The organism is Thermocrinis minervae, assembly GCF_900142435.1.
Lineage (GTDB): Bacteria > Aquificota > Aquificia > Aquificales > Aquificaceae > Thermocrinis_A > Thermocrinis_A minervae.
This window is the reverse complement of the sequence record NZ_LT670846.1, coordinates 112,244-169,914: the sequence shown is the minus strand read 5'-3', so window position 1 is coordinate 169,914 and position 57,671 is coordinate 112,244. Positions and strand designations below refer to the sequence as shown.

Annotated in this window: 49 protein-coding genes, 2 tRNA genes and 3 rRNA genes (2 of these 54 running past the window's edge); 24 read left to right on the top strand and 30 right to left on the bottom strand. The window is 44.8% G+C overall.

The window, feature by feature from the left end:
- The 4 genes in view from B5444_RS00870 to B5444_RS00860 are tightly spaced (each overlapping or abutting the next) and all read left to right on the top strand, a layout consistent with a single transcriptional unit that may run on beyond the window.
- Nucleotides 1–439: the 3' portion of a hypothetical protein gene (locus B5444_RS00870; protein WP_079653372.1), read on the top strand. The gene continues 437 nt to the left of window position 1, outside the view; 439 of the gene's 876 nt are visible here — the last part of the coding sequence; the start codon falls outside the window, past its left edge; its stop codon occupies nucleotides 437–439.
- Nucleotides 409–564, top strand: coding sequence for a hypothetical protein (locus B5444_RS07620; protein WP_172838408.1), 156 nt, complete (start codon nucleotides 409–411; stop codon nucleotides 562–564). Before B5444_RS00870 ends, B5444_RS07620 begins: the two co-directional genes overlap by 31 nt.
- Nucleotides 565–1,668 (top strand): HD domain-containing protein, encoded by a 1,104-nt coding sequence (locus tag B5444_RS00865; protein WP_079653371.1) that lies wholly within the window; start codon nucleotides 565–567, stop codon nucleotides 1,666–1,668. It abuts the gene before it with no gap.
- Nucleotides 1,641–3,527: a transglutaminase TgpA family protein gene (locus tag B5444_RS00860; protein ID WP_079653370.1), complete on the top strand. Its 1,887-nt coding sequence runs from the start codon at nucleotides 1,641–1,643 to the stop codon at nucleotides 3,525–3,527. The genes B5444_RS00865 and B5444_RS00860 overlap by 28 nt, the downstream gene beginning before the upstream one ends.
- Here the strand turns inward: B5444_RS00860 and mtaB are convergent.
- Together mtaB and secA are read right to left on the bottom strand one after the other, a co-directional pair.
- On the bottom strand, nucleotides 3,495–4,748 hold the full coding sequence (gene mtaB, locus B5444_RS00855; protein ID WP_079653369.1) for a tRNA (N(6)-L-threonylcarbamoyladenosine(37)-C(2))-methylthiotransferase MtaB: 1,254 nt from the start codon (nucleotides 4,746–4,748) through the stop codon (nucleotides 3,495–3,497). The two genes, B5444_RS00860 and mtaB, sit on opposite strands and share 33 nt — an antisense overlap.
- Nucleotides 4,745–7,540 carry a preprotein translocase subunit SecA gene (gene secA, locus B5444_RS00850; RefSeq protein ID WP_079653368.1) on the bottom strand — a complete coding sequence of 932 codons (2,796 nt, stop codon included), beginning with the start codon at nucleotides 7,538–7,540 and terminating at the stop codon, nucleotides 4,745–4,747. The genes mtaB and secA overlap by 4 nt, the downstream gene beginning before the upstream one ends.
- 20 nt (nucleotides 7,541–7,560) lie before the next feature.
- On the opposite strand from secA, the gene nikR reads away from it, so the two are divergent.
- Both nikR and rfaE2 read left to right on the top strand, forming a co-directional pair.
- A complete protein-coding gene (nikR, locus tag B5444_RS00845; RefSeq protein WP_079653367.1) occupies nucleotides 7,561–7,962 on the top strand; it encodes a nickel-responsive transcriptional regulator NikR in 402 nt (133 codons plus the stop codon).
- Nucleotides 7,959–8,432 (top strand): D-glycero-beta-D-manno-heptose 1-phosphate adenylyltransferase, encoded by a 474-nt coding sequence (gene rfaE2, locus B5444_RS00840; protein WP_079653366.1) that lies wholly within the window; start codon nucleotides 7,959–7,961, stop codon nucleotides 8,430–8,432. The genes nikR and rfaE2 overlap by 4 nt, the downstream gene beginning before the upstream one ends.
- 9 nt (nucleotides 8,433–8,441) lie before the next feature.
- Here the strand turns inward: rfaE2 and B5444_RS00835 are convergent, their stop codons facing one another.
- Nucleotides 8,442–9,038: a recombination protein O N-terminal domain-containing protein gene (locus B5444_RS00835; protein ID WP_154021705.1), complete on the bottom strand. Its 597-nt coding sequence runs from the start codon at nucleotides 9,036–9,038 to the stop codon at nucleotides 8,442–8,444.
- Between the two features lie 295 nt (nucleotides 9,039–9,333).
- On the opposite strand from B5444_RS00835, the gene B5444_RS00830 reads away from it, so the two are divergent.
- The 5 genes from B5444_RS00830 to rrf all read left to right on the top strand — a co-directional run bounded on the left by B5444_RS00830 (nucleotide 9,334) and on the right by rrf (nucleotide 14,276).
- Nucleotides 9,334–10,902, top strand: a 16S ribosomal RNA gene (locus B5444_RS00830).
- Nucleotides 10,903–10,966: 64 nt separating this feature from the next.
- A tRNA-Ile gene (locus tag B5444_RS00825) sits at nucleotides 10,967–11,040 on the top strand.
- A gap of 13 nt (nucleotides 11,041–11,053) precedes the next feature.
- Nucleotides 11,054–11,125, top strand: a tRNA-Ala gene (locus tag B5444_RS00820).
- Nucleotides 11,126–11,171: 46 nt separating this feature from the next.
- Nucleotides 11,172–14,124 (top strand): 23S ribosomal RNA (locus tag B5444_RS00815).
- 32 nt (nucleotides 14,125–14,156) lie between these two features.
- Nucleotides 14,157–14,276, top strand: a 5S ribosomal RNA gene (gene rrf / locus B5444_RS00810).
- The 16S, 23S and 5S rRNA genes sit together here with 2 tRNA genes alongside, the layout of an rRNA operon.
- Before the next feature lie 6 nt (nucleotides 14,277–14,282).
- Here the strand turns inward: rrf and B5444_RS00805 are convergent.
- The 3 genes from B5444_RS00805 to exbB are packed head-to-tail and all read right to left on the bottom strand — an operon-like array spanning nucleotide 14,283 to nucleotide 15,806.
- Nucleotides 14,283–15,017, bottom strand: a complete 735-nt coding sequence (locus tag B5444_RS00805; RefSeq protein WP_079653364.1) for an energy transducer TonB — start codon at nucleotides 15,015–15,017, stop codon at nucleotides 14,283–14,285.
- Nucleotides 15,014–15,391: an ExbD/TolR family protein gene (locus B5444_RS00800; protein WP_079653363.1), complete on the bottom strand. Its 378-nt coding sequence runs from the start codon at nucleotides 15,389–15,391 to the stop codon at nucleotides 15,014–15,016. Before B5444_RS00800 ends, B5444_RS00805 begins: the two co-directional genes overlap by 4 nt.
- Nucleotides 15,381–15,806 carry a TonB-system energizer ExbB gene (exbB, locus tag B5444_RS00795; RefSeq protein WP_079653362.1) on the bottom strand — a complete coding sequence of 142 codons (426 nt, stop codon included), beginning with the start codon at nucleotides 15,804–15,806 and terminating at the stop codon, nucleotides 15,381–15,383. The genes B5444_RS00800 and exbB overlap by 11 nt, the downstream gene beginning before the upstream one ends.
- Before the next feature lie 66 nt (nucleotides 15,807–15,872).
- Between exbB and trpB the strand changes: the two genes are divergently transcribed.
- From trpB to B5444_RS00780, 3 genes are read left to right on the top strand one after another with little or no spacing between them, the layout of a single operon-like run.
- Nucleotides 15,873–17,048: a tryptophan synthase subunit beta gene (trpB, locus tag B5444_RS00790; protein ID WP_079653361.1), complete on the top strand. Its 1,176-nt coding sequence runs from the start codon at nucleotides 15,873–15,875 to the stop codon at nucleotides 17,046–17,048.
- Nucleotides 17,045–17,953: a GTPase Era gene (gene era, locus B5444_RS00785; protein WP_079653360.1), complete on the top strand. Its 909-nt coding sequence runs from the start codon at nucleotides 17,045–17,047 to the stop codon at nucleotides 17,951–17,953. Before trpB ends, era begins: the two co-directional genes overlap by 4 nt.
- The gene (locus tag B5444_RS00780) at nucleotides 17,953–19,599 is read left to right on the top strand and encodes an ABC transporter ATP-binding protein (RefSeq protein WP_079653359.1); all 1,647 of its coding nucleotides are present in this window, start codon (nucleotides 17,953–17,955) and stop codon (nucleotides 19,597–19,599) included. The genes era and B5444_RS00780 overlap by 1 nt, the downstream gene beginning before the upstream one ends.
- On the opposite strand, the gene B5444_RS00775 is transcribed toward B5444_RS00780, so the two are convergent.
- Genes B5444_RS00775 through B5444_RS00765 form a run of 3 tightly spaced genes read right to left on the bottom strand, consistent with a single transcriptional unit; the run spans nucleotide 19,587 to nucleotide 22,121 of the window.
- Nucleotides 19,587–20,369 carry an LpxI family protein gene (locus tag B5444_RS00775; RefSeq protein ID WP_079653358.1) on the bottom strand — a complete coding sequence of 261 codons (783 nt, stop codon included), beginning with the start codon at nucleotides 20,367–20,369 and terminating at the stop codon, nucleotides 19,587–19,589. The two genes, B5444_RS00780 and B5444_RS00775, sit on opposite strands and share 13 nt — an antisense overlap.
- Entirely contained in the window at nucleotides 20,366–20,926 is a 561-nt protein-coding gene (folE, locus tag B5444_RS00770; RefSeq protein ID WP_079653357.1) for a GTP cyclohydrolase I FolE, read from the bottom strand. The genes B5444_RS00775 and folE overlap by 4 nt, the downstream gene beginning before the upstream one ends.
- A 13-nt stretch (nucleotides 20,927–20,939) precedes the next feature.
- Nucleotides 20,940–22,121, bottom strand: a complete 1,182-nt coding sequence (locus B5444_RS00765; protein WP_079653356.1) for a TRC40/GET3/ArsA family transport-energizing ATPase — start codon at nucleotides 22,119–22,121, stop codon at nucleotides 20,940–20,942.
- Nucleotides 22,122–22,283: 162 nt separating this feature from the next.
- On the opposite strand from B5444_RS00765, the gene B5444_RS00760 reads away from it, so the two are divergent.
- Both B5444_RS00760 and dnaE read left to right on the top strand, forming a co-directional pair.
- Nucleotides 22,284–23,570, top strand: a complete 1,287-nt coding sequence (locus tag B5444_RS00760) for a heterodisulfide reductase-related iron-sulfur binding cluster (protein ID WP_079653355.1) — start codon at nucleotides 22,284–22,286, stop codon at nucleotides 23,568–23,570.
- 389 nt (nucleotides 23,571–23,959) lie between these two features.
- Nucleotides 23,960–27,433 (top strand): DNA polymerase III subunit alpha, encoded by a 3,474-nt coding sequence (dnaE, locus tag B5444_RS00755; RefSeq protein ID WP_079653354.1) that lies wholly within the window; start codon nucleotides 23,960–23,962, stop codon nucleotides 27,431–27,433.
- On the opposite strand, the gene B5444_RS00750 is transcribed toward dnaE, so the two are convergent.
- Genes B5444_RS00750 through B5444_RS00740 form a run of 3 tightly spaced genes read right to left on the bottom strand, consistent with a single transcriptional unit; the run spans nucleotide 27,402 to nucleotide 29,153 of the window.
- On the bottom strand, nucleotides 27,402–27,773 hold the full coding sequence (locus B5444_RS00750; protein ID WP_079653353.1) for a DUF309 domain-containing protein: 372 nt from the start codon (nucleotides 27,771–27,773) through the stop codon (nucleotides 27,402–27,404). The two genes, dnaE and B5444_RS00750, sit on opposite strands and share 32 nt — an antisense overlap.
- Complete coding sequence (locus tag B5444_RS00745; protein ID WP_079653352.1) at nucleotides 27,757–28,038, bottom strand: FUN14 domain-containing protein; 282 nt, start codon at nucleotides 28,036–28,038, stop codon at nucleotides 27,757–27,759. Before B5444_RS00745 ends, B5444_RS00750 begins: the two co-directional genes overlap by 17 nt.
- A complete protein-coding gene (locus tag B5444_RS00740; protein WP_079653351.1) occupies nucleotides 28,038–29,153 on the bottom strand; it encodes a radical SAM protein in 1,116 nt (371 codons plus the stop codon). Before B5444_RS00740 ends, B5444_RS00745 begins: the two co-directional genes overlap by 1 nt.
- A 138-nt stretch (nucleotides 29,154–29,291) precedes the next feature.
- Between B5444_RS00740 and B5444_RS00735 the strand changes: the two genes are divergently transcribed.
- Nucleotides 29,292–30,704: a hypothetical protein gene (locus tag B5444_RS00735; protein ID WP_079653350.1), complete on the top strand. Its 1,413-nt coding sequence runs from the start codon at nucleotides 29,292–29,294 to the stop codon at nucleotides 30,702–30,704.
- Nucleotides 30,705–30,994: 290 nt separating this feature from the next.
- Here B5444_RS00735 and metF read toward each other — a convergent pair whose 3' ends face one another.
- The 5 genes from metF to B5444_RS00710 form a co-directional block, all read right to left on the bottom strand.
- Nucleotides 30,995–31,879: a methylenetetrahydrofolate reductase [NAD(P)H] gene (gene metF / locus B5444_RS00730; protein ID WP_079653349.1), complete on the bottom strand. Its 885-nt coding sequence runs from the start codon at nucleotides 31,877–31,879 to the stop codon at nucleotides 30,995–30,997.
- The gene (locus tag B5444_RS00725) at nucleotides 31,842–32,168 is read right to left on the bottom strand and encodes a hypothetical protein (protein ID WP_079653348.1); all 327 of its coding nucleotides are present in this window, start codon (nucleotides 32,166–32,168) and stop codon (nucleotides 31,842–31,844) included. The genes metF and B5444_RS00725 overlap by 38 nt, the downstream gene beginning before the upstream one ends.
- Nucleotides 32,169–32,462, bottom strand: a complete 294-nt coding sequence (locus tag B5444_RS00720) for a GYD domain-containing protein (protein WP_079653347.1) — start codon at nucleotides 32,460–32,462, stop codon at nucleotides 32,169–32,171. It lies immediately after the preceding gene.
- Nucleotides 32,463–32,523: 61 nt separating this feature from the next.
- On the bottom strand, nucleotides 32,524–32,820 hold the full coding sequence (locus B5444_RS00715) for a c-type cytochrome (protein WP_079653346.1): 297 nt from the start codon (nucleotides 32,818–32,820) through the stop codon (nucleotides 32,524–32,526).
- Nucleotides 32,821–32,888: 68 nt separating this feature from the next.
- Nucleotides 32,889–34,220: a glutamate-5-semialdehyde dehydrogenase gene (locus tag B5444_RS00710; protein WP_079653345.1), complete on the bottom strand. Its 1,332-nt coding sequence runs from the start codon at nucleotides 34,218–34,220 to the stop codon at nucleotides 32,889–32,891.
- Between the two features lie 70 nt (nucleotides 34,221–34,290).
- Here B5444_RS00710 and B5444_RS00705 point away from each other — a divergent pair, with 70 nt between their 5' ends.
- The gene (locus B5444_RS00705) at nucleotides 34,291–35,307 is read left to right on the top strand and encodes an Mrp/NBP35 family ATP-binding protein (protein ID WP_079654621.1); all 1,017 of its coding nucleotides are present in this window, start codon (nucleotides 34,291–34,293) and stop codon (nucleotides 35,305–35,307) included.
- Between the two features lie 4 nt (nucleotides 35,308–35,311).
- On the top strand, nucleotides 35,312–36,532 hold the full coding sequence (locus B5444_RS00700; protein WP_079653344.1) for a cysteine desulfurase family protein: 1,221 nt from the start codon (nucleotides 35,312–35,314) through the stop codon (nucleotides 36,530–36,532).
- Between the two features lie 9 nt (nucleotides 36,533–36,541).
- Here B5444_RS00700 and B5444_RS00695 read toward each other — a convergent pair whose 3' ends face one another.
- The 10 genes from B5444_RS00695 to B5444_RS00650 form a co-directional block, all read right to left on the bottom strand.
- A complete protein-coding gene (locus B5444_RS00695; protein ID WP_079653343.1) occupies nucleotides 36,542–39,232 on the bottom strand; it encodes a tetratricopeptide repeat protein in 2,691 nt (896 codons plus the stop codon).
- Entirely contained in the window at nucleotides 39,229–40,146 is a 918-nt protein-coding gene (locus B5444_RS00690; RefSeq protein ID WP_079653342.1) for a hypothetical protein, read from the bottom strand. Before B5444_RS00690 ends, B5444_RS00695 begins: the two co-directional genes overlap by 4 nt.
- The gene (locus B5444_RS00685; RefSeq protein ID WP_079653341.1) at nucleotides 40,124–42,769 is read right to left on the bottom strand and encodes an endo alpha-1,4 polygalactosaminidase; all 2,646 of its coding nucleotides are present in this window, start codon (nucleotides 42,767–42,769) and stop codon (nucleotides 40,124–40,126) included. The genes B5444_RS00690 and B5444_RS00685 overlap by 23 nt, the downstream gene beginning before the upstream one ends.
- Nucleotides 42,744–44,114 (bottom strand): exopolysaccharide Pel transporter PelG, encoded by a 1,371-nt coding sequence (pelG, locus tag B5444_RS00680; protein ID WP_079654620.1) that lies wholly within the window; start codon nucleotides 44,112–44,114, stop codon nucleotides 42,744–42,746. Before pelG ends, B5444_RS00685 begins: the two co-directional genes overlap by 26 nt.
- On the bottom strand, nucleotides 44,095–45,582 hold the full coding sequence (gene pelF, locus B5444_RS00675) for a GT4 family glycosyltransferase PelF (protein WP_079653340.1): 1,488 nt from the start codon (nucleotides 45,580–45,582) through the stop codon (nucleotides 44,095–44,097). Before pelF ends, pelG begins: the two co-directional genes overlap by 20 nt.
- On the bottom strand, nucleotides 45,575–46,453 hold the full coding sequence (locus B5444_RS00670; protein WP_172838407.1) for a tetratricopeptide repeat protein: 879 nt from the start codon (nucleotides 46,451–46,453) through the stop codon (nucleotides 45,575–45,577). The genes pelF and B5444_RS00670 overlap by 8 nt, the downstream gene beginning before the upstream one ends.
- Before the next feature lie 70 nt (nucleotides 46,454–46,523).
- Nucleotides 46,524–47,501, bottom strand: a complete 978-nt coding sequence (locus tag B5444_RS00665; RefSeq protein ID WP_154021703.1) for a hypothetical protein — start codon at nucleotides 47,499–47,501, stop codon at nucleotides 46,524–46,526.
- 224 nt (nucleotides 47,502–47,725) lie between these two features.
- On the bottom strand, nucleotides 47,726–48,208 hold the full coding sequence (locus B5444_RS00660; protein WP_079653337.1) for a hypothetical protein: 483 nt from the start codon (nucleotides 48,206–48,208) through the stop codon (nucleotides 47,726–47,728).
- A 54-nt stretch (nucleotides 48,209–48,262) separates the two neighbouring features.
- Nucleotides 48,263–48,730 carry a 2-amino-4-hydroxy-6-hydroxymethyldihydropteridine diphosphokinase gene (gene folK / locus B5444_RS00655; protein WP_269456716.1) on the bottom strand — a complete coding sequence of 156 codons (468 nt, stop codon included), beginning with the start codon at nucleotides 48,728–48,730 and terminating at the stop codon, nucleotides 48,263–48,265.
- Nucleotides 48,731–48,746: 16 nt separating this feature from the next.
- The gene (locus tag B5444_RS00650) at nucleotides 48,747–49,607 is read right to left on the bottom strand and encodes a cation diffusion facilitator family transporter (protein WP_079653335.1); all 861 of its coding nucleotides are present in this window, start codon (nucleotides 49,605–49,607) and stop codon (nucleotides 48,747–48,749) included.
- Between the two features lie 30 nt (nucleotides 49,608–49,637).
- Here B5444_RS00650 and B5444_RS00645 point away from each other — a divergent pair, with 30 nt between their 5' ends.
- The 4 genes from B5444_RS00645 (at nucleotide 49,638) to B5444_RS00630 (ending at nucleotide 53,180) form a co-directional block, all read left to right on the top strand.
- Nucleotides 49,638–49,865 carry a HypC/HybG/HupF family hydrogenase formation chaperone gene (locus B5444_RS00645; RefSeq protein ID WP_079653334.1) on the top strand — a complete coding sequence of 76 codons (228 nt, stop codon included), beginning with the start codon at nucleotides 49,638–49,640 and terminating at the stop codon, nucleotides 49,863–49,865.
- Between the two features lie 8 nt (nucleotides 49,866–49,873).
- Nucleotides 49,874–50,329 carry a 3-hydroxyacyl-ACP dehydratase FabZ gene (gene fabZ / locus B5444_RS00640; protein WP_079653333.1) on the top strand — a complete coding sequence of 152 codons (456 nt, stop codon included), beginning with the start codon at nucleotides 49,874–49,876 and terminating at the stop codon, nucleotides 50,327–50,329.
- A gap of 38 nt (nucleotides 50,330–50,367) precedes the next feature.
- Nucleotides 50,368–50,922, top strand: coding sequence for a hypothetical protein (locus tag B5444_RS00635; RefSeq protein ID WP_154021702.1), 555 nt, complete (start codon nucleotides 50,368–50,370; stop codon nucleotides 50,920–50,922).
- 452 nt (nucleotides 50,923–51,374) lie between these two features.
- Nucleotides 51,375–53,180, top strand: coding sequence for an autotransporter outer membrane beta-barrel domain-containing protein (locus B5444_RS00630; RefSeq protein ID WP_079653331.1), 1,806 nt, complete (start codon nucleotides 51,375–51,377; stop codon nucleotides 53,178–53,180).
- 1 nt (nucleotide 53,181) lies between these two features.
- Here B5444_RS00630 and B5444_RS00625 read toward each other — a convergent pair whose 3' ends face one another.
- The 3 genes from B5444_RS00625 to lepA all read right to left on the bottom strand — a co-directional run bounded on the left by B5444_RS00625 (nucleotide 53,182) and on the right by lepA (nucleotide 55,945).
- The gene (locus tag B5444_RS00625; RefSeq protein ID WP_079653330.1) at nucleotides 53,182–53,550 is read right to left on the bottom strand and encodes a CZB domain-containing protein; all 369 of its coding nucleotides are present in this window, start codon (nucleotides 53,548–53,550) and stop codon (nucleotides 53,182–53,184) included.
- A gap of 111 nt (nucleotides 53,551–53,661) precedes the next feature.
- Nucleotides 53,662–54,036, bottom strand: a complete 375-nt coding sequence (locus tag B5444_RS00620; protein WP_079653329.1) for a CZB domain-containing protein — start codon at nucleotides 54,034–54,036, stop codon at nucleotides 53,662–53,664.
- A 124-nt stretch (nucleotides 54,037–54,160) separates the two neighbouring features.
- Nucleotides 54,161–55,945 (bottom strand): translation elongation factor 4, encoded by a 1,785-nt coding sequence (gene lepA / locus B5444_RS00615; protein ID WP_154021701.1) that lies wholly within the window; start codon nucleotides 55,943–55,945, stop codon nucleotides 54,161–54,163.
- A 24-nt stretch (nucleotides 55,946–55,969) separates the two neighbouring features.
- On the opposite strand from lepA, the gene B5444_RS00610 reads away from it, so the two are divergent.
- On the top strand, nucleotides 55,970–57,671 hold the 5' portion of the coding sequence (locus B5444_RS00610; RefSeq protein WP_079653328.1) for a heavy metal translocating P-type ATPase. 317 nt of this gene lie beyond the right edge of the window; the window shows 1,702 of its 2,019 coding nt (coding positions 1–1,702); its start codon is at nucleotides 55,970–55,972; the stop codon falls past the right edge of the window.

The window sequence follows — 57,671 nt, the reverse complement described above, 5'->3', positions numbered from 1 at the left end:
GTACCTCTTCAACGAGGAGCTCTACGATGAACTTCATGAACTCCTATCCATATACATTATGAGATATCCCTCTGAGAAGTCTTTCTTTAACCTTCTGGATCTTTTGATAAAGGTCAACACATCAAAGGGAGAGAAGCTTTACATACAGCAAGCTTTAGGTACCCTAAAAGATTTTGGTGAAGTGTACTGCGGCATAAATCTTAAAAAGCTCAAAGAAGACCTTTATATGATGTACAAAGGGAAGCTAAAAGACAGTATAAAGCTTGAGTTTGTAAAGCATACACAAAGGAGAGGTCTGCTAAGAAAAGTTATAGATAGTATAGTAAGCTTTATAAGGAAGCTTAAAGGAGGGAAAAAATGGACTTTACAGAGCTCAGAAACAGCCTTTTACTTTTTCACAGAGGACTTGTGGAAAAGGCACAATCAACAGAGGATGTAAGGCTAAAGGAGCTTTACAAAAAGGCTGCCGACCATCTAGCTGAGGTGATGAAACATCTCTACCAGTTTGACCTAGCTATCAAGGAGATAAGATCTTTGGAATCTAAGGGAAACACACAGCATTAGATGGTAAAGGAGTTTTCGGATCCTATTCATGGCTTTATAAGGGCGTATCCCCATGAGCTTAAACTCATAGACTCCTTTTATCTCCAAAGGCTCAGGCATATAAAACAGTTAGGTGTTTGTTACCTGGTGTTTCCTTCAGCTCAACATACGAGGTTTGAGCATTCTCTAGGTGTTATGCACCTTGCTGGTGAACTCTACAAGGCACTCGGTTATACAGACGAAAAGCTTTACAAGATAGTGAGGCTTGCTGGTCTTCTTCACGATGTGGGTCATCCACCTTTTTCACATACCACTGAAGTTTTGTTGGGAGACAAGGACCATGAGAAGTTGGGGAAAAGCCTTGTTCTGGAACGTATGGCAGATATGCTAAGGGAGGATTTTAGCTTTGAGGATATGGAGCTAGTATGTAGGATAGCCTTCAAAGAACCCAAAAACGAGGAGGAGAAAAAGCTATCTCAGATTGTCGTGGGTGATTTGGGTGCAGACAGGATGGACTACCTCAGAAGAGATGCCTACTTTTGTGGGACATCCTACGGACTTTTTGACTACGGTAGGATCTTGTCACATCTAAGACATCAAGAAGGTAAGCTGTGTGTAAGCTACAGCGCTGTAACACCCTTAGAGAACTTCTTCCTTGGTAGGTACTTTATGTACGCTCAAGTGTACTTCCATAAGGTGGTCAGAATACTGAGCATACACCTAAACGAGCTTATAAAGAGCATGAAGGATGCAGACCTCCATTTCTCTACAGATGCAGAGTTTATTTCCTACTGTATGAAGAACTATGAAGACGAGAAGGTCAGAAGGATATTCGGTAGGGAGCACTACAGAGAGGTCTACACCACGACCGATGAAAAAGAATTTGCCCAGGTAAAGGAGTTTCTGCTTGAAAAGTACCCCGAAGAACTCCTTAGGTTTGACGTGTGCAAAAAGAGGCTCATGGATGAGGAAGTGTGGGTAGAAAGAAAGGAGGATTTGGTAAGGCTGAGGGATGTCTCCCAGATACTGGCAAACGTGAAAGATTTAGTCATATGCCGAGTTTATGCCCATAGGGATGTACACAGGGAAATAACCCGATGGTTTTCAAAAGCTCAAAGGGTTTGACCCTTCTTGTAATACACACAACCTGTATACTCTCCATCCTCTCCCTCTATAAGCTCTTGGGCTTTTTGGGTATTATTGTGGTGCTCTTCTTCTACTTGGTGGGTGTGTTCTTTGACGTAAGGGGTGTATATCCTGTGAGGAGGATGTTCCTCAACCTTTTGGCTGTTGGACTTTCTCTCTACATCATATCTGGTATAAGCTTTGAAAACTTTGTAGAACCTATAAGCCAACTTGTACTTCTCTTACTGGTGATAAAGTCGTGGGAGGATAAAAAACCCCGTGACATGTATCAGATGCTTACCCTGTCCTTACTCGCTCTATCCATATCAAGCCTTTACAACATAAGCCTGAGCTTTCTTGTCTTCTTCCTAACGGTTATATCTATGGCGGTCCTGGGGGTATTCTTCATAAACCTCTACAAGAATCTAGGGGACACTAGGCTGGAATATAGGTTTTTAAAGGTTTATACGCTAGCCTCTGGTCTTTTCATCGCGGGTGTGTTTGTCTTAAGTCTAGTCTTCTTTTATACTCTCCCAAGAAGTCAAACGCCCTTGTTTAACATAGCTGTAGGTGGTAAGAAGAACCTCGTTTCTGGTCTTGCCAGGCAAGTGGAACTAGGAAAGGTGGGTCAGATACAGCAGGACAACACGGTAGCCTTCAGGGTCTTCGGTCTAAAGGTTAAAAACCCCTCCGATCTTTACTGGAGAGTCTTCGTGTTTGATCACTATCAAGGAAATGCGTGGATAAACAGCTACAGTCGGATGTTTCCGCAAAAACCACATACTGGTATTGAGTACACCATAGTCCTTGAACCTACTTTCGATAACTACCTGCCAGCTTTGGACACTCCCTACTATGTGAAGAAGTTGGAAGGTATAAAAACCCAGGTATGGGCCTACACAGGTTCCGTACTCAGAACCCAGGATCTTATAAACAGACCTATAAAGTACGTGGTGGTTAGTGGAGAAGAGAAGCTATACGAGGATAATCCACCAGAGAATTACTTAGATCTACCACCAAACATCCCAAAGAGCATAAGGTCATTGGCTCAACTTTTGGAAAAGGACACCAGCAGCGACGAGGAGAAGGTTAGAAGAGTGATTGAATACTTTAAAAGAGACTACTCTTACACTCAAAACTTGGAGGGGACTTCTGGAGATCCTCTTGAGTACTTTCTATTTGTAAAGAAGAAAGGAAACTGTGAATACTTTGCCAGCGCTACGGCTGTACTTCTAAGGTTGATGGGTGTACCAGCTAGAGTGGTAGGTGGTTTTAAAGGCGGTGTGTACAACCCAAACGGTAACTACATAATAGTGACCAACTCTATGGCCCATGTGTGGGTAGAAGCCTACGTGAAAGGCAAAGGCTGGATGAGGATAGACACCACACCACCTTACACATCAGTGGAGGAAATCTCCCGTTTCTCTCTTTTGTTGGATGCAGTGGTCACCTATTGGCAGAATAACGTAGTTGGCTTTTCGGCGCAGAAACAAATAGAGCTCTTTAAGAGCATACGCTTGAACCTAAGCCTATCCAGTGAGAAGTTTAGAAAGAACCTTCTGAAAGTTCTAGTAGCTCTCGGCTCACTCTACGGAGTGTATTCCCTCCTTGTCCTGTACTTGAAAAAGAGGAAAACCCCAGAAAACCTCTACAGAGAACTCTTGAAAACCTTGGGCTTAAAAGAGGCTTTACCTGTAGAGCTTTTGCGTAGTATACAAAAAGAGAGCTTCTACAAAGAAGCTCAGTACATAGTGGAGCTTTACCTGAGAAAGAAGTATTCCCCTTATAGAGTGTACCCGGACGAGGTTCGTGAAGGTTACAGGCTTTTAAAGGTCATAAGAGACAAACTCAGGAAGTAGCTTTACTCTTACTAACTTTCCAGTCTCTTTAAAGCCTTCTGCTCTAAGCTTTATGTAGTTCTCTGTTAGGAGTTTTCCTTCCTGTAGGACTACAGCTCTCAGTTCCATACCTTGGTTTTTAGCTATAAACTGCTTTCTCTTCTGCTTATCAAGTTCCTTTAAGACTTCTACCCTTTGTTCCTTTACAGGTTCAGGTACCTTGTCTGTCATCTTACTCGCCTTCGTGTAGGGTCTATCGGAGTAGGGGAAGATGTGCATGTAACCTATGGGTAGCTCTTCGAGTAGTTTGTAGGTTTCTTTGAAGTCCTCATCTGTCTCTGTAGGGAAGCCTACTATCACGTCTGTACCTACGTTGGCAATGGGTCTTTTGCTTACCATGGTCTCTACGAGTTTTGCATAGTCCTTAGCAGAGTATCTTCTCTCCATCAGCGCTAGTATCCTATCGCTACCGCTTTGCAAGGACAGGTGAAAGTGGGGTGCTATCTTCTCTTCGTAAAGTATAAGGTCTAGTAGTCTTTCATCTATCTCCGATGGATATAGGGATGATAGCCTTATGAGTTCTATACCTTCTATCTTTACAATCTCTTTCAGAAGTTCGTACAGGTTTGTACCTATATCCCAACCGTACTGGGTGAGCTGTGTACCAGAAAGTACAACTTCTTGATAACCCATCTGTGCTAGGAGTCTCACCTGATCTAGGACCCTTTGAAGTGGTACGCTTCTAACCTTGCCCCTTGCGAAGGGTATGATGCAAAAAGAGCAGAACCTATTACATCCTTCTTGTACTTTCAAAAAAGGCCTAGACTTCTCAAAGTAAAGCACAAGGTCAAAGCTTTTAACCTGGCTTACCCTAAAGATGTTTTCGACGTATACGCCTTTCCCTTTGCTTTGAAAATGCTCCTCCACCAAAGGGAGTATTACATCCTTATGGCTGTTACCCACCACGAGGTCCACGTCCTTTAAGGAAGAAAGTTCTTGAGGTTTTACCTGCGCGTAGCAGCCTGTAACTACAATCAGAGCGTTGGGATTTTCTCTCCTTGCCTGGTAGATAGCTTGTCTTGAAGATCTGTCAGCCCCCTGCGTAACGGTGCAGGTGTTTATTATGTAAACGTCAGCAATGTCTTGTGTTAATGTGTATCCTTTGTCTAGGAACTGCTTGGCTATGAAACTCCCATCAAAGAAGTTACTCCTACAGCCGAGATTAACTACCTTAACCTTCATCTTTTCTTCTTTTCCTGAAGCCTTTCCTTTAAGGTTTTCTTCCGTGGTCCTTTTTGTTCTGGTTGACTTTCTACAGTGCTCAACACTGCACTCTGCAATACCTTCTGATGTTCTTCTTGTTGTTTTAATTCTTCTTCTTGAAGCTCTTCTGGGGAAGCTATTTTGACTTTGAGAACATCAGAGACTGTTCTTTCTTTGAAGTTAAACAGCATGTTTTCAAAGATGTAGAAAGCCTCTTTCTTGTACTCTACTAGAGGATCCTTTGCAGCGTACCCCCTGAGGTATATACCTTCTCTTAGCCTGTCAAGGACGTGTAGGTGCTCTCTCCAAAGTTGATCAAGAGTGTGCAACATGATCACTCTTAAGGCCTCTTTAAAGACTTCTTCTGTAAGCTCTTGCTTTTTCTCTTCCACTATGCCTAGCAGTTCCTGCGTTAGAACTTCTACTAGCTCCTCTTTGTCCCTTACCTGAGGTATGTTTATGGGTTGTCCAGTCAACTCAAGAAGGTATTCTTCTAGAGCTTTTACATTCCAAAGTTCTGGTTCATCCTCAGGGAGTAGTTCATTGACCTTAGCTTCAAGCACGTCATGTATAAACTCCTTTAGATATTCTTCTAGGTCCTTGCCTTCCAGTATATCTCTACGCATAGAGTAAACTGTGTTCCTCTGAATATTCATCACGTTGTCGTACTCAAGGAGCCTTTTTCTTATCTGGAAGTTTTGAGCTTCTACCCTCTTCTGTGCATTCTGTATGGCCTTTGTGACCAACCTACTTTCTATTGGTTCACCCTCTGGTATCTTGAGGAAGTCCATGAGCTTCTTTACTCTGTCTCCGCCAAATATACGCAGAAGATCATCTTCTAAGGATAGGATGAACCTAGATTCTCCTGGGTCTCCCTGTCTTCCTGCCCTACCTCTTAGCTGGTTGTCTATCCTTCTAGATTCATGCCTTTCTGTACCGATCACCAGAAGACCGCCCAGCTCTATTACCTTTTTCTTCTCTTCTTCCGTTATCTTGTACGCATCTTCTAAGGCTTCCTTCCATTGTTCTTCAGTTGCTTCTTCTGGGTTTATACCCCTTTCCTTTAGCATCTGCCTTGCCAGGTATTCGGGGTTTCCACCCAAGAGTATGTCTGTTCCCCTACCTGCCATGTTTGTGGATATGGTCACAGCTCCTACTCTGCCCGCCTGAGCTATTATCTCGGCCTCCCTCTCGTGGTGCTTTGCGTTCAGGACGTTGTGAGGTATACCTTCCTTCTGGAGTAGCCTGGATAGATGTTCAGAATCTTCTATGGATACAGTGCCTACCAGTATGGGTCTTCCTTTTTTGTGTTCCTCTTTTATAATGTCCACCACTGCCTGCCACTTTTCCTTCTTAGTCTTGTACACCACATCAGGGTGGTCCTTCCTCCTTACAGGCTTGTGTGTAGGTATTACTACTACATCCAGTCCGTATATCTCTTTAAACTCCAACGCTTCGGTCTCTGCGGTTCCTGTCATACCCGCCAGTTTCCTGTAGAGCTTAAAGTAGTTCTGGAAGGTTATGCTCGCCAGAGTTTGGTTCTCCTGCTGTATGGGAACACCTTCCTTCACCTCTATAGCTTGATGGAGTCCGTCACTCCACCTTCTTCCAGGGAGAACCCTTCCAGTAAATTCGTCCACTATGAGTACCTCACCGTCCCTCACTATGTAGTGCACATCCCGCTTGAAGAGGTTGTGAGCTCTTAGGCTTTGATTTATAGCATGTAACAGTTCTATGTTCTTTATATCATAGAGGTTATCAACACCAGCAAGCTTTTCTGCCTTCCTTATACCCTCCTCTGTAAGCAGAACTGTCCTATTTTTTTCATCTACTATGTAGTCTATGTCCTTTTTGAGCTGCCTTACAATGCTGTCTGCAAGATAGTAAATGGAGGTATCCATCTGAGAAGGTCCTGAAATTATCAAGGGTACCCTGGCCTCATCTATGAGGATGGAGTCTACCTCGTCCACTATAGCGTAGTTATGGTTCTTAACCTGTACTATCTCATCCAAGGAGAAGGCCATGTTGTCTCTAAGGTAATCAAAGCCAAACTCGTTGTTGGTGCCATAAGTTATGTGTGCTTCGTAAGCTTCTCTCCTTGTGCATGGTACAAGCTTTGTAAGGAATGCCTTTTTGGCCGAGACGTTTATCTTATCCGATGGTAAAACCTCTTCGAAGTACCCTTTAGGCCATACTCTCCAATCTTCTTCTATAGCCTTTCTTGCAAGTTCTTCGTCAGCCCACTCTACCCTGTAGGATGAGTAGTCTGAGTTTATAACACCCACCGAAAGGTCAAAGAACTTGTAGATAGGCCCCATCCATGTGGCGTCCCTTCTGGCAAGGTAATCGTTTACTGTCACCACGTGGACACCCTCGTCCGTGAGAGCATTTACATACACAGCAGAAGTGGCGACCAAAGTCTTTCCTTCTCCCGTTTTCATCTCCGCTATCTTGCCTTGGTGTAGCACAAGACCACCTATTAGCTGCACATCAAAGAACCTAAGTCCAAGGGTTCTCTTCCCAGCCTCACGGACCAGGGCAAAGGCCAAAAGCACCTCTTCCCTTATCCTACCTCTTATTATGTCTTCCTTTAGTTCATGATCATCTAAAACCTTTCTGTGTAGCTCTCTAGACAGCTCAACTAGCTCCCTGTTAGAGAGTTCGTCAAGTTCTCTCTCCTTTTTTCCTATCTCCTCTACAAACTTTCTTAACTTTTTTACCTCTCTTTCGCTTTTTGTTCCAAAGAGTTTTCTCAATAGCCAGTCTAACATAGGATAAAATTTTAAGCCTTATGGAAAGGTTTTGCATTTCCATACCAAAGGAACTCCTTCAAAGACTTGATGATATGCTAACTGAGAAAGGATATTCTTCCAGGTCAGAGTTTATAAGGGACCTCATAAGGGAAAAGTTGGTAGAAAAGAAATGGGAGGAAGAGGGCGAAGTATTCGGAGTTATGGTACTCGTATACGATCATCACACAAAAGGGGTAACTGACAAACTCATACAGATACAACATATGGAGCGTATTAAAGTCATAAGCTCCCTACATATCCACATCAGCCATCACGATTGTTTAGAGGTGATAGTTATGAGAGGAAAGGGGGACGAAATTCAAAGACTGGCTAATCATATGGAAAGTCTTAGAGGAGTAAAGTTTTCAAAGCTTATAAGGGCAGCTTACCTAGAAGCATGATACTAAACCTTGAAGACTTGCTTAGGATTTTAGAAAGCGAGAGAAAAGGAAAGGTAGTAGTGTTCACCAACGGATGCTTTGACATACTCCACGCAGGCCATGTTAGCTACCTTACAAAGGCAAAGAGTTTTGGAGATATCCTCATAGTAGCTATAAACTCAGATGAATCCATAAGAAGGATAAAGGGGCCCAAAAGACCTATCATTCCTCAACACATGAGGGCTTATGTGGTAAACAACCTAAAGCCAGTGGATTATGTGGTCATATTCGAAGAAGACACACCAGAAAAACTTATAAGGGCCATAAGGCCAGATGTTTTGGTAAAAGGAGAAGACTGGGATATCCATAACATAGTAGGTGCTGACTTTGTTATGTCCTACGGTGGAAGAGTAGAGAGGGTTCCCTTTGAGTTTGACATCTCCACGAGTAAGATAATCCAAACAGTACTCTCACGCTTCTGTGAAGGTTAAGACTTAAACTTACAGACTGTTTTGGATACGTTCCTCAAGGGCTTTTAAGGTTTTCCTGTAAAGAAGTTCATCTATCTTTAGCCGACTTAGGTACTTCTCATCTGAGCTTTCTATTATATGAAGTAATCTTCTCTCTTCTTCACCAAACACATTGAGGTTGTATATACCTAAAGCGTTCATAAAGTCTATGAATAATCTAAGATAAAAAGCTTTTACGTTTGTTACTCTCTTCTTGAGGTAGAAGGTAAACGTACTAAATAGTTTTTCATCATAGAACTGTGCATACTTAAGGATGAAGGAAGCTACTGCAGACATCCACAGGTACCTCTGATAAGACTCTAAGGAGAGGTAAGACAGAGGCTCAAGGTCAGAAACATCCAATGGGATTACTATCCCATTTTTCTCTTCAAAGCAGAGTTCCATCATGTTGAAAGGTTCAAAGATTCCAAAGAAAGGACTCTCTGGCAGCACTCCCTTTCTTACAAACGCGCTCTCTATCCCAAATATGCCATAAACCTTTGCTATAAGGTCTTCATCACCGGCCAAGAACCTCTTAAGTACCAAGATACGAGCTTTGGAGCTCATAGAAGGAGAGATTATACTCATAGTACTTGACAGATGGATCAGGCATGCTATAATATAATCAGTTGTGTACGGAGGGGTGTTGAAAACCCCTTGACAAAAATTTTGATTGGGCTATAATAATAAGTTGTATGTATCAGAGGGGTTGCAAAAGCCCCTTGAAAAAGGGTTGACAAAGAAGAAGGTCTGGTATAAAATATAAAGAGCTTGACAAAGAGTGAAGTTCGGTATATAATATAAATAGTTAGATGGCCTACTAGGGGCCATCGTAGGAAGTTGGCAACTGAATAGGGAGGAAGAGCTCCTAAAACTTGGGGTTTTATTGAAGAGTTTGATCCTGGCTCAGCGCGAACGCTGGCGGCGTGCCTAACACATGCAAGTCGTGCGCAGGCTCGCCCTTCGGGGCGGGTGCTGAGCGGCAAACGGGTGAGTAACACGTGAGTAACCTGCCCTCGGGAAGGGGATAACCCTCCGAAAGGGGGGCTAATACCCTATAATGCCCTGGGTCACTAAGGCTCAGGGTGAAAGGTGGCCTCTGCTCTGCATGCTACCGCCCGAGGAGGGGCTCGCGGCCCATCAGGTAGTTGGTGGGGTAACGGCCTACCAAGCCTATGACGGGTAGCCGGCCTGAGAGGGTGGCCGGCCACAGTGGGACTGAGACACGGCCCACACCCCTACGGGGGGCAGCAGTGGGGAATCGTGGGCAATGGGCGAAAGCCTGACCCCGCGACGCCGCGTGGGGGAAGAAGCCCTTCGGGGTGTAAACCCCTGTCGGGGGGGACGATGCGGCCATGGACGAATAGTCCTTGGTCGTGACGGTACCCCCAGAGGAAGGGACGGCTAACTACGTGCCAGCAGCCGCGGTAATACGTAGGTCCCGAGCGTTGCGCGAATTCACTGGGCGTAAAGCGTCCGCAGCCGGATGGGTAAGCGGTTTGTCAAAGCCCACCGCTCAACGGTGGAAAGGCAAACCGAACTGCCCATCTTGAGGCAAGCTCAGGTAGGCGGAATTCCCGGTGTAGCGGTGAAATGCGTAGATATCGGGAGGAACACCGGTGGCGAAGGCGGCCTACTGGAGCTGTCCTGACGGTCAGGGACGAAAGCTGGGGGAGCAAACCGGATTAGATACCCGGGTAGTCCCAGCCGTAAACCATGGGTGCTAGGCGTTGTCCCTTTGGGGCAGTGCCGGAGCTAACGCGTTAAGCGCCCCGCCTGGGGAGTACGGGCGCAAGCCTGAAACTCAAAGGAATTGGCGGGGGCCCGCACAACCGGTGGAGCGTCTGGTTCAATTCGATGCTAACCGAAAAACCTTACCCGGGCTTGACATGGTGGGAAACCCTTGCGAAAGCGAGGGGTGCCGTCCTCTGGACGGAATCCCACCACAGGTGGTGCATGGCCGTCGTCAGCTCGTGTCGTGAGATGTTGGGTTAAGTCCCGCAACGAGCGCAACCCCTGCCCTTAGTTGCTACGCCGGAAGGCGGGCACTCTAAGGGGACTGCCGGCGATAAGCCGGAGGAAGGTGGGGATGACGTCAGGTCAGTATGCCCTTTATGCCCGGGGCTACACAGGCGCTACAGTGGCCAGGACAATGGGAAGCGACCCAGTAATGGGGAGCAAATCCCTAAACCTGGTCATGGTGCAGATTGAGGGCTGAAACTCGCCCTCATGAAGCCGGAATCGGTAGTAATGGCGGATCAGCTAAGCCGCCGTGAATACGTTCTCGGGCCTTGCACACACCGCCCGTCACGCCACGGAAGTCAGTCTTCCCGGAAGCCCTCGGGCTAACCACCTGCAAGGGTGGGGGCAGAGGACGATGGGAAGGCTGGCAACTGGGGCGAAGTCGTAACAAGGTAGCCGTAGGGGAACCTGCGGCTGGATCACCTCCTTTAAACGGAGTTTCGGGTAAAAATCAGGAGCTCTTCCTCCCTATTGAGGTGCCTAAGCACCGCTGAGGGCCTCTAGCTCAGTTGGTTAGAGCGTGCCCCTGATAAGGGCAAGGTCGGTGGTTCAAGTCCACCGAGGCCCATTATCTGGGGCAAGGGGATGTAGCTCAGCGGGAGAGCGCCTGCTTTGCAAGCAGGAGGTCGTGGGTTCAAATCCCACCATCTCCATGTGTTTGCCTTTGGCAACTGAATAGGGTTGGTCATCCTTGTGGGTGTGTAAGTTAGTAAGGGCCCTGGGTGGATGCCTCGGCTGCCCGAGGGGATGAAGGGCGTGTTAAGCTGCGATAAGCCGGGTGGAGGCGCAAAAAGCCGTTGAGGCCCGGATGCCCGAATGGGGAAACCCGGCAGGGCGTTGAGCCCTGTCATCCGCGCGCAAGCGCGGAGCCGATACGGGGCGAAGTAAAACCTTCTAGTAGCCCCAGGAAAGGAAATCAAAACGAGACTCCCCGAGTAGCGGAGAGCGAAAGGGGACCAGCCCAAACCACATGGGTGCCATGGCGGCGGCCTTAGCCCATGTGGGGTTGCGGGACGTGCACGGAGAGGTCCGCCGGCCTCTCAGGGAGTTACAAAACTGCCTCTCAGCCGAAGTGAGCTGGAATGCTCCGCCATAGAGGGTGAAAGCCCCGTAGGCGAAGAGAGAGCAGTCTCCCGGGTGCACGATCCCAAGTACCACGGCCCCCGTGAAAGGTCGTGGGAATCAGGGGGGACCTCCCTCCAAGGCTAAGTACTCCGGGCAGACCGATAGCGCATAGTACCGTGAGGGAAAGGTGAAAAGAACCCCGAAAGGGGAGTGAAATAGAACCTGAAACCCAGGGTCCACAAGCCAGTGGAAGGGTCCTTGCGGCCCGACTGCGTGCCTTTTGCAGAATGAGCCAGGGAGTTGTCCTCGGCGGCGAGGTTAACCCGTTAGGGGAAGCCGTAGCGAAAGCGAGTCCGAATAGGGCGCTTTAGTCGCCGGGGGCAGACGCGAAGCGGAACGATCTACCCATGCCCAGGGTGAAGGACGGGTAACTCCGTCTGGAGGCCCGAACGGGTCGGTGCTGCAAAACCGTCCGATGAGGTGTGGGTAGCGGTGAAAAGCCAATCGCGTTCCGTGATAGCTCGTTCTCCCCGAAATAGGTCGACGCCTAGCGTCACCCGTTCCTTCCCGGAGGTAGAGCCACTGGTTGGGCTAGGGCTCCGAAAGGGGTACCGAACCCTGCCAAACTCCGAATGCCGGGATAGGTAGGGTGGCAGTCAGTCCCCGGGGGATAAGCTCCGGTGGACAAGAGGGAAACAGCCCAGACCGCCAGCTAAGGCCCCAAAATCCGGGCTAAGTGGGGAAGGATGTGCGGCTGCTAAGACAGCCGGGAGGTTGGCTTAGAGGCAGCCATCCTTTAAACAGTGCGTAACAGCTGACCGGCCGAGCGGCCGTGCGCCGAAAATTTAGCGGGGCTCAAGCCCGGTGCCGAAGCTGCGGGTTGGCACCTCCTCCGGGAGGTGCCAGCGGTAGGGGAGCGTTCCGTGTGGGTTGAAGCCTCACCGTAAGGTGGGGTGGACTGCACGGAAGTGAGAATCCTGGCATGAGTAGCAGCGAAGACGGGTGAGAAACCCGTCCGCCGGAAGCCCAAGGGTTCGGCGGCAATGTAAATCAGCCGCCGGTTAGCCGGGACCCTAAGGCGAGGCCGAAAGGCGTAGCCGATGGGAAGCGGGTCAACATTCCCGCGCCAGCGGTGTGGAGCCCGAGTCGTGACGCAGGAGGCTAGGGGCAGCCACCTATGGGATGGTGGTCCAAGGTAGTAGGAGGGGGTGGCAGGCAAATCCGTCACCCCATACTCCGAGAGCCGATGGGGTAACTGCCCTGACGCCACACTGACGAGAAACAACGGCGCGGGCGTTGAAGCACCGCTGCCCGTACCGCAAACCGACACAGGTGGGCTGGGTTAGTAGCCTAAGGCGTCGGGGGAACTCTCCTCAAGGAACTCGGCAAGTTGCCCCCGTACCTTCGGAAGAAGGGGGGCCCATGGGAGTGAAGCCCTCGCGGTGTAAGCTCCTGTGGGTCGCAGAGACCGGGCGGTGCCGACTGTTTACCAAAAACACAGGACTACGCAAACCCGTAAGGGGATGTATGTGGTCTGAAGCCTGGCCAGTGCCCGAAGGTTAAGGGGATGGGTGCAAGCCCTGAACCGAAGCCCGGGTAAACGCCGGCCGTAACTCTGACGGTCCTAAGGTAGCGAAATTCCTTGTCGGGTAAGTTCCGACCTGCATGAATGGCCCAACGAGTGCCGCACTGTCTCGAGGAGAGTCCCGGCGAAATTGTAATGCCGGTCAAGATGCCGGCTACCCGCGGCAGGACGGAAAGACCCCGTGAAGCTTCACTGCAGCCTGGCATTGGACCTTAGCCTGTCCTGCGCAGGATAGGTGGGAGCCTGTGAAGTCCCTCCTCCGGGAGGGATGGAGGCGCCGGTGAGATACCACCCTGGGCAGGCTGGGGTTCTAACCGAGCCGTGTTAACCACGGCCGGGACCGTGTCAGGTGGGCAGTTTAGCTGGGGCGGCTGCCTCCTAAAAGGTAACGGAGGCGTCCAAAGGTCCCCTCAGGCGGGTCGGAAATCCGCCGTAGAGTACAAGGGCAGAAGGGGGCCTGACTGTGAGGCCGACAGGCCGAGCAGAGGCGAAAGCTGGGCCTAGTGACCCACCGGTTCCACGGGGAAGGGCCGGTGATCAGCGGATAAAAGCTACTCCGGGGATAACAGGCTAATCTCCCCCGAGAGCCCACATCGACGGGGAGGTTTGGTACCTCGATGTCGGCTCCCCCCATCCTGGGGCTGAAGCAGGTCCCAAGGGTTGGGCTGTTCGCCCATTAAAGGGGGACGCGAGCTGGGTTCAGAACGTCGCGAGACAGTTCGGTCCCTATCCGCCGCGGGCGCAGGAGCCTTGAGGGGGTCCGTCTCTAGTACGAGAGGACCGAGACGGGGCAGGCTCTGGTGTACCGGTTATCTCCCCAGAGGTAGCGCCGGGTAGCCATCCTGCTACGGGATAAGCGCTGAAAGCATCTAAGCGCGAAGCCCACCCCAAGATAAGGGCTCCCTGAAGGGCCGTGGAAGACCACCACGTTGATAGGCAGCAGGTGGAAGCTCCGCAAGGGGTGAAGCCGAGCTGTACTAATAGCCCGTTCGGCTTGCACACCCACAGGGTGACCAACCCTATTGAGTTGCTTCCCTCGGGACCATAGCGGAGGGGAAACACCCGGTTTCCATTCCGAACCCGGCAGTTAAGCCCTCCAGCGCCGATGATACTGTGCCGGGCGAACGGCACGGGAAAGTAGGTCGTCCCGGGGGTTTAATCTATTCTAAAAGGAACCTAATAGGAACCTTCACTCTAACCGCCGCGTGCGGTTTAGGAAACATATGGCTACACCTCTTAACAGCTTCTAAAGCACTTCTGTCCAAAACCTCAAAACCGCTTGACTTTTCTACTTTTATATCCTCTACCTTTCCGTCTTCGCAAAGTCTAAAGGAAAGTATTACTGTACCTTCCCATCCCATCTTCCTGGCAATAGGTGGATAGTTTGTATTCTTTTGCAGTATCTCCCTTATTATCTGCAGATGTTCCTTTAAAAACCTTTCTTCTTCTGTGGATTTTTCTGTTCTTTGATCCGATGATTTTGTATCTTTGGAGCTCAACTCTATGGATTTGTTGGATTTCTTATCACCCTCTGAAGTACTTTCCTGTTTTTGTCCATGCTGTACGTCCTGCTTTTGGCTTACTGGGTAAGTAATCGGTTGGACATCATGTGGCTTCTGGTCTGCTTCCTTTTCAGCCGTCTTAACTGTGGTTACTTTCTCCTCGTGAGGAGGTTTATTTTCAAGCAGTGGCCTGTGAATGTTAGGGGTATGGCGTTTGATCACCTCCTTGAGTCTTTCAGCGTTTGTCTTCTGAGGATTTTCGGGTATGTACGTGGATAGATCTAAATCTATCTCTTTTACAACTGGAACGTTTGGCCTGAAGGTCAGTAAAAGAGCTAGCATTGAACTATGTATTAGTAGAGATATGGTGTAGGCTTTCAGTCTGTGGTTCATGATTCTTGTGTCCTTATGTGTACTTTCTGAAAGCCAAGCCTCTTAAGAAGATCTAGCACGTCAACCAGTTTCTGCACCCTTGCGTCTCTGTCTGCAAACACAGAAATCTGAAGGTTTCTCTCAAGAGGACTTAGCAGTCTTTCAAGGTCTACTAGATTGACTTGGGTGTTTTCGTAAAAAACTGTGCCATCTTTCCTAATCACTAACCTTATCTCCTTCTGTTGAAGCTGGGCCTGTCCTTTTGCAGTAGGAAGACTTACAGGAATTGCTCCACTGGCTATAAAGCTCGCCGTTACCAAAACTATAGTAAGTAGAACTAGCATGATGTCTATGAAGGGAACTACGTTTAAACTGTCAAATTCTTTATCTTCCATTCTTCACCTCCCATAAGAGGAGCTTTTCCTTTACTTTTCTGAGAAGATAGTTGTAGAGAACTGATGAGGGAATGGCCACGCTAAGCCCAAAAGCGGTAGCTTTCAAAGCTAGAGCAAGACCTACCATTATCTTCTGGGTTTGTACAAGACCTTCCGAGCCTATGGTGTAGAAGGTGAGCATTATACCAAGCACTGTGCCCAAAAGGCCTACGTAAGGCGCGTTTGAAGCCACCGAAGCTATCCAGAAGAGCCCCCTCGTTAGATCTACTTCAAGTTCTTGTTTTGTTCTGTAGTCTTCTAGTCTTACCTTTCTGTAGTAGAGGAGTCTTTCCAAGCCTTTTGAAAGGGAAAAGAAGCTCATTAACATGAGGACACCTATAACACCGTAGTCAACTAACGTTTTTAAACCTTCCATGGTTATAATTTTAATTTAAGTTAACATGCATATTAAAGCTCTTCAGTAAGCTTTATAATTGTCTTGATGAGTCACAAGAAGGGATACTTTGGAGAGTTCGGTGGAAGGTTTGTACCAGAAACTTTGATGTATGCCCTTGAGGAACTCGAAGAAAACTACGAGCGTATAAAGCATGATGAGACTTTTTGGAAGGAGTTTAGGTATTACCTTGAAAACTACGCGGGTAGACCTACTCCTCTTTACTACGCTGAAAACCTAAGCAAGTATGTGGGTGGAGCTAAGATATACATAAAGAGGGAAGATTTACTGCATACGGGTGCTCACAAGATAAACAACACCATAGGTCAGGCTCTTCTAACTAAGAAACTCAACAAGAGAAGGGTCATAGCTGAAACAGGTGCTGGGCAGCATGGCGTTGCTACAGCTACAGCGTGCGCCCTCTTTGGTCTTGAGTGTGTAGTCTACATGGGTGAAGAAGACGCAAAAAGGCAAGAGCTTAACGTCTTTAGAATGAAACTTTTAGGTGCAGAGGTAAGGGTGGTCAAGAGTGGCAGCAGAACCCTTAAAGACGCAATAAACGAAGCGTTGAGGGATTGGGTTACCAACGTGGAGACAACCCATTACATAATAGGTTCTGTAGTAGGTCCCCATCCCTTTCCAACAATAGTGAGGGATTTTCAAAGCGTAATAGGCATAGAGGCAAAGGAACAAATACTTCAACTAGAGGGTAGGCTTCCAGACGCAGTAGTTGCCTGCGTGGGTGGTGGTTCTAATGCTATGGGTATCTTCTACCCCTTTGTAGAGGACAAGGAGGTCAGACTCGTAGGTGTGGAAGCCGGAGGGCTTGGTCTTGAGAGCGGAAAGCACGCAGCATCCATAAATGGTGGTTCCGTGGGCATACTGCATGGCATGAAGTCTTACTTTCTCCAGGATGAAGAAGGACAGATACTTCCCACACACTCCATATCTGCAGGCTTAGACTATCCAGGTGTAGGTCCTGAGCATGCTTACCTCTTCTCCACAGGAAGGGCCCAGTACTGTTACGCAACAGATCAAGAAGCTCTAGAAGGTTTTAAGCTTTTGTCCAGGTTGGAGGGTATAATACCAGCATTGGAGCCAGCTCATGCTATACCAAAGGTCGTAGAGCTGGCAAAGGAGATAGGTAAGGGTGGTATAGTCATTCTAAACCTCTCTGGGAGAGGCGACAAGGACATGATGCATGTAATGAGGTACCTAACATGAAGGTAGGTTATGTGGCCATAGTAGGAAAACCAAACGTAGGAAAGTCTACGCTTCTTAATAACATACTAGGGAGGAAGGTCTCCATAGTTACACCCAAGGCAGGAACTACGCGCATAAGAGTCCTCGGTGCAAAGAACATACCGGGTACAGCCCAGATAATCTTCCTAGACACTCCGGGTATATACAGGCCAAAGGATGCTCTAGGTGAAGCTATGGTAGAAACTGCTCAAGCATCCATACAGGATGCAGACGTTATTCTGTTTATGATAGACGCCCAGGATGGATGGATGAACGACGATGAGATGGTCTACCAAAAGTACATAAAACCCTATGCCGATAAAAAGCCCGTATTCCTGCTTATAAACAAGGTAGACCAGGTGGGGCCGGTAAAAGAACTCTTGCCCCTCGCCGAGGAGATACACCAAAAGCATCCTGAGATAAAGGAGATAATACCCATAAGCGCCCTAAAAGGGTATAACTTGGACAGACTGATAGACACTATACTCCAGTACCTGCCAGAAGGTGAGCCCCTATTCCCCGAAGATATGATAACAGACCTCCCCTTCCGGCTATTGGTGGCAGAAATCATAAGGGAGAAGGTACTCCTAAAGGTCCATCAAGAGATTCCTCAAGGTGTTGCTGTAGTTGTCAACGAGATCTCCGATGGTACACACGACCCCAACGTCTTGGTGATAAAGGCAGACATAATAGTAGATAGAGAAAACTATAAACCCATACTCATAGGATCAAAAGGCCAGATGATCAAGTCCATCGGCAAGATGGCGAGGGAGGAGTTAGAACTTATAACGGGTAGGAAGGTTTACCTTGAGCTTTTTGTAAGGGTAAAACCAGACTGGAAAAAGAGGCCGGATCTCGTCAAAAGCTTTGGCTACAGGCTCGATTGATGCAACATCTAATATGGCTGGTAAGTAGACTAAGACTATACAAACTCCTTATAGCCCTTTCCCTCCTCGGTTCTCTTTTTGAGTCTCTTGGAACATCGGGTGTCAGTCTTCTTATGAAGGATCTTGTGGACAAAGGATTTCTAAACAGGGATATGACTAAGCTAACCCAGAGCGTGGTACTCATACTCTTCCTGGCACTACTTAGCCAAGTGGGTAACTTTTTGGTCTCTTATTTTACCAACATGTACGCAGAAAAGGATGTACTCAAGCTAAGAGAAACTCTCTACTATAAGGTTCTTTACTCGGGCAGGTCTTTTTTGATGGGTATGAGATCTGCCGATTTAACAGCTCGTATCCTCTCCGACCTTGAGCTCTACAAGACTATCCTTAGGGATCATGTTCCAAGGCTTTTTAGAGATCCTCTAACTGCTATCTTCTTGGTGGGAGTGCTCCTGTATAGGGATTACCTTCTTACCCTGACTCTGCTGGCTGTGCTTCCCGTCCTTGCACTGGCCATACAGTATTTTGGTAAGAAAAAGGCAAAGTACACCAAGAGACTGCAGGAAGACCTTGAAGACCTCACACAAAAGATATACGACGCCTTCCATGGATACGAAAACGTGAAAGTCTTCTCAGCAGAAGAAAAGTTCCTAGGATGGCTAAAGGAGATAAGCTTGAATGCCTACACTAGGGCTATGAAGAAGGTATTTTACACTACTCTAAACTCAGTGTTTGACTACATGCTAGGCTACGCTGTGGTTGCTTTAGTACTTCTGTACGGTGGCCACAGGATAGTTGAAGGATCTCTTACCACTGGTGAGTTCATTTCTTACATAACCGCCTTGGTCATGCTCCAGTTGCCCCTTATGGAGACCCAAAAAGGTATCATGGAAATAAGGGCCCATCTTCCTGTTATAGACAGGATAAAACAGCTTCTAAACCTCCCTAAGGAGGAAGATGGTCATGTGGAGTTTAAGGGACTATCTGAAGGTATCAGGGTGAGCTCTTTAAGCGTAGGACAGGTACTTAAAGATGTTAGCTTTCACGTGAAGAAAGGGCAGAGGGTAGGTATAGTGGGACATACGGGTTCTGGTAAAAGCACCCTCCTTAGAGCATTGGCAGGTCTTGTAGAGTACAAAGGAAGCATACTCTACGACTCTGTAGAGCTAAGAGACTTTAGAAGGGATACCTTTTTTAGAAGGATAGGCTTTTTAACACAGGAACCCTTTATATTTGAAGGTACTGTAAGAGATAACCTTCTTATAGCGAAGCCAGACGCAACTCAAGAGGAGCTAAAGAAAGCCTTGGAACTTTCTCTCCTTAACCTTCCCCTTGATCATCATATCAAAGAAGGGGGTAAGAACCTTTCAGGGGGTGAAAGGCAAAGACTGGCAATGGCACGGATATTCTTAAAGGACCCTGAGATAGTACTGCTGGACGAGGCCACCTCTTCCTTAGATGTGAACACGGAGAAGAAGCTCATGGAAAACCTGTACTCTTACTTTAAAGACAGAACCATTCTAATGGTAGCCCACAGGTTGACCACTCTAAAAGACTGTGATGTGGTACTACTCTTAGAGGATGGTATGTTGGTAAAAGAAGGGAGCTATGAAGAGGTGATAAGCACTTTTCTTCAAAGGCCATAGACGGCTATGGAGTACCTCTTGGCAAGCATCAAGAACCGTTCCTTATTTACTATGTAGACTTTCCCACTCTCTAAGAAGAGCGCATCACCTCTAATCTTTTTGATGGCTTCAAGGGTGTCTGGTCCCACTGTAGGTACGTCTATCCTAAAGTCTTGGTTCTTTCTAGCAACCTTTACAACCCTACACCCTGGTCCTGCAAGCTTACCAGCTCTCAGGATGGTTTCTTGTGTACCTTCCATGGCTTCAACACTTACTACGCTCTTGTTCTTTACCACTATGGTCTGTCCTATGTCAAGCTCTGCAATCTGTTTGGCTATGCTAAAACCAAAAAGACCATCCTGCATAGCTTCTTCTGACGGTAAAAGATCCGTCATAGGACCCTGTTGGGCTAGTATGTCCTCCAAAAAAGGCTTTGGGTCTATGAACTCAAAACCTAGGCTTTCAAGCTTATCCATGAAGGCCCTTATGAGGCTCTCCGGCCTTCTGTCCTTGGAGTTTCTCAAAATCTCCCTGGCTAGATCATCCATGAATATAAAGTGGGAGAATATTAGCTTGTGTTCAAACTTTCCAAGCATTACTAGCTTGTTTATGCCTTTCTTCTGGAAGATCTGGACGAGCCTTCCCACCTTCCCCAGAGAGATCTTTTCGTCACAGTAAGAGTCTGTTATACCCCTGACGCCTATAGTAAAAACTTCGTGTCCCTTCTCAGAAGCCTTCTTCCTAAAGACGGAGGGAAGCTCACCCCAACCTGCTATTAGTCCAATCTTCATAAACCTTGCTTTCCGATAAGTTTTAAGAATTCCTCCCTTGTTCTTAGATCCTTTAAGAATATACCTCTGAGGGCTGAGGTTACAGTTATGTGCCCTGGAGTCATGACGCCCCTCATGGACATGCAAAGGTGCTCAGCCTCTATTACTACAGCCACACCCTTTGGGTTTAACTGCTCCTGTAAAAAGTCCGCTATCTGCTGAGTGAGTCTCTCTTGTACCTGGGGCCTTAGCGAAAAGGCTTTGACGGTTCTCACCAACTTAGAAAGTCCACACACTACCTTGTCAGGTATGTATGCTATGTGAACCTTACCGAAGAAGGGAAGGAGGTGGTGCTCGCATAAGCTGTAAAACCTTATGTCCTTAACGATAACCATCTCGTTGTAGTCTCCAAACTCTTCAAAGAGCTTAAAGTTGAACTCCCTCTGACGGTCAAATTCTTCCCACATACGGGCTATCCTGTCAGGTGTTTCTTTGAGGCCCTCTCTATCTGGATCCTCTCCTATACCTTCAAGGAAAAGTCTTATAGCTTGCTTTATCTTCTCTTTATCTATGGCCATGTGAACATTATACCTACTCTAGAGTTATGTAGAGGTACTTGTCTTCTATCCTTGCTCCCTTTGGTTCGTAGTTTCTTAACTTCCTAGGCAGGAGTATGTGGCTTTTGAAGTTCCTCCAGCGTACCACTATCTCGCCTTCTCCCTTTATAAGGGATAGTCCCTCTTTGGTTATAAAGGGTGCATGCAGCTTTATAACATACTTGCCATCCTGCTGTATGAACTCATAAGGTCTTTCCTTGTAGAGGACTTTTATCGGGTCCTGATCTTTGTATATGAGTGTGGAGAGAACCTTTAACTTCTCTTCTCCTACTACCTCATCCTCGAGCATGGGTACTTCAAATATGGGGGTTGGGGCAAAGTAGCTGTGGATGGTCTCAAGGTATTTTTTCTGGGTTAAAACCCACCTGCTTGCGTACTCGCAAGGCTCCAATTCAGGAGGTAATACCTTGTTGACCACTATGGCATCCACGTTCACACCAAAGAGGTTAAAGTACAGGTAAGCTCTCTGGGTTTCCTTGATCACCATCTTCTCTGGGTTAAGCACGAGCCTGACAGAAGTTATTTCGGGGTCTATTATAAGCTCGTCCACACCCTTTAGCTTCTCGTAGAAGTTCTCTATGGCCTTAAAGTACTCGTCGTCTGGTAGTGGTACGTCTGTGAGCCTTCTTGCCACTGGACGGGCTACTTTGAATATGGTCCTCTCCACGTTGAATATCTTCTTCATGTACCACTTTAAAACTGTGGGCATGGATACAAACCTTAGAGACTCTCCCGTGGGCGGAAGGTCAAGCACCAAGGCATCAAACTCCTTCTCCCTATAGTACTTGTTCACATAGAGCAGGCTTGTGACTTCCTCCATGCCTGGGAGTATGGCGAGTTCTTCTGAAAGAAGCTCACCAAGACCGCTGGTGTTAAAGAGGATTTCCAAGAACCTGTAAACATCACCCCAGTATCTGTCTATCTCCTCCTGTATGTCTATCTCCTGTATGTAGAGGTTATCCTTTATCCTTATGGGAAGGCCTTTGGCCTTTATCTTCTCATCCTCTGGTATATCAAAGGCATCCCCTAGGCTGTGTGCTGGATCTAAGGAAACTACTATGGTCCTATAGCCCAACTCGGAGAGCTTGTAGGCAGTAGCCGCCGATATGGTAGTCTTTCCTACGCCACCCTTTCCTGAAAAAAGTATGATACGCATGGAATAAAATTTAGCATGTGAAGTATCTGTGAAAAGGAGCTACCAAAACTGTAAATAGCATTAGACAGAGAGGTTTTAAAGAAGAGGTTTTGGTAGAGATACCCCTTGTTTTTTGAAAATAATTTGCATATAATAGATGCTATATAAAAGGAGGTTGTGGAAATGTCAGAGTTTGCCATCGGTGGTGTTAAGGACTTTGAGTTTAACATCAAGGACCCAAACTTCCTTAACGAAGAGGCTATTTGGGAAGAGGCCAAAAGGGTATACTCTAAGTGCAAAGACTGCAGGATGTGCGTGACATACTGTCCATCTTTCCCAGCTCTCTTTGAGGCTGTAGATCGTCATGACGATGATGTAAACAAACTCTCCAAGGAAGAGTTGGCCAAGCCTTTAGAACTTTGTTTCCACTGCAAGCAGTGCTACTTTAAGTGTCCCTACACTCCTCCCCATGAGTGGAGGATAGATTTCCCACATCTATCTCTGAGGTACAAAGTGTGGAAGTTCAAAACCAAGGGAGCAAAGATAACAGACAAGATTATGCTAAATACAGACCTTGTGGGTAAACTTTCTAAACCTTTCGCACCCATAGTAAACAAACTCAACAACACTCCCACCTTTAGAGTAGTCCTTGAGAACTTTATGGGTGTTGACAGGAGAGCTATACTTCCACCCATGAACTCAAAAAGCTTTGTAGAGATCTTCAGGGAGAACAAGAAGCCAGTCAAAGGTCAGAATGGAAAGGTGGCACTCTTCTACACGTGCCTTTTTAACTACAATTATCCTGAGAAAGGCAAGGCACTCCTTAAAGTGTTTGAGATGAACGACATATGGGTAGACCTTCCAGAGCAGCAGTGCTGCGGCATACCTTTCTTTGATATAGGAGACATAGACTCGGCCATTGAGAAGGCGAAGTACAATGTGAAGTCTCTCAAAAAGTTCGTAGAGGCTGGTTATGACATAGTGGTACCAGTTCCTACATGCGCCCTTCAGATAAAGTACGAGTATCCTCTCTTACTGCCAGATGACCCAGACGTTAAAGCCGTCTCAGAAAAGATTTACGACGTTCACGAGTACCTTTGGAAACTCCATCAGCAAGGGAGGTTTAACACAAACTTCAAGAAGTCTATGGGCACCATAGCCTACCACATTCCATGCCATCTTAAGTCTTTGAACGTGGGTTACAGAGCTGCTGCCCTCATGCGCCTTATTCCTAACACAAGGGTAAAGCTTATAGAAAGGTGTTCCGGACATGATGGTACCTTCGGAGTGAGAAAGGGAACCTTTGACATGGCTTACAAGGTAGGCTCTAAGCTCTTTGAAGAGCTTAACTCCTCCGGTGCTGATCTGTTTGTATCAGATTGTCCCTTGGCCAGCAACCAGATAATGCTGGGAACAGGTAAAAGACCGGTGCATCCAATAGAGGTTCTAGCCATGGCTTACGAAGGGTAGGACTCTCTGTAATGGGTCTTACATGAAACGCTTTTTATCGCGTGAAGAAAAAGATCTCCTGCTGTAAAGTGAGGTGTTTTTTGTAGAAAGTGTGAAAGCATGGCTACAGAAAAAATGTGGACACTCAGAAAGGTATAGGATTCACATAAGCATGACAAAGATAAGAAGCATGCTTTACTCAGGACAGAGACCACAAAGGGGTATGCAAAATAGTGAAAAAATGGATTGCTTTTTGTTTACCTAAGGGATAGGGAGTAAAAAACTACATACATACCTCTAATAGAAACATTTTTTAGGTATTTTTGAAGGAGATTACGGGAAAAGAATAAAACTGTAGAAAGTTAGAATGTCAAACTGAAGGTAAACAATCTCTGATAAAATAACCATCTATGGGTGACTTTGTACATCTTCACCTGCACACCCAGTACTCCCTACTCGATGGAGCTATCAAGGTAAAAGACCTTCAAAAGAAGGCTGTAGAGTTTGGTTACAAGGCTGTAGCCATAACTGACCACGGAAACCTCTTCGGGATACTTGACTTTTACAAGAGTATGAAAGAGGTGGGTATAAAGCCTCTGATAGGCATGGAAGCCTACTTTACAACAGGGTCACGCTTTGACAGAAAGGGCAAGGCCTCTGAAGATAACATAACGGACAGATTAAACCATCATCTGATACTCATAGCTAAGGACGATACGGGCCTAAAGAACCTTTTTAAACTTTCCACACTTGCTTACAAGGAAGGTTTTTATTACAAGCCGCGCATAGACTACGAGCTTCTTGAGAAGTATTGCGAAGGACTCATAGCCATAACCGCATGTCTAAAGGGTGTACCCACCTATTACGCCAGCATAGGTGAAGAGAAAAAGGCAGAGGAGTGGGTAAAGAAGTTTAAGGACCTGTTTGGTGATGACCTTTATCTAGAGCTTCAGGAAAACTCCCTTCCAGAGCAGGAGAGAGCTAACAGAACATTGATACAACTTGCTAAGAAACTGGATGTTAAACTCGTGGCTACTGTAGACTCTCATTATCTTAACCCAGAGGACAAAGTAGCTCACCAGGTCCTTATGGCCATACAGATGAAGAAAACGCTTATGGAAATTCAGCAGTCTGGCCTCAAGTGTACCGTAGACGGTCTTCATTTCGCAAGCCCTCAGGAGGTATGGGAAAGATTCAAAGGTAAGTTTGATGGTTGGGAAAAGGCACTTATGAATACCCTTGAAGTAGCCCAGAAAGTCCAGGATACCTTTACCCTCTTGGAAAACAGAGGATACCTCCTGCCCAAGGTAGACACAAAGGACAAAAGCATGGAGGAGTTTCTAAAAGACTTGGCATACAAAGGACTAAGACAGAGGATAGAGCAAGGCTTGGCCAAGAATACCAAAGAGTACTGGGACAGACTTGAGTACGAGCTTTCTGTGGTAAGCAGTATGGGCTTTGCTGGATACTTCCTTATAGTTCAGGACTTTATAAACTGGGCAAAGAGTAACGGGATACCCGTAGGCCCTGGCAGAGGTTCCGCCGCCGGTTCCTTGCTTGCCTTTGCTCTTGGTATAACAGACGTAGACCCCATAAAGCATGGACTCCTCTTTGAAAGATTCCTAAACCCAGAGAGGATATCCATGCCTGACATAGACGTAGACTTCTGCATGGAAAACAGGGACAAGGTAATAGACTACGTCAGGGAAAAGTATGGAAAAGAAAACGTAGCTCAAATAATCACCTACAACGTGATGAAAGCTAAGCAAACACTAAGGGATACAGCCAGGGCTTTAGGTCTACCTTACTCGGACGCAGACAAACTTGCCAAACTCATACCACAAGGGGATGTACAAGGAACGTGGCTGTCCTTAGAGGAGATGTACTCAACCCCTATAGAGGAGCTTCTGAAGAAGTACGGACAACATAGAACAGATATAGTGGATGCAGTAGAAAAGTTCAGAAAGCTATGCAAGGAGAACAAACAGATAGACACCCTCGTGCAGATAGCTCTAAAGCTTGAGGGTCTTACAAGGCACACATCCCTTCACGCTGCAGGCGTGGTCATATCTCCGGTACCCCTAGAAGAACTCTTGCCGCTCTACTACGATAGAGATGGAGCCTTAGCTACACAGTTTGATATGGTCAAGCTGGAGGAGATAGGCCTTGTAAAGATGGACTTTTTGGGCTTAAAGACCCTTACAGAGTTAAAGCTCATGCGCGATCTGGTCCAAGAAAGGAAGAACGTATCTATAGATTACCTAAAGCTGCCCTTAGATGATCCAAAAGTTTATCAGCTTCTAAAGGAAGGAAATACCACAGGAGTTTTCCAGCTTGAAAGCTCGGGCATGAAGAATCTTCTAAGAAGGTTAGAGCCTGACAACTTTGATGACATAGTGGCCGTGCTTGCCCTATACAGACCAGGGCCTCTAAAAAGCGGACTTATGGACAGCTACATAAACAGAAAGCATGGAAAGGAACCCATAGATTACATGTTTCCTGAGCTTGAACCCGTGCTTAAGGAAACCTACGGAATTATAGTCTACCAGGAGCAGGTCATGAAGATGTCCCAGATACTGGCAGGTTTCACTCCAGGCGAGGCAGACACCCTAAGGAAGGCCATAGGTAAGAAGAAAGCTGACCTCATGCAAGAGATGAGAGGTAAGTTTATAAAGGGCGCTGTAGAGAGGGGTTATCCTGAGGATAAGATAGTAAAGCTCTGGGAGGACATAGAGAAGTTTGCCAGCTACTCTTTCAACAAGTCTCACTCAGTAGCCTACGGTTACATATCCTATTTTACTGCTTACATGAAGGCTCACTTTCCTGAAGAGTTCTTCTGCGTAAAGCTATCCATGGAAAAGAACGACAAGAAGTTTTTAAATCTCCTTAAAGATGCTAGGACCTTTGGTATAAGAATACTACCACCGGACATAAACAAAAGTTATGTAGACTTCAGAATAGAGGATGACAACTCCATAAGGTTTGGGCTTGCACGTATAAAGGGTGTAGGTCAGGAGGCGGCTGAAAGCATAGTGAAGGCAAGAAAAAGGCCATGGACAAGTATTGGAGACTTCATAAGGAGTGTAGATTCTAGGAAGGTGAACAAAAGAGTTCTTGAGGCTCTTGTAAAGGCTGGTGCCTTTGATTTTACAGGAGAGTCTAGGACAGCCCTACTTGAAAAGCTATCGGGTTCCTCCAAAGGGACTGTATTACCCATGAAGGGGCTCTTTGATACAAAGTCTGTAAAGGTCCAGGATGACCAGGAGCAGATATTCAAGTACGAGAAAGAGGTCATAGGCTTCTACATCTCTAAACACCCATTAGATGGTTATGAAAAACTACTTCAAGGTAAAGTAACGCCCTTGGAGCTAGTAGATGACCTCACGGACGGTAATGTTACAGTAGCAGGAGTTATCATAGATCTAAAAGAAAAAAGGACCTTGAAGGGAGACTACATGGCCATCTTTACCCTTATGGACAAAACGGGTATGAGTCAGGTCATAGCTTATCCAGATGTGTACGGAGAGAATCAGGAGAAGTTAAAAGAGGATAACATCGTGGTCCTAAAGTGCTCTGTAGACTTTGACGAAGAATCAGAAGAGGTAACCCTTGTAGCCAAGGAAGTTTACACAGTAGATGAATTCATAAAGCGTGAGGATTATCCTCTCAAGCTCATCTTTAGAAAACCTATACCGAAAGAGAACCTAATGCGCCTCAGGGAGATAATTGCAGAGCATTCGCATGAGGATGGCGTGGATGTACTACTTGAAATAAGGCTAAACGGAAGCTACGTACTCATGCAGGCAAACCCCATATACAAAGTAAGGGTAAGTAAAAGGCTCATAGACAGTATCAAGGAGCTTGGTGTGGATGTGATAGTTTAAGTTCTGGAAAAGTCTCCAGCGGAAGATCCCTCTCCAACCTTTCTATAGAGTATTCCACCTGTTTGAGTATGTATGGGAAGTCAACACCTAAGCAATAACCACAATGATCTATCTGGTCTTTAACCATCCGTAAGACTCTAAGAGCGCTATCCTTCCTTTGATTTAGATAATGGTTGTAGGCTATGGCCAACCTTATGAGTCCCTGGAGACAATTTCTAGTAAACTTGTCCTCCTTAGGAAAGGTGCACCACAGGTCCTCCAAAAGCTCGTGTGCCTCGTAGAAGAGGCATCTATCCCATAGATCCTTTGCCTTTAAAAGGAGATCAGCTCTTGAATCCAAGGAAAAAGCCCATAGCAAAGGTTCCCGAGAAGGCCAGCTTTTTTAGGATGGACTGGGTGAAAGAGTTAAACCCGCTGAACATCCCCCCAAATACGTGAAGGAGGTTCTTCCATTCTACTGTGATAATACCTTTACTCTCAAGCCATAGGAGGGAGAGTACATAAAGGCCGAAGAGGACAAAGAGGAAGTGCATGAGCCTCTTGATAGTATAACCAAGGGCGTAGCCAGCAAGCCCCGCAAAGCCAAGGTCCAGGACAGTATCCATCAGTGGTACCTAAAGACGCTTGGGTTGAGTACGTCTGGATAGTTGGTGGTCATCTCGTAGTCAAAGAGCTGCTTTCTTATCCTCATTAGGTCCTGCCTGTTGGGTTTGAATGGATAGCTCTTGATGTCCGTCACAGAACTGTCTCCGAAGGGTCTGTTGCATGCCACCTCTGTAGTCTTACCTCTACATCCCGAGGTCATGAAGGGTCTTCCACTCCAGAAGATCTCTTCAAAGGTTTCCTTGGGTATACCAAAGTCTATAACCTGACCCTTTTCGTTGAACTTCATGTCCTCGTAGCGTGCTATCCTGTTGTCTATGAGATATCTTGCAAACTGTACTCTCCTGTACTGGGGTGCAGGACACGGCTTTTCCTTCTCCATCATAGATCCTTCCTCTGGCCAGAAGGAGAACAGGTGCGTCCTAGCCCCAAGGTCTCTGACCTTCTGTATGGTTTCTATCATCTCCTGTTCTGTCTCGCCTAGTCCGACTACCAAGTGACAGCCTACATAACCATCTCCCATAACCTCAGCAGCCCACTCTAGGACTTTCCAGAAGGTTTCCCATCTGTGAGGGCTGTTCATAGGCCTTCCTCTAAGCTTTTCAAAGACTTCAGGTGTAGCACAGTCGATGGCTACCGTAACCGTATCCGCACCAAGTTTTTTGTAGTCCACTATGTCCTCGTAGGTGGTTCCTGTGGCGTTTATGAGAAGTGAGACGAATATTTGATCCCCCAGCTCCCTTATAACCTTCTCCAGTACAACCTTTGTGTCCCTTATGGCCCTAGGGTGGGTTATCTGGGCTATGCAAAGCCTTTCCACGTGTCCCACCTTCTTGGCCCTCTCTATTATCTCGTCTATGTGTACTGTAGGCCATTCCACCCTTATGAAGTTCTTCTTAGAGTATTCCATCTCCCTGGCTTTCTGTAGCCCGCAGTAGGCGCAGGTAGCATGGCATCCTGATGGATAGGTAAGCAGCGTATTTATGCAACTGAGCTTGGTGTTCCTATAAAACTGTCCTGGGACTAGGCCAAGGGTCATGGCCGCTGCCATACTTATCTGAAGGTACTCTGGACTCTCCCTCTGGACTGTAAGCTTCTCAAGAAGCAGCCTATCCATGTAAGACCTCCTTTAAAAGGATTATACCATCCTAAAAAACCTAAGATCTCTCAGTCTTACTTATAGTAGTATAAGTGTAGTCAATCATAGGATACAGAGAGACTTAGAATTAGATTAAAACACAAGGAGGTGAGGGCCATGATAGACAAACTCCTGTTTAAAGATAACCTAAGCCAAAGGGAAAAGCTTGCCTTTTTTAGGTCTTTACTCAAGAAGGAGATGGATGTTCTCAACGAATACTGTCGTATCAAGGACATACCAAAACGCTACAGTATACAGCTTTGCCATCTTCACAACGTAAAAAAGGTAAACATAGCTAGACTTTTGGACGTGATAGAGTACTACGACCCTGGTTTCATAAAGCACCTTGCCACTACAGATCCCATGGTAAGGACCTTCCTAGGTTACTACCTTGATTTCTTGAAGACCAATCCATACGGATACGAAGCCCTGGAGCCTCAAAACCTCTTCGGAAATTGGGACTACATAAAGTACAAACTTCGCATACTCTTCCCTGAGCTCACCATGGATGAGATAGAAAAGTTCAAGTTCAAGAGAAAAGAATTCGTAGAGTACGTAAAGAAAAAACTAGGTGAGAGTGAGGAAGTGATAGAGTCTAAGCTCAACAAGGCCACATGGTACGAAACGGTCCCCTACCTAGAACTGGAAGAGGAGATGTCAAAGGAATGGCACCCTGAACCCGTGATGACGGATGAAGACTGGGCCTTTATAAAGAGACACATACAAGGTAGGAAGAACATATTCATAAAGGAGGACGGAAAGGAAAAGTTTGTCTACGTAGAGATAAACATACCTGACGAGGAGTTAGACAGGTTTAAAAAAGACAGAGAGGGTCTAAAAAGGTACCTGATGGAGAAGTACAACATAGACGAGGGTGGTGCCGAGCAGATCCTTAGGAAGGCAGGTTGGGAGTCAGAAAGCTACCACGTAATCCCACCAGTACATACGGATGTGGTTCTAGACTACGGTACTCTTGAGAAGGCTGTAGTAGAAGAAATAAAGGAGGAAAACAGGACGCTAAACTACCACGATCTTGCTAACTTCATAAGGTACCTAGGTGGTCTTGAACTGGAGGAGCTAAACTACTACGAGCTCATATACGAGAAGGTTGAACCAGAGGTACAAGATACCCTTGATCTAATAATAAGGACCCAGAGGCGCATACTGGGCAAACTCTTTGGCATCTTCTACACGGTGGACCCTCTCATGGCAGAGGCTATCCTCACCATAGACCCATCCAGGCTTGATTTCCTCAGGGAGCTAACCGTCAGCGTGACTGTGAAGGACAAAAAATTTAATCTGTACAGCAACAGCATGGCCTGGAAGAAGGTAAAAGAAAGGATAGTCTCCAGGTTTCCAGAGGTGACCGAGGAGGAAATAGAGTCCTTCAAGGGCAGAAGGGCGGACTTTGTAAAGTATCTAGCTCAAAAGACAAGGAAGCAAGAAGAGACCGTTGACATGCTTTTAGAGGAGTGCGGCTGGACTAGGACGGAAGAAATACCAGCCTTCCTAAGGCAGATAGGCCCCTAACGGGATCTTAACATTCACAGAATAAAGTAACAGCTTATGAGAGAGTTTTACTTTAACAGAAGGGTCTTCTTAAAGGCTGCCCTTGCGGCGGGGGCCGGTTCTCTGTTCATATGATGGAAGCCCACGGTAGGATAACCCCGAGCACGTCCGTGCTTAAATTACTTCGCCGGGTAAAAGAGCCGACTACTACCAGTTTTAGGAGCCTGATGAACCTTTTAGGTTTGGTTGGATCCTTTTGACACTAGCAAGCCGCCAGTAGAGAGGTAAGTTTGGTAACGTATGAAATGTATCTATCTTTGACGTGGTATTAACCCACTTATAGCCTTATAGACTTCCAGCGTAGCTTTTGACTTGTTGAGAGTATAAAAGTGGAGGCCAGGGGCCTTGTTCCTTATCAGGTCCTCACACTGGCGTATGGCAAACTCTATGCCTATCTTAGCCACCTCTTCCGGCTTTTCGGCCACGGGCTCCATCCTATCTATCAGACTTTGGGGTATGGTAGCACCACACATACTTGCGAACTTCTGTATTTGCCTAAAGTTAGTTATGGGCATTATGCCTGGAATGATGGGTATGTTTATGCCTTCCTTCCTGCAGAGCTCTACAAACTCGTAATAGTAGGAGTTGTCAAAGAACATCTGGGTTATGGAAAAATCTGCACCTTTTAGGACCTTCTTCTTGAAGAACTTAATCTCCCATTCCATGTTTGGAGATTCGGGATGACCCTCAGGGTAAGAGGCCACACACACACAGAAGTAGTCTTTAAAGTTTTCCCTTATGAGGCTTACGAGCTCATCGGCATGTTTACATGCACCTTCTGGTGGCTTAAAGTCATCCGCCTTTGGCACATCACCCCTCAAGGCCAGCACGTTCTGTATACCCATTTCCTTGTAGGATGTTAGCATCTCCAGAAGCTCTTGTTTGGTATGGGCTATGCATGTGAGGTGTACCATGACTGTGAGGTCTGTCTCCGTGTGTATCCTCTGGGCTATCCTCCTAGTCCTTTCTCTAGTGCTACCCCCTGCACCGTAGGTAACGGACACGAAAGTAGGGTTGAGTGGTCTTAGGTCCAGTATAGTCTGAAAGAGTTCTTCTTCCCCTTCCTGAGTTTTGGGTGGAAAAAACTCAAAGGAGAGGCTAAACTCTCCCCGTCTGAGATGCTCTATTATCTTCAAGCAGAACCTCCGAAAAGCTTATAAGCCTGCTTTTACAAGGTGTGGGTGATTTCACGTAAAGGCTAAGGAGTGAGAGAACAACGGGTACAGCTTCTCTGTTGTTCTGCACGAAATCTCTAAGGATCTCTAAAGAATCCTCTATACCCTTTTTATCCTCTGGCTCTTTGTCTTCAGAGTAAGCACGCAGGGCTTTCATACACTTACTTATTAAATCATCCCTGCTTTTCATCCATACTAAGTCTGTGTACTTTGTAACTATTGCATGAAAGAGCCTTATCGCTTGTTTCATTCAAAGGCTTTTAAGATCTTCTATAAGCCTGTCTACTTCTATGGCTGGCATGGTTAGGGTCCTTATGGTTCCCCTGGAGCCTAGCTCTATGGCCATCTTGACCACTGTGTCGTTGTCGGGGGCTTCTATTATGTTCACAAAGTCATAAGGACCCATGACTGCATACTGGGCAAGGATCTTTATGCCGTACTTTTCCATGACTTCCTGGTCTACTTCCTTTATCCTTTCGGGCCTGTGCTTTAGAGTTTTCATACCTTCATCCGTCAAAGTGGTAAGCATAACAAATATTGGCATGCTAATACCCTCCTCCCTTTTAATTATAAGCCCAGGGGCCTGAGAAGGCCCCATATGGAAGTTACTTTATGGAGAGTATCCACTGGGCGAGCTGTTTGGCCTCGGCGTCGGTTACGTTCTGAGGTGGCATGGGTACAGAACCCCAAACACCAGAACCACCCTTCTTTATCTTGTTGGCAAGATAGTCTACGGCATCCTTTCTTCCTGCGTACTTCTTGGCTACATCAGCGTAAGCCGGTCCTACCTTCTTGGCCTTTAGGTCGTGGCATGCCATGCAACCCTTTTGCTTTGCCAGCTGTTCGTTGGCAAGAGCAAGACCAAGGGAACCTACAAGTAGTAGAGCAAGCACCTTCCTCATGTCACACCTCCTTAATTAAGGATAAAGTTTGTGATATTATAATAGGAAAAGAATGAATGAAAAATAGATTAAACTTGGAGGGCCTCAGAGAGCAGATCCTCTGGTACTCCCACGTTGTCTCTTACCTGTCCTTCACCCAAGATAACAAACTTGGTGATGGTCAATTCCTCTAAGGCCATGGGGCCCCTTGCGTGTATCTTGTCGGTAGATATACCCATCTCGGCACCAAGACCAAACTCGTTGCCATCTGTAAAGCGTGTGGATGCGTTTACGTATACAGCGGCAGAATCTACCTCCTGTAGGAACCTCATAGCTTTAGTGTAGTTTTCCGTGATTATAGCGTCCGAGTGTTTAGATCCGTACTTTTCTATGAAGTCTATAGCTTCTTCAAGGCTGCCGACTACCTTAACGGCCAGTATGAGGTCCAAAAACTCCTCGTAGTAATCTTCTTCTGTGGCTGGCACGGCCTTTACAAAGGAGAGCCTTGGATTGTTCTTTATGATCCTTAAGCTTTCCTCGTCACACCTTAGCTCTACACCTGCTTTACCCAGTATGTAGGCCATCCTTGGCCAGAAGCTTTCAAGGATGTTTCGGTGGATTATGAGGTTTTCAACTGCGTTGCAGACGGATGGTCTTTGAACCTTTGCGTTGTAGACTATATGGTAGGCCTTTTTTAGATCAGCTTCATCGTCCACGTATATGTTGCAAACGCCTTTGTAGTGTTTTATGACAGGTACTCTTGCATTTTCTGCAACTGCCCTTATGAGGCTCTCACCTCCTCTGGGTATGGCAACGTCTACTTTACCTTCCATCTTGAGTATTTCCCAGACTATCTCCCTTTCGGGTCTGTCTATGAACTGTATAGCATCTTCTGGGAAGCCTTCCATCCTGCAAGCCTCTTTCAGAACCTCTACGAGTGCCCTGTTGGAGTTTATGGCCTCTTTCCCACCTCTGAGGATTATGGCATTGGAGGATTTCATACACAAGGATGCAGCTTCTATGGTCACGTTTGGTCTAGCTTCGTAAACTATGAATACTACTCCAAGGGGCACCCTCATCCTACCCACTTTAAGGCCGTTGGGAAGGGTCCACATCCTAACTATTTCACCCACAGGATCTGGAAGCTTGGCCACATCCTCAAGCACCTTTATCATTCCGTCTATACGTTTATCGTTCAAGAGCAGTCTGTCTATAAGTGCGGAGGACAGGCCAAGACTTTTGGCATACTCTATGTCTTTGCTATTCTCCTCCTTTATATAATCTCTTTTTTTGTCTAATAGCTCTGCAGCTCTAAGGAGCGTGTTGTTCTTTATGCTCGTTTTTAAAGAGGAAAGGGCTCTCAGTGTTTGTCTTGCCTTTTCTACCTTCTCAAGGGCATAGCTTACAACTTGTTCCTGCATAGGTCTTAATTATAATCCTTTACTGAGGATTCTCATACTCAAAGGATCTTGTATACCTATAATGAATCTCATGGCTGTAAAGGAGATAATGGACACTCTTAGAGATGCGGGTCTTTCACAGTTCGTGAAGGACATAAAGCTTATAGGCTCTACCCTTGAGATAGTATATGGCATAAAGGAGAAGGGTGTAGAAAGGGAGCTGGAGGAGAAGACAAGGCAGGCACTAAAGGATATGCCAGACGTCAAGGACATAAAGGTAAGGTTTGTAGAGGTCAGGGAAGAACCACCTGCCTTTAGCCAGCCCATGTTTGTAAGAAGAAAGGTAGAAGGTGTTAGGAACCTTATAGCCGTTGGTAGTGGCAAAGGTGGTGTTGGTAAGTCCACAGTGGCGGCAAACCTAGCCGTAGCCTTAGCAAAGCTTGGCTATAAGGTGGGTCTTCTTGATGCTGACATGTACGGGCCTAGCGTACCTACTCTCTTGGGTCTTAAGAACCAAAGGGTTTACGTGGACGAAAACAACAGAATAATCCCTTTGGAGAAGTATGGCCTAAAGGTACTCTCTATAGGCTTTTTGCTGCCTTCTGAGGATACACCGGTCATATGGCGTGGACCTATGCTCATGAAGGCATTAACGCAGTTTCTCTTTGACGTAAACTGGGGTGAGTTGGATTACCTGATCCTTGACTTACCTCCTGGAACAGGAGATGTGCAACTGACCTTAGCCCAGAACGTTCAGATGGATGGAGCCATCATAGTTACCACACCTCAAGATGTGGCACTTGCAGACGTTAGAAAGGCTACGGCTATGTTCAGAGAGGTGCAGATACCCATACTGGGTGTTGTAGAAAACATGGCATACTTTGTGTGCCCCGAAAGTGGCAACAAATACTACATATTTGGAAAAGGTAAGGTAATGGAGTTTGCTTCCCAATACGGTACAAAGGTCTTGGGTTCCATACCCATAGACCCACAGGTGGCCGAGGACTCGGATAAAGGGACACCCGTGGTGGAAAGCCACCCTGAGTCCGAGGTGGCAAAAGCCTTTTTAAGCATAGCAAAATTGATATCTGACATAACAAGGAGGTAAAAACATGTTTTTCAGGAAGGCTGGCAAAAGGGTAGTTTACGTGGACCATATAGCCACAACTCCTGTGGCTGAGGAAGTCTTGCAGGCTATGCTCCCCTATTTTAGGGAAAGGTTTGGAAATCCTACCTCTCTACACTCCTTTGGTCAGGAAGCTAAGAAGGCCATAAACGAGGCTAGGGAGAAGATAGCCACTCTGATAAACGCCAACAGCCCGGAGGAGATAATTTTTACCTCAGGTGGTATAGAGGCTAACAACCTTGCCATAAAAGGTATAGCCGAAGCATACGAGAAGAAGGGAAGGCATATAGTCAGCACAGAGATAGAGCACCACTCTATACTGCATCCACTCAAAAGCTTAGAAAGGAAAGGTTGGGAGGTGACTTACCTAAAGCCAGACAAGTACGGTCTTATACACCCAGACCAGGTTAGGGAAGCTGTTAGAGAAGATACAGTGCTCGTAAGCATAGGCCACTCCAACAGGGAGATAGGTACCATACAGAACATAAAGGAGTTGGTCAAGGCAGCCAAGGAAAAGAATCCTAAGGTTATATTCCATACGGACGCATGCCCAACCTTGGGACACTACCCAGTGGACGTAAAGGATTGGGGTGTGGATGCAGCATCCTTTACTGCGCACCTTATGTACGGACCTAAGGGTGTAGGAGCCCTTTGGACAAGGAAAGGTGTTAAGATAAGGCCTCTAATAGAAGGTGGTACACAAGAAAGAGGTGTTAGAGCAGGTACTGAGAACGTACCAGGCATAGTAGGTTTTGGAGCTGCAGCTGAGCTCACCATGAAGGAGCTCCAAGACAGGATGACGAGGCTATCTTACTACAGGGACAAGCTAAGAAAGGCACTTGAAGAAAAGCTTGACTACATAGAGTTTACAGGACATCCCACTCAGAGACTACCCCATCATCTGTCTCTCATAGTTCACTTTATAGAAGGTGAGGCCATGTTACTAAGGTTGGACCTCATGGGCATAGAGACAGCTTCGGGTTCAGCATGTGTTTCCTTAGCTCTCAAACAGTCCCACGTACTTTTTGCCATAGGTGTACCAAAAGAGGTATCAAACGGTTCACTCGTGTTTAGCTTCGGAAGGGACAACACAGAAGAAGACGTAGACTATGTGATAGAGGAGTTTCCAAAGACGGTAAAGCTACTGAGAGAGCTATCGCCCTTCAGCCCTGAAAACTGGGAGAAGTACATAAAGAGCAGAGGATAATACAGGGTGTCAGTACCATAGTTTGTAGATCATATTGGCATTAAGTATATTCTCAGTGAACCTTCCTACTCTTCTAGAGAGGCTTAGGTCGAGAGATAGATTATCCTGATGAAACAGGGGACCGCCCAATCCTCCACCCACGCTAAACACACCGGTCCCCTGACTGTTGTAACCTATAGATATATCTGCAAAGGGCCTTAGCCTCCCCGTGTAGAGGTGTTTCTGATCAAAACCAAACAGAAAGCCCAGGCCAGATTCCCAGAAAGATGTAGGTAGGTATCTTGTGGGTGTAGCCGATACCTCGTCAAGCACTCCTTTATCCTTATTCTTCTCAGAGTATTGGTAGTTCATATAGTAGGCCCTAAAGGTAAAGTCTGGGTATGAAACCCTCAGCTTATAAAAACCCTCTACATTAAGCTTCTTAGCATCTCCTACGCTTTTGCCATCCTGTGATTCTATCTTTTGGTAGGAGTAAGTAGTGTCTATGTACGTTCTGGTGTTTAAGGAATATGTAACACCGAGGGTTATGCTGTTCTTTCTACCTCCCACTATGGTATAAACGCTGTCCTGGGCTGGTTGTCTATACTCTACCAAAGCCATACCCGTTAGTCTATCCTTTAGGTAGTGTTCTATCTTAAGGCTAAAGCCAGTGTAACTGGTAAAAGCATCTCTTTGTGTCAAGAGGAGCTCCCAGTTTGTCCTTTGACCTATGTACTTTAGCCCCACACTAGCTGACAGATCCTTGCTTGGAGTTTTCTTTATCACATCACCTCTAAGTGAGGTATACTTATTCAAACTGCTGGATATAAGGAAGTAAAGCCTGTTCGTTAGAGGATGCTTTAGATCTAGGTTTATGCTTTCCGTTTGTAAGTACTTTCCACTCTGGTAAGAAGTCTCAAAGGTGAGATTACCCGAAAAGTTCATATAAAGGTCTCTGAACTGCTTGTACATGAGGTAATCCGTTGGATTCTTTTCAAGGCCTTCAAAGGCATACTCTTTTGCCAGACCTATGTTCCCTGCCATCTGTGTAGCCCTGACTCTGTCCCTTACCGGTAGCTCCTGGCTTTTTTCTTCGACCAGCTTAGCTAATTTATCCTTGTCGTAATCCTCTATGGCCTTTGAAAGCTCCATCCAAGCTCTTACAGCCTCCCTGTGGCTACGAGCGTAAAGGCTGTACTTTTCGTAATGCATGTTGGATGCTAAGTACGTAAGGTATGTCTCCCAATAGGCTTTTTCGCCTACTGTCTTTCTTAGCCTATCTTTGATCTTCAGGTAATCAACAGGCTTAAACTCAGAATAAAGGCTTAGTAGTACCTGAGCCAGTTGTGTATCCTGATAAGCTTCAGGTTTTTTCTCTAGTTCTTTCAGCAGTTGATACCTTAGAGCCTTAGCTTTTTCCTCCTCACCAGCTATATCAAGAAGAAAAGAGTAAAGGTACTTGGTAAATAGATCGTTCTTTTCCTTGAGTTGTTGATAGAATGCAAGACCCTTTTTAGAGTCCTGTAGTGCAATATAGGCGTTCAAGAAGCTAAGGTAGAGCTCTGGTGTCTTTAAAGCGTAAGTGTAGTACTTGTCTGTGTAGTTCTTCAGCCTTTCGTAATCTTTTGCTTCCGCTAAGAAGTACAACAAAGAAGACAGTACATTAGTATCGAAAGTCCTGGACAGGTATGACTCATAAAGTCTTAAAGCTTTGTCTTTGTAGCCTAGCCTATAGTAGGCTTGTGCAACTGCATCTAGGGTATAAGGTTTTAGCTTCTCTTGGAGTTTTTCCTGTTCTACTATCTTGACTATGCTCATGTAGTCCTCTAGTCTATAAGACAGCAGTATGTAATTGTCTAGAAAATAGTCAAGTTTAGTCTTTTCGTAAGCTTCTATGGCTATGTCTCTGGCTTGAATAGGATTTTTGTCGATGAGGTACTCAAGCATGACCGTGTATACATCCTTATCTGCCTTACCTTCATCCCTAAGTTGTTTTGCCACCTTGTAAGCATCTTCTAGTTTACCAAGACCATAAGCTATGCTTAGTAGATCCCTTTTTACATATTCTGGGACATTTTTAAAAGTTTCGTTTATAGTCTTTAACACCCTGTAAGCCTCTTCGTAGTTCTTCTGCGCGTAGAATATCTTGTAAAGGAAGATATAACCATCCAACCACTGATTGTCTTTAGACAACACCCTAAGGATGTTATCCTTTGCTCTTTCAAACTTGTTTGTGTCATAATCTAATTTAGCTATAATCTTGAGTACTTCTATGTTAGATATGTTTTTGTACAAGTTTTCTAAGAATTTAAGTCCTCTGTCTATCTGAAAGCTGTCGATGATGGCCTTGTAGTATTCCTGGAGGAAATCAAAGTTACCTTTAGAAAGTTCCTTTTCGTAGATGTCCAAAAGGGTATCGTACCTTCCTGCAACTCTGAGGACTTTTATAATATTTTCGTCATAATTCTTCGTGGCTCTGTAGAATCTCTCTGCGTAAAGTCCAGCCTTTTCCAGATCAGAGCTCCATAGGTAAACTTTATAGGCCCACTCTAAAAAGTACACGTCGTTTGGGTACTCCCTTAAAGCATCCTCCAAGACCCTCTGGGCAGTTTTAAGATCATTTATCCCTAAGGAAGCTTCTAACATGGTTTTATAATACTCTTTTGGAGCTCCAAGAGATATAGAAACTGATAGTAAGAGAGCAGATATGGCCTTTTTCATCTGTCTTCCCCCTGGAATATACTTTTGACTATCTGCCCGGCTTTCTGCGGCTTACCTGCCATGAGTAGAGATCTTATCACTATCATTTCTACATCCTTTTGACCCTTGAATTCTGCCCAGTGCGCATCTATAAACTTTTCCAGGTTTTCATAATCTTGGTTTGCTAGATAAACTCTTATAATCTGCACGAAGAGATCTTTTCTCTTGGTTTTATCCTTTTCAGCTTGAAAGCTTGCAAGGAGGTCTTTTAAAGCTTGTTTTTCCAGCTGTACTTTAAAGGGAGAGAGCTCCTCTATGACCTTTTTGTCTCTATAGTAGAGTGCATAATCCAGTGCTACTTTTGCATACTGTATGTCTTTTGTTAGCTTATAAAGCTTGTAAGAAGACTTGTAAGCTACCTTTGGTACATCCATAGCTATGCTCTCCGAAAAGACAAGCTTAAGCTTTTGTACGTCATCATCTGCAAGACTCAAGAGCTTTTCAAGGAAGTTATCTACTTGATCTTTGGTAGCACGGCCTGCAAAGTAGAGCTGTTTTGTGAGTTTATACCTAAGTAGAATAAGATCCCAGTCTCCTATACCCGCCTTTTCTAAAGCTTCTATCCTTTTTACCGCAATTTCGTATTTTCCAAGTGATACGAGTTTTTCCACTATTAGACCTTCTATGTATGCCCTTTCCTTTACGTTCGGGGTTGTTCTTGCCAAAGCTTCAAGGTAGGCTAAGGTAAGGTCTACGTTTACCTCTGGAGCAGTCTTTAAGTATTGCTCAAGATCTTTCTTGGGAAACATGAGCACCAGTAGAAAAGCTACGACTACGAGGACAGCTAGTATCTCAAAGGGACTTATAAACACCCTCTGTGGTTCTTTTTCCAAACTTCTTACGTCTATCTTTTTACTCTTCCTTGCATACAACATCAATCAGAGCCTCCTTATTATCGGGACTTCTTTTCATGTTCATCTTGCAGCCTTTTGGTAGGTAGACTGAAGCATCTACTTCTATGTAGCTTTTGAGCTTTAATCTAAAGCCATTGGCATGTTTTTCAAAGTACTCTACAAAACCATTAGAGTCTATGAGGTATGGTCTTTCTTTGGGTTTGTCGGTAAGTTTTATGATGTAGTCTCCGGAAGGGTCAAGGTGGACGTATGTGTGTCCGTTTACTATGGTAAAACCTACAACACCCACGCTCTTTTCTAAGTCTGGGTATAGACCTTTTTTGAGCCTTAGGGTTCTGATTAAACCACCACTTCTAACTATGTAATGTCCATCACTCTTAAGGATCACGGCACTTCTAAAGTCTAAAACCTTCCACGCGTAGTCCTCCACGTACATGGGTATAACTTTCCAGGTTAGGACCTTTTGGTATACTCTCTCCAAAGCTTTAAAAGAAGCCACCTTGCTAAAAGAGTAGGTGTGATAGTAGATGGCTACAGGCTTTATCCTGTAGGGTTTGTCGGTGAGTTCATAAGTGGATATCACATCCAGGTAACCATAGAAGGGTCCAGTCCACAGGTTTGTGTACACGTTCTCGTTCATCACAGGTGCATACACTTGAAAGTAACCGTCTACGTCTACGCCCAAAGGGCTTATGCTTGAAAGGTAAGGATTCTTTTTGCTTATAGTAGTATTCCCACCGTTTAGGTTGAGAAGACCAGCCTCGTACAAAAGCTCCAGGGCATCCTTCGGTGGGTTTGCCGAGCCTGACCAAAAGAAAATATGTACCTTTTTAGGTTTTGCCAAGGAGTCCACATAATCAACGCTACCTAAGATTTCCCTTTTAAGATCAAACTTGTAGCCTGGAATCTTTAGGTTGTATCCTTCTGCTTTTTCTTCTATCTTTCTCCAGTCAAAAGGGTGAGAGAAGGTATGGGATGCTGGTTTTACGTTAGGTAAGGAAAAGATCTTCCTGGCTATCTCTTCAAGCTTTGGCCTTTCTTTGCTTAAAAGGAGCTCGGCCTCTACCAGGGATATGGTATGAGGTAAAGGATATCTCTGTAGGAGCTCCTTAAGAAGGACTTCAGCTGAATACGTGTAACCAGGTACTTCCGTCTTGGAATGAAAAGCATCGCCGTCCATATGGATTGTTAGTATCCTCCTCCCGTTTTCTGTGGTGACAGGTTCAAAGGCTACATCCTCCTCCCCTAAAACTTCCCTCCAAAACTCGTACGGGTTTACTACGAAAACTTCCTGCGATAGCTGTCTTATGTACGCTCCAGCTAGTGCATAGCCTCCCCACGGTGTCACGGCCAAGGGTGAGTACCTTAGGTTTCCTTTAGCATAAATCAAGAGTGGACTACCTGTCTTTGGAAAAACCACAGGGTTGAAGGATGGAGAAGGCTCTACCTCATAGCCTACGTACGGAGCCTTTTCCAAAAGCTTCCAACCTTCTTTAGAAGAAGGGTAAACTTCAAGATCTAACTTTTTTAAAAGCTGCTCTCTGGTCGGCAAGTTTTCAATAAAAACCACCTTAAGCCCGTCCTGTATAGCTTCAAGGATAAGATCCTCCATCCATGTAGGCTGGGAGTTAACCCAGAAGACAAGAACGGCATACCTGTCCCAAAGGGGAAAGCTTGGCTTTCCCTTGGTAACATCCCAAAGGTCTACGCTGTAGCCCCAGTACTCTAAGTAAGGCTGGGCGAGCCTACTCGGATCTGAAAAGCCTGGATAGTAGTTTGGCTCTGATGGTTCGTAGAACATAAGGGCTCTTCTCTTGACAAGATCCGTGTCAACTATGCCTATTACGTTAAGCTCCTTTACAGATACGTAGGGGATAAACCCTAAGCTCCTTATCTTTTTAGCTATCTGCTTGGCCTTTTCTCTTTCCTTTGGTAGGTCCACGTAATCCACCACGATGACAGGTACCTTTTGGGCTATGGGCTTAAGCCTTTCTATGAGCCATTGTCTTTCTTCCTCGGTTGTATCCCTGTAGCCACCCTTTTGAAAGTCAATCTTACTAAAGAGCCCCTCTACCATAAAGCCATCTATCAGGTCATTTACGTCTTCGATAACGTCAAACCCCCAGTTTAGTATTATCTTCTGTTTCGGAAAAGCTCTTTTTAATTCCCTTATAAACTCTACAAGAGCTTTCCTTTGCTCTTCCCATCTTTCCTTAGGAAGGGCTAGCTTGTAGGAGTCTAGTGTATCTAAGAAGAAACCATCAAAGCCCATGCTGACTATTTCTTTGGCCCTCTTTAGTAGGAAGTCCTTTACCTCTTCTTTGGTAAGGTCAAGGATTTTTTCCTTCCAGTAAGGGTTTTCTCCTATTATCCAATCAGGCTTTACCTCCTTGTAGTGTGGGTTGGATGCGGATATCTCAAAGATGCTTAAGTACCCGAAGAGCTTTGCCCTTCTGTGCTTTATGTAGAGGTTTTTTTTCTTTAGAACATTAGCAGACGCATGTGGATCAAGCACTAGCCAGTCAAACATGTAGAACATCTCTGGAGGTGGGTCGTCTGCATAGTAAACACCTACAAACTTGGGTTCTTTTGCCCAAAGATACCCCATTACAAGTAGGCTAACGAACAAGCATAAAAGTCTCATAGTGCAACCTCCCAAAGAATCGCCTGAGGTACATATAGGCCAGAGTAAAAACAAAGACCGATGAGATTACAAGTCCATATCCATAGAAGTAAGGTCCTACCTGTATGCTTATTACGCTTGTTGAAACATTCGAAAGGGTATAGAAGGATGTTAAAACTAAAACTTCTTTTCTCCTATCATAGTAAAAGAGTATAGCTATAAGGGCTGTAAGAAGCAGTTGAAAGGTAACCCCCAAAAGCTGAATCCTAAACAGGGGAATGTACAACACGGAGAGTTTAAGCAATCCAAAGATCTTCTCCGCAAAGATCAGGATGATACTGTCGGTAATTATCTGTACGAAGGCAGTGTAGACTATGACTAACTTTGCCTCTTGAGCCATGTCTATAGCCTTTTCGAAGAGCTGCTTAAGGGTTCCTCCTTTAACTACCAGGTAGTAATACCGCTCGTAGCTTTGAGAAAAGTAAGCTTCCAAGTAGAGGGTCATGATTGCCAGACCTGATGCTATGGAGATATAAGCCAGGAATATGGGTATGTCGTAGACTATAGAGGCATAAAAGGGACCTAGAACACTCGTACCCGTCAACGGATGGTACCAAAAGGTAAACTTATCCGCCCATATGGAAAGATTGTAAAGAAAACCTATGGGCACCAGTATGTAATAGGATTTACTTGGGGATAAAAACTCGTAATCTACGAAATCTTCAGAGTGGTAGTCTATGAAAACCTTAACATACAGGCTAAAGAAAAGTATGGCCTGCCCAAGCAAAAAGGCTAGTATAATACCTTCCAGCCTTAACACCTTACCCAGCGGGTAAGCAGCCAAGAGGAAAGCCCCATAGGAGGATAGATAGGAAAGGAATATATACCTGTAGCCTTTTAAACCTGTAAGCAGGGAGTTCAACACCCAGTTCATGGACATGAGCACAAGCAGCACGACAAACTCAAGACAGAACATAGGAGGAAGATCTCTTAAAAAAAGTGCATAGTAGACTAGTCCAAACAGAAGGGATAGCAAAGCTGCCACAGATAAGGCACCGTTTAGATTTGGAAATACCTTATCAGGCTTTTCTTCAAAGAGTCTATCGGCCACGTAACGTGTGAAGAAGAATTGGAAACAGCCGGATATTATAAGACTGTAAGCCACCACGTGGGTGACCACCACTTGGAACACTCTAACAACACTCCCAAACATATCTGAGTAAACGAAACCGGCACCGACTATGGATGATATGGATATGAGCGTAGGTCCAGACGCGAGCATAAAAGAATAGCCAAGGGCATAGCCAAGTGTTGACAATCTCCCCTTTTCTACGAGCTTTCTTAGCTCAAACCCTATCCCGGCCATCCAAGAAGCTCCTGTAGAGCTTTCGGTAATTTTCTAAAAATCTCTCTATCGTGTAGTACCTTTGTACCCTTTTTAGTGCTACCTCCTGACACTTTGACCAAAGATCTTTGTTTGAGAGAAGCTCGTAAAATGCCATACCTATGCAATAAGGATCAGCTACAGGACAAACTACTCCAGCTTTTCCGAGCTTTATATCCTCTTCGTCGAGGCCACCTTCTACCAACTGCCTACATGACCCCACATCTGTGGTTACTACAGGCAGTCCTGCAGCGTAGGCTTCCAGTATGCTTAAGGGCATGCCTTCGCTCACCGATGTTAAGGCCACTAGACCTACTTTAGCGAGAATCTCTACCGTCTTTTGAAATCCCAGGAACTTCACCTTATTCTCAAGTCCGAGCGAGCTTACAAGCTCTTTGCAGGATAGAGCGTAGTCTGGATCTTCGTCCTCTGGTCCAACCACCCAACACTCTCCCTGCGGCATCTTATCAGTAAAGACCTTACAGGCCCTTATAAAGGTTCTCACATCCTTTATGGGTACTACGCGGCCAATCAAAGCTACTATGGGTGGTGGATCTTTCGGCCTACTCTCGTAAGCTTTCTGGTAAGTTCTTAAATCAACTCCGTTGGGAAGTACCATAGTCTTTTCTGGTGGTGCTCCAAATTCTATCTGTATCCTCCTTGCATCCTCAAAAAGAGACAGAATAATATCCGCTGTATGGTATATGAGTCTGTTTATACCAAGGAAGAAGTTTACCCACATCTTCCTCAGGTAGCTTTCTTCAAACATGGTGGTGCCTATGCCTTCAAAGTCTCTTATCCATTCGGCCATGTATATGTCCAGCTTTCTTTCCCTTACGTATATGCCGTGTTCGTGTATTATAAGAGGCTTCCCTGTTTTTGACTTTAGGAAAGTTCCAAGAAGGCCAGCATAACCTGTAGATGGACTATGCAGAAGGCCAAAATCCACGTCTATGTTTCTTGCTATGTCGTGTACTATCCATATAGGTATATGCATGTTCCTTAAAGTCCAAAAGTAATCTACAAAGGGTATGGGGTACTTTACCGCTTCATCCACAATAAACTCCCATGCTTGCGGGGAGTACAGGAAGTGTTCCAAACGGACATTCTCCAAAAGCTTGTATATCTCTTCTAAGGACCATTTGCCACCCTCCCCTTTAAACCAGTAGACCAACTCTCTAATCTTCTGCATGTATACTTTGGGCATTTTTACTTCCTTAGGTGGTGGAAGCTCACTCTTTTCAAACATGTAGTAAGCTTTTACAAACTTGACGTTTTGGGGGATCTTGTACTTGGCTTCACCGTACATCTCTCTTAGGGCACCTAGGAAGATTATTCCGAAGGTAAAATCCTGTAGACCGCTTACCAGACTATGTATCCAAGAAGATACACCACCGCCTATGTAAGGATAGGTACCTTCGCACAGCATAAGAACATCAACCTTACTCATCCACCCAGACCCTAACCATAGGATGATTTCGGTAGTATGGTATAGCCTGCACTAGATGCTGGAAGGTTTCTTTAACCTTTCTGTAGTCGTTCATGTCGTAATATAGCTCTGCTATTTCAAAAGCAAGCTTAACACTAGGTTCTAGTACATATGCTTTTTCTAACCAATAGACTGCTTTTGAGTAATCCCCTAAACCTTTTAATACTTCTCCCAGCACTCTGTAAAGTCTTATGTCTGTAGTATTATCCTTTATGGGTTCCAATACATCAAGGGCTTTCTTATAGTATACAGGTCTTATCTCGGTGGAAACAATACCAGATTTACACATGTCCACTATAAGTTCTGCCAGTTCAATCCTTTTTTCTGGAGAATCGTTAAATTTAATATCTTCTTGTAGAGCTTTTATCCTTTCGTGGAATACTTTCTCTTTGGATGAAAGGATTTGAAACGCATAAAGTTTAACATCGCTGCTATCCTTTAGGAGTTTGTAGAGCACGTCATACTCCTGTGTTGTTTTGGAGATTATCCTCAACGCCAAAAGTTTATCTTCTAAACTACCCTCTCCGTTTGAGATGACGCGCCTTAAGCTTCCTTCTCCAAGGGGTTTTATGACAAGTTCTCCAGCAAACCATTCGTAATCAAAGGGTACTACGTCAAGTCTGTAAAAACCTCTGCTGATAAAGTAAAGCTTACTTATGAGTAGGGAGATAACTAGTATTATGATAAGGCCAAAAGTTCCCAAAGCCCAGGATACTAGGAAAAAAGCGGTTAGTACTGCAAACTTTCTTTTTCTGTACCTCTTGGGTAGCAGACTGTATGAGAACAGGGATATTAATATTGATGGAATCGTGTGTATTAGATAGTATAACATAATGTTATGAGTGCCGTAAAGAAGCATAGTTACCGCACCACTTTCTGTAAACAGCGAATAGTGTAGGAGCTTATCCTGATACTGCATAGCTTTTTTCTTCAACAAACGTCAAAGGTACAATCTTAAAAGACAGGTGTTCCAAGACTTGAGGAACAAAGTTTTTTTCTATGTCCGACCGTATCTTCTCGATGTATCTTTCAGTACCAGCAAGCTCAGTTAAGAAGAGTAGCACCATGATTTTATCTTTGTCTATACAGATTTTGTCTAATGTTCTGGTTCTTCTTGATATGTACTCGTAGATATCCTCAAAAACTTCCTTGGTTAAACCCTTGTTTTCTATGTACACGAGATAGCTTTTAATGCCTAAACTTTTCATGAGTTCCATAGCAGCCTTTATACTTCCGTTGAAGTCCGGAGTACACTCCGTAAAGTAAACATATTTATCCTCTATGAACATATGGTATATGTATGAAAGAACAATGGCTATCAGCTGTAAGTTTTCCAGATTATAAGCCTTAAAATCCATCCTTTGTATTACAAGCACCATCTCTAAATCCTTATCTCTTATTACTGGAATAGCAGCCAAAAAACCCTCCTTTTCCACTTTAACATCCGCGGCTTTTACTATACTCGGGACGGTTTTTAGTCTATTGAAGACTTCGTTAAGCAGTACATCGTCTATTTCTTCATACTTTTCTGTCTTAAAAAGCAAATTCTGTTCTGCATCATATATGGCAAAGGATTTGACAGAAAATTCATCAAAAAGTATATCCCTTAACCTGTCAAACAGGTAATCTCTCCTATTTACAGTACTACTGTTCAAAATATCCTTGCTTATACTCTGCAAGATATCCCTAAGAGGCATATGAAGAACGTACTTTTTAGCTACCTGTTCGTAAGATACTTTTAATATGTAAAACTCTCTGAGTACTTCGTTGAGTTTATCCGCCAGTAAGTCTGCCCTTTCTTTTTGGTAATTTAGTCTGTTTGAAAAAAGAAAGTGAAAGAACACGGAGACTAAGCCAAAGGTAAGGTATTCGTATAGCAAAGATGTTAAAGGTAGATTACCAAAAATGTAATAGTAGAAAAAACTGTATACCACAACTCCAGATACTGCTGAAGGTAAACCCTTATAAAGGATCAGAAAAGTATAAAAAAGGAGATAGAGGTTTGGTTTTATGTTAACAAAATCCTGTTTAAAGGTAGTGTAAAGTAAGAAAAGGACAGCGGAGTAGAAAACGGCAGAATCTATAAAGTTCAGAATATGTTTTATCATTCTATGGCTTTGTTTAAGATCCTCTGCGTTACTACGCCTAAAGATTCATAGGACCAGCCTGACCTGGAAAGTACCATAGAGTTAATGGGTTTGTCGGTTTCCATGTCTACGAACCTCAGGGTTATGCTAACGGCTGGCTCGCCGTCTATTCCTGTTTTGTACCTCCATTCGTTAACAGTACCCAGTACCGCTATGCCCTTTTTGCCTTTTGTCTTGGTATAAAGCTCTTCCAGTTTTTTTTCATCCGTTAGTTCTTCTTCCGTAGGTACGAGGACTACCTTATAACCCTTACTCTGAAGAACTCCTGCTACTATACTTTGAACCTTCATCCCAGCCTTTGGACTTTCTGTATAGTTAACAAAAGGAAGAAGGTAATAAGTTTTATCCTTTGGTAAACTTATACTAGCTTCTCTGTTTATGACTGTAGCACAGGATGTTAGGAGTACTAAAAAAAGTAACATTACGAACCTAACCTTCATACTCTACCTCCCATTGACAATTATAACAACTTCTTTAAACCCTCTGTGTGATGTTTATGTGATGCATGCATACGGTCTTAGGTTTATGTTTAACCCTTCAAGGTAATGCTTGAGTGGCCTCTTGCTTATAGGGTGAACAAGGTCTGGGTTTATCTCTAACAAGGGAACCAGAAAGAAATCTCTTTCTGTGAGGTACATGTGGGGTATCCTAAGAAAGGAAAGCATTATCACATAGTCCTCGTACAAAAGTATGTCTAGGTCTATCTCTCTGGGTCCCCATCTGAACCTTTCTATCCTTCCTGTCCTTTTCTCCACTTTTTTCAAAAAGTGAAGAAGGTCTATAGGCTTTAGGCTTGTTTCAAATTCTATCACACCGTTTATAAAGGGATCCTGCTTTTCGTAGCCCCAGGGTGGGCTCTCATACAGGGTAGATACTTTCTTGATGTTTCCTACCTCTGTAAGGAGGTTCAAGGCTTTGAGTATGTAGGAAATCCTGTCGCCTACGTTGCTTCCAAAGGCTATGTAGCAGAGCAGGTTGTTAAACCTCCTGTTTGGATGGACATTCCTTACCAGCTGGTTCCACCTGCACGGTTAGCTCCTTTATGCCATAGCCTTCCAGGAGCTTTCTAACATTCTTTACCGCGTCGTAGGCTTTGGAGATGTCTTCCAAGACCAAGTGTACTGTAAGAACGTGTTCTTGAGGTTTAATGGACCAAAGATGGAAGCTATGAATATCTATAACTCCGTCTATCTTCAATATATCCTGTATAAGCTTCTGGCTTGGTACATCCTTTGGCGAGAAGTGCATCAGAATCCTCAAAGATTCAGCTACGATAGTGTAAACCTGAGGCAGTATGAGGAGAGAGAGTACAAAACCCACCACGGCATCGGCCACTTGCAGGGAAAAGAAGAGTACCAACAAACTTGAAATTATGGCCGAAAGGGAACCTATGGCATCGAACACTACATGCAAAAAGGCAGACTTAATGCTTGCACTGCTTTTGGAATGTTCATGGAGAAGGTAGCCTACAAGTAGGTTTACCAATAGGCCAAGTGTAGCTACCGCAAGGGTCTCCTCTGCTTTTATGGGTTGAGGTGTTATCATACGTAAGACCCCTTCGTATACTAAAAAACCAACGAGAAACAAGAGCATGAGGCTGTTGAAGAGTGTTACAAGGACCTCCAGCCTTTTAAAGCCAAAGGGTCTTCTAGTGTTGGCTTCACTCTTGGCAAGCAAGGAGGAAAAAAGGACTACAAGTATGGAAAAGCTGTCTGTAAACATGTGTCCGGCGTCGGATATAAGAGCTAGGCTGTTAGTATACAAACCGCTTACGAGTTCAACAAAGGCAAACCCTAACACTACCAGAAGGGAGAGCTTTAAAGACTTTTCTACTTGCATCTTGATAATGTTAGAATTATATTGTTAGGCATGTGTCTTGCAATACCTTCACGTGTTGTAGAAATCTATGATAACGCTACAGCCCTGGTGGAAGTCTTCGGAGCTAAAAGGATAGTTTCTTTAGAACTCATGCAAGAAGATGTAAACGTTGGTGATTATGTATTAGTACACGTAGGTTTTGCTATAGGTAAACTCACACCACAAGAGGCTCAAGAAAGTTTACAACTCTTTGAAGACCTTATCCAGGAAGAGTTATAATACACTGGATGGTGCTAGGCATAAAAGAGATAATGGAGATACTTCCTCACAGGTATCCCATACTTCTAGTGGACGGCGTTCTAGAGCTTGAACTCGGCAAAAGGATTGTAGGTATAAAGAACGTGTCCATGAACGAACCTGTTTTCCAAGGTCACTTCCCTGGGTTTCCTCTCATGCCGGGTGTTTACATCCTGGAGGCTATGGCCCAGGTAGGTGGTATCCTGATGATTAAATCCCTAAACCTAGAGATTGGAAAATACGCGGTAGTTTTTGCTGGCATAGATGAGGCAAGGTTTAAAAAACCCGTGTACCCAGGAGACCAGCTTTACATGGAGCTTGAGGTCATATCCTTAAAGAAAACCCTATCCAAGATGAAGGGAACGGCAAAGGTAAAGGATGAGGTAGTATGTCAAGCCATCCTCTATGCAGCCGCAAGAGAGCTAAAGGATCTTCAAAGGACATAAAATAAAAAATAAAAAATATATAGCTTTAAGTGGGTATCATGAAGAAGAGGAAGTTGGCTAAGAGGTCTATGGCTCTTGTGCCTTTACTGGGTGTTTCTGTGCTTTCTTCAATCGTACCTGCTTATGCTGCTGATTATACAAATTCAACTACAAAACAAAGCCAGCAGATTAAAGGAGATGATCAGCAGGTTCAATTTGTATATGGTGATCCTAATGCTACTTTTAGTAATAGTGATTATGATAATTTTACAAATACATCTACAGGTGTGCTTCGTGCTATAGGTCAGGTGGGAAATGCTGTGAATTTAAATACGTTTATTCAGTATATGGCAGGTTTTGCTCTATATAATCACTTAATTTTTCAATCATCTATAAATAGTGGTGTAATTGAAGCTGATGCAACAGCAGGAGATGCGATAGGTAATAACTTGAGTGCAAATATAAACAGTATATTAGCTTTTTCTATTTATAAAGACTCAGCTACTATACCAGGCGTTACATCAGGTAATGTAATATATAATTTTGGAACTTTTACAAACGATACAACAGGGCAGATTTTAACTAAAATATCTGCTGATTGCCATTTATGCTAGCTCAGATTCAGGAGATGCAAAAACTACAATAGGAGATATTACTAACTCTGGGAATATATCTATTACTGTATCTGCTGGAGATGCAAGTGGTAGCAACTCATCTGTTAACCTTAAGCGTATTCGAAGTGTTGATGTTTATGGCAATGCTCGGTCTACTGGTCCTGGTAATAATGCCACTACCAGTATAGGGAAATTCACAAACTCTGGTACTATATCAGTCCAAGTATCTGCAGGAAATGCAACCGGAATAGGTTCTACTGTAAGTATTGGTGGTGGGAATAGGTCTGTAGGTGATAAGGATATCCGCGGTGTCTATATAAGGTATTAATACTATTTCATATTCCGGTAATGCAACTGGCAATCTGGGAGACTTTACTAACTCTGGTAGTATAAACGTTACTGCATCTGCTGGTAATGCAAGTGCTGACAACTCTAAAGTATCCATACAGGGTTTGTACGGTACTTACACTGAAGTATATGTTAACTCTGCTTTAGGCACTAAAACAGCCACTTTAGGAAATTATACAAACTCTGGAAACATAAACATTGATGCTTCAGCTGGTAGCGCTACAGGTAATAATGCTCAGGTAGGGATATCAGATATAGTTGGTGCTGTGTTTTCCTTGGGTGGATATGCACAAACTATAAACAACCAAGGAAACGTATCCATAAAAGTTACTGGTGATAAAGGTTCAACAGTAAATAGTGTGGGTGCCTTCCTGCTTGAAAATGCAAACGGCTCAACTCTAAACAATACAGGTAAGACATCCTTAAATATAACTGCTACAACGGCTAATGACATATACGGTATTTATGTGAAGGATTCTAAGAACGTAACCATTAGCAATCCTGAACCTATCTACTTTGAGCTATCTGTTCAAAATTTGGGTAGTGTAAGAACCCTTAAGATTGAAAACTCAAGTGTTAAACTTCAAGGAGACTTTTCTCTAGTCTTTGGATCTCCTGGAATAGACCCTTCACCAGACTCTAATACCAACTTGGACAAGAGACCCATATATGTAGGTCCTAATTCAACTCTTGACCTTAACAACGCTACACTTGTAGTATATAAAGACTCAAGGAATCTTAAATTTAATACACCCTACTACCTAATTCATAACGATGGTGGGACTGTATTAGGTCAGTTTGGCGGACTTAAAAAAACATGGACAAACCCCGAAATAGTGGTAAAATGGGTTGGTCCCGATAACGGAGAACACGCTGCTGTCATATTTACCTATGAACCTGTTCCAACAAATACTACTAATACAACACCAATGGTATCACCAAGTTTTGCCACAACAGTAGGATATGTAGGATCTTCTATCATTTCTCAAGTTTTTGGCAAGACTATTTTAGGTTACACACCTGGTGGTTTGCCTTTCTGTATGCCAAGAGAAGATGTGAGCCAGTCTTCTAAAGACCCTCTTAGGACGACTTGTGATAGGAATGTTTTTGTTTTACCACTCTATACTAAGTTAGATGCTGATGACCTAGGTTTTGATGCTTATGCTTATGGTTTAGCTCTTGGTGTAGGTGGGAAGATCACTGAAAAGCTTGCTGCTGGTGTGTTTGCAGGATACAGCAAGGCAGACCTTTACTTTAAGGTTAATGGACCACAGAAAGAGTACCAAAGCATATACTTTGGAGGTCTTGCTCTGTCATATACTCCTAAGCCGTGGTATGCAAGGTTTACAGCCATTGCCCACAGAGCAAATCATGATTATAGGGGATTTACAGGGCTTTATTATGAACTTTATGAGCATGCGAACTATAAGAGTTGGGGATTTGACACAGAGCTAGCAGGGGGATATGTATTTAACAAAGAGAAGTACACAATAGCTCCTGAGATTGGGCTTGCTTACACCTATTACACCTCTGATGACTTTCATACTGAGGTTCCTGCAAATCCTGCGTGGAACCGTTACTACAAGACAGACAGTGTAGGGTTTGTAAAGGGTCTTGTTGGACTGTATGGAGCTACTACTTCTAAGATGGGCAACACCAAGACTATACTTTATGGGCATGTAAGGCTTGAGCAGGCTTTTGGTGGTAATAGGCTGTCAGCGATCAGCTATATGCAAGATTCTCCTGAGTATAGGCTTAGTAAGAAAATAGGGAAGACTACGTTGATTGGAGATATAGGTGTGAGGTTTGAGTTGAGGAAGGGGGCAGAACTTGAGCTTAGCTTTCGTGGAGACCTCAACGCCGATTACAGAGCTTATATGACTAAGGCAGCTTTAAGATACTACTTCTGAACTAATCTTTTTTGACTAGCCTTTTTAATTTTAGGAGTAGTTGTATGAGTTGTGCAGACAGATCCTTCATCTCATCTATAATTCTCTCATCTTCTGGTTTTGGGTTAGTGGGATCCACCTGCATGGATAATTCATGAAACTTGCAGTGAACTTTTTCTATCTCGTCGAGTAAAGCTTTTATTTCTTCATTATAGTTTTGTTTTGCTGGTACTATTTCTGTGTCCCACTTTTTTCCAAAGCTGCAACTGTGGCAGTCCTTGCGTTCAAAGGGTTTACCTTCCTCGATGGCACGTTCAAGATTGTTTATGTATATGGCATGTTGGGATATGTATAAGTCCAAATCCGCAACCAAGTTTTCAAGCCGATGCATCGCGTTCTTACCTCCTTCTAATATACTTCTAATATATATTACGGCTCACTATATGAAAATTTAATGAAAGGTTCAAAAAAAGAAGACCTTTACGGAAATTAGGGAGTATTGTTAATGATTAATAGTATGTTTTAATCTCAGTAGCAGTTGAAGGAGTTTGATAAGTTCCGTAGAGAGTTCATTTAGCTGCTTTAATATAGTTTCATCTTCTGGTTTTAAGTTAGTAGTATCCACCTGCATGGACACTTCATGAAACTCACAGTGTATTCTTTCAATTTCTTCGACTATGTTTCTAATTTCTGAGGGGAGTTTATTCTTTATGGGTATTATTTCTGTATCAAACATTCTTCCAAAATCGCAACTGTGACAATCCTTATGCTCAAAAGGCTTACCATTTCTAATGGCAGTCCTCAATCTTTTTACGTACAGGATGTGTTGCGCTATATACCAATCAACATCTGTATATAACTTTTCTAAACCCTGCATACTCCAACCCTCCACTTTTTATATTTTAGTATTTTTTTTAAGAAAATGTGAAGGACAAAGCTCGTAGACAACCCTAAAGGGTAAAAAAGACCTTGCTCACAACTGTACTCCCCCTTATAAAATTTTAGTCCACTTTGAGGACAGTCAAGAAGGCTTCTTGTGGTAGCTCCACCTTTCCAAACTGCTTTAGTCTCTTCTTACCCTCTTTTTGCTTTTCAAGGAGCTTCTTCTTTCTGGTTACGTCCCCACCGTAACATTTGGCGGTGACGTTTGCCCTTAGGGGTGGTATTCTTTCGGATGCTATTATCCTGTTTCCTATTCCTGCCTGAACCTTCACCTCAAAGAGCTGCCTAGGTACTACTTCTTTAAGCTTTTCCACTATCTGCCTTGCCCTTCTGTAGGCTTTATCCCTGTGGACTATGAAGGACAGTGCATCCACTGGCTCGTTGTTTATGAAGACAGTAAGTTTAACGAGATCTTCCTCCCTGTATCCTATAAACTCGTAATCATAGGAAGCATAACCCTTTGAAACGCCCTTTATCTTATCATGAAAGTCCATGATAATCTCACTTAGAGGCATTTCATACTCCAACATGGCCGTGTTTGGATCAAGGTACAGGAACCTTTTCTGTATACCCCTCTTTTCCTGGCATAGGTTTATCACGTTTCCCACAAAGTCCTTTGGTACTATTATGGTTACGAGGACGTAAGGTTCTTCTATGGCTTCTACGAGCCCCATGTTTTCGGGAAGTTCAGAAGGATTTTTGATCTCCTTAACTTGACCATTTTTTAATCTTACTCGGTATACAACACTCGGTGCTGTGGTTACTATGCTTACTCCGTACTCCCTTTCTAACCTCTCCTGTACTATCTCCATGTGTAGAAGGCCTAAAAAGCCCACCCTAAAACCAAGACCGAGGGCTGGGGACGTCTCTGGTTCGTACACTATGGCGGCATCGTTTATAGCATACTTCTCCAGGGCATCCCTTAGCTCCTCGTAGGTGTACCCTTCGGAAGGGTATATGCCGGCAAACACCATAGGCTTTACGGGCCTGAAGCCAGGTACTGGTTCCTTTGCTGGGTTCTTAGCGTCGGTTATTGTATCGCCTATCCTTATGTCCCTTACATCCTTTATGGATGCGGCTATGTACCCTACTTCTCCCGCCGAGAGCTTTTCAAGCTTTGTCATCTTAGGCATCTGCGCACCTACTTCGGTCACTTCAAACTCTTTACCTGTAGAGAAGAGCCTTATCTTCATACCAGGTCTTACTTCTCCGTCCACTATCCTCACGAAGGCAACAGCCCCCCTGTATGGGTCGTAGTAAGAGTCAAAGATGAGAGCTTTTAAAGGAGCCTTTGGATCTCCCTTAGGGGGTGGTATGCGTTCTATTATTGCCTTGAGTATTTCTTCTATGCCTATACCTTCCTTGGCAGAGGCTAGTATGGCTTCATCTCCTGGTATACCCAAGACCTCTTCTATCTGCCTTTTTACCCTTTCAGGATCGGCTGAAGGTAGGTCTATCTTGTTTATGACGGGTATTATCACTAGGTCTTGCTCTACAGCCTTCCAGAAGTTGGCAACCGTCTGGGCCTGTATGCCTTGAGTGGCATCCACCAAAAGCAGGGCTCCTTCGCATGCTGCCAAAGCCCTTGATACTTCGTAGGAGAAGTCCACGTGCCCAGGCGTGTCTATTAGGTGCAAAGTGTAGTCTTTGTACTTTATCTTTACGGCCTGGAGCTTTATGGTTATACCCCTTTCCCTTTCTATGTCCAACGTATCAAGCATTTGCTCTCTGAGCTCTCTTCTGGAGACCATGCCTGTAAACTCAAGTATGCGGTCTGCGAGGGTAGATTTACCATGATCCACGTGAGCTATTATGGAGAAGTTCCTTATCTTGCTCAGGTCCATAGAAAAATAAGATATTCTATACCTATGAAGTCTACGCTCAGAGTGGAAGGAATGACCTGCGTAAACTGCGCCAGGACTATAGAACTTACCCTGCGCAAGATGGGCGGGGTAAAAGATGTAAACGTCTCTTTTGAACTCGGTAGGGTGTACGTAGAGTACGATGAGAACCTTATAGACCTTGATAGCATAAGGCAGGTAATAGAGGGTCTTGGCTACAAAGTAGTGGAGTACGAGGTAAAGAATAAGGATAAAGAGATCCTTGTACTCTGCAGTATTCTCAGTTTCGCAATCATGGGTCTTATGTTCTACCATAGCCCTTGGAGTCACTTACTCCAGATGGTGTTTGCTGGTATAGTTCAGGTGGTAGGTGGTTACAAGTTCTACAGGTCTGCCTGGGGTTCCCTGAAAGCCGGTGTGGGCAACATGGATCTTCTTGTGTCCTTGGGTAGTACTTCTGCTTATCTTTACAGCGTTCTTGCCACCTTTGGGCTTCTGTCAGGCAGTCCCTTCTTTGAGACCTCGGCCTTTCTGATAACCTTCGTAAGACTTGGTAAGTTTATAGAGGACAAGGTAAAGGAGAGGGCCGTTAAAGACCTTAAACTTCTCTTTGGTCTTCAGACTTCCAAGGTGAGAGTTCTAGAAAAGGGTCAGGAGGTTTTTGTAGACCTATGGTCTGTCTTTAAGGGTGACCTTGTGGTGGTAAAGTCGGGTGAGATGGTGCCCGTTGATCTTGTGGTAAAGGAAGGTTCTGCAGAGGTGGATGAATCTCTGATAACGGGCGAGAGTGTACCTGTTATCAAAAGGGAGGGTCAGACAGTGCTGTCTGGCAGTCTCGTAGTAACTGGAAGGATAGTGGGGGAGGTCCAAAAGCCAGCAAACCAGAGCTACGTGTTTATGCTCATAAGACTTGTGGAGGAAACCCTTAAGAAGAAACCCAGGGTACATCTTCTTGCTGACAGGGTTTCTCACTACTTTGTACAGTTTGTAGTTTCTTTAGCTCTTGTAGTCTTTGTCTTATGGCTTTGGAAGACGGGAAATCTTCAGAAGGCTGTGGAGTTCTCTCTTGCTGTTCTTGTAGTTTCTTGTCCTTGCGCCTTTGGCATAGCCGTACCTTTGGCTACAACCGTAGGGCTTTTAAGGTGCTACAAGAGAGGTCTTCTCGTTAAAAACCCTGAGGTGTTTGAAAGGATACCCAAGGTAGACATGGTACTCTTTGACAAGACAGGCACACTAACTCAGCAAACTCCACGTGTTGTAAGCCTCCAAACCTTCTCGGAGGATGCTCTTGAGCTAGCCTATTCTATAGCAAACAACTCTAACCATCCGTACTCCAAAGCCATAGCCGAATACTGTGAAAGCCTTGGTCTAAAGCCTAAGTCCTTCGAAGGATGTAAGGAAATGGCGGGTGTAGGTGTACTGTGTGGTGAGTACTTTTTGGGAAGGTCAGAAGATGGTAGGGTGGTCCTAAAGGAAGGAGATAGAGTGCTTGCTGTTTTTGACTTTGAGACAAGCATAGACCCAAAGGCAAAAGAGGCTGTAGACTTTCTAAAAGCAAAGGGTCTTAGGGTGCTTATGCTCACAGGCGATAGCTGTGACAGGGCTCAGAAGATAGCTCAGGAGGTAGGCATAGAAGAGTACCACTGCAGGCTTTTGCCAGAAGAAAAGCTCTCGCTTCTTGAAGGTTACCAAAAGCAGGGCTTTAGGTGCGCCTATGTGGGTGATGGTA

Coding starts and splice junctions, on each gene's coding strand:
- B5444_RS00865 (WP_079653371.1), top strand. CDS start 565: ATGGTAAAGGAGTTTTCGGATCCTATTCATGGCTTTATAAGGGCGTAT.
- B5444_RS00860 (WP_079653370.1), top strand. CDS start 1,641: ATGGTTTTCAAAAGCTCAAAGGGTTTGACCCTTCTTGTAATACACACA.
- mtaB (WP_079653369.1), bottom strand. CDS start 4,748: ATGAAGGTTAAGGTAGTTAATCTCGGCTGTAGGAGTAACTTCTTTGAT.
- secA (WP_079653368.1), bottom strand. CDS start 7,540: ATGTTAGACTGGCTATTGAGAAAACTCTTTGGAACAAAAAGCGAAAGA.
- nikR (WP_079653367.1), top strand. CDS start 7,561: ATGGAAAGGTTTTGCATTTCCATACCAAAGGAACTCCTTCAAAGACTT.
- rfaE2 (WP_079653366.1), top strand. CDS start 7,959: ATGATACTAAACCTTGAAGACTTGCTTAGGATTTTAGAAAGCGAGAGA.
- B5444_RS00835 (WP_154021705.1), bottom strand. CDS start 9,038: ATGAGTATAATCTCTCCTTCTATGAGCTCCAAAGCTCGTATCTTGGTA.
- B5444_RS00805 (WP_079653364.1), bottom strand. CDS start 15,017: ATGAACCACAGACTGAAAGCCTACACCATATCTCTACTAATACATAGT.
- B5444_RS00800 (WP_079653363.1), bottom strand. CDS start 15,391: ATGGAAGATAAAGAATTTGACAGTTTAAACGTAGTTCCCTTCATAGAC.
- exbB (WP_079653362.1), bottom strand. CDS start 15,806: ATGGAAGGTTTAAAAACGTTAGTTGACTACGGTGTTATAGGTGTCCTC.
- trpB (WP_079653361.1), top strand. CDS start 15,873: ATGAGTCACAAGAAGGGATACTTTGGAGAGTTCGGTGGAAGGTTTGTA.
- era (WP_079653360.1), top strand. CDS start 17,045: ATGAAGGTAGGTTATGTGGCCATAGTAGGAAAACCAAACGTAGGAAAG.
- B5444_RS00780 (WP_079653359.1), top strand. CDS start 17,953: ATGCAACATCTAATATGGCTGGTAAGTAGACTAAGACTATACAAACTC.
- B5444_RS00775 (WP_079653358.1), bottom strand. CDS start 20,369: ATGAAGATTGGACTAATAGCAGGTTGGGGTGAGCTTCCCTCCGTCTTT.
- folE (WP_079653357.1), bottom strand. CDS start 20,926: ATGGCCATAGATAAAGAGAAGATAAAGCAAGCTATAAGACTTTTCCTT.
- B5444_RS00765 (WP_079653356.1), bottom strand. CDS start 22,121: ATGCGTATCATACTTTTTTCAGGAAAGGGTGGCGTAGGAAAGACTACC.
- B5444_RS00760 (WP_079653355.1), top strand. CDS start 22,284: ATGTCAGAGTTTGCCATCGGTGGTGTTAAGGACTTTGAGTTTAACATC.
- dnaE (WP_079653354.1), top strand. CDS start 23,960: ATGGGTGACTTTGTACATCTTCACCTGCACACCCAGTACTCCCTACTC.
- B5444_RS00745 (WP_079653352.1), bottom strand. CDS start 28,038: ATGGATACTGTCCTGGACCTTGGCTTTGCGGGGCTTGCTGGCTACGCC.
- B5444_RS00740 (WP_079653351.1), bottom strand. CDS start 29,153: ATGGATAGGCTGCTTCTTGAGAAGCTTACAGTCCAGAGGGAGAGTCCA.
- B5444_RS00735 (WP_079653350.1), top strand. CDS start 29,292: ATGATAGACAAACTCCTGTTTAAAGATAACCTAAGCCAAAGGGAAAAG.
- B5444_RS00725 (WP_079653348.1), bottom strand. CDS start 32,168: ATGAAACAAGCGATAAGGCTCTTTCATGCAATAGTTACAAAGTACACA.
- B5444_RS00720 (WP_079653347.1), bottom strand. CDS start 32,462: ATGCCAATATTTGTTATGCTTACCACTTTGACGGATGAAGGTATGAAA.
- B5444_RS00715 (WP_079653346.1), bottom strand. CDS start 32,820: ATGAGGAAGGTGCTTGCTCTACTACTTGTAGGTTCCCTTGGTCTTGCT.
- B5444_RS00710 (WP_079653345.1), bottom strand. CDS start 34,220: ATGCAGGAACAAGTTGTAAGCTATGCCCTTGAGAAGGTAGAAAAGGCA.
- B5444_RS00705 (WP_079654621.1), top strand. CDS start 34,291: ATGGCTGTAAAGGAGATAATGGACACTCTTAGAGATGCGGGTCTTTCA.
- B5444_RS00700 (WP_079653344.1), top strand. CDS start 35,312: ATGTTTTTCAGGAAGGCTGGCAAAAGGGTAGTTTACGTGGACCATATA.
- B5444_RS00695 (WP_079653343.1), bottom strand. CDS start 39,232: ATGAAAAAGGCCATATCTGCTCTCTTACTATCAGTTTCTATATCTCTT.
- B5444_RS00690 (WP_079653342.1), bottom strand. CDS start 40,146: ATGTTGTATGCAAGGAAGAGTAAAAAGATAGACGTAAGAAGTTTGGAA.
- B5444_RS00685 (WP_079653341.1), bottom strand. CDS start 42,769: ATGAGACTTTTATGCTTGTTCGTTAGCCTACTTGTAATGGGGTATCTT.
- pelG (WP_079654620.1), bottom strand. CDS start 44,114: ATGGCCGGGATAGGGTTTGAGCTAAGAAAGCTCGTAGAAAAGGGGAGA.
- pelF (WP_079653340.1), bottom strand. CDS start 45,582: ATGAGTAAGGTTGATGTTCTTATGCTGTGCGAAGGTACCTATCCTTAC.
- B5444_RS00670 (WP_172838407.1), bottom strand. CDS start 46,453: ATGTTATACTATCTAATACACACGATTCCATCAATATTAATATCCCTG.
- B5444_RS00660 (WP_079653337.1), bottom strand. CDS start 48,208: ATGAAGGTTAGGTTCGTAATGTTACTTTTTTTAGTACTCCTAACATCC.
- B5444_RS00650 (WP_079653335.1), bottom strand. CDS start 49,607: ATGCAAGTAGAAAAGTCTTTAAAGCTCTCCCTTCTGGTAGTGTTAGGG.
- B5444_RS00645 (WP_079653334.1), top strand. CDS start 49,638: ATGTGTCTTGCAATACCTTCACGTGTTGTAGAAATCTATGATAACGCT.
- fabZ (WP_079653333.1), top strand. CDS start 49,874: ATGGTGCTAGGCATAAAAGAGATAATGGAGATACTTCCTCACAGGTAT.
- B5444_RS00635 (WP_154021702.1), top strand. CDS start 50,368: ATGAAGAAGAGGAAGTTGGCTAAGAGGTCTATGGCTCTTGTGCCTTTA.
- B5444_RS00625 (WP_079653330.1), bottom strand. CDS start 53,550: ATGCATCGGCTTGAAAACTTGGTTGCGGATTTGGACTTATACATATCC.
- B5444_RS00620 (WP_079653329.1), bottom strand. CDS start 54,036: ATGCAGGGTTTAGAAAAGTTATATACAGATGTTGATTGGTATATAGCG.
- lepA (WP_154021701.1), bottom strand. CDS start 55,945: ATGGACCTGAGCAAGATAAGGAACTTCTCCATAATAGCTCACGTGGAT.